The 46111-nt window shown below is 42.4% G+C and carries 40 protein-coding genes and 1 tRNA gene; 16 read left to right on the forward strand and 25 right to left on the reverse strand.

The genetic code is table 11. From position 1 onward, the window contains the following. Positions 1 to 451, forward strand: a 451-nt coding sequence (locus M595_RS19340) for a hypothetical protein (RefSeq protein WP_023068121.1), incomplete at its 5' end; no start/stop codon positions are given. A 196-nt stretch (positions 452 to 647) separates the two neighbouring features. Here the strand turns inward: M595_RS19340 and M595_RS19345 are convergent. From M595_RS19345 to M595_RS19370, 7 genes are all read right to left on the reverse strand, one after another. After that, positions 648 to 1022, reverse strand: coding sequence for a cyclic nucleotide-binding domain-containing protein (locus M595_RS19345; protein WP_338041661.1), 375 nt, complete (start codon positions 1020 to 1022; stop codon positions 648 to 650). Between the two features lie 114 nt (positions 1023 to 1136). Then, positions 1137 to 3695, reverse strand: coding sequence for a glycogen/starch/alpha-glucan phosphorylase (locus tag M595_RS19350; protein ID WP_023068120.1), 2559 nt, complete (start codon positions 3693 to 3695; stop codon positions 1137 to 1139). A 224-nt stretch (positions 3696 to 3919) separates the two neighbouring features. After that, positions 3920 to 5095: a transaldolase gene (locus tag M595_RS19355; RefSeq protein ID WP_023068130.1), complete on the reverse strand. Its 1176-nt coding sequence runs from the start codon at positions 5093 to 5095 to the stop codon at positions 3920 to 3922. Positions 5096 to 5483: 388 nt separating this feature from the next. Then, on the reverse strand, positions 5484 to 5624 hold the full coding sequence (locus M595_RS31590; protein ID WP_023068137.1) for a hypothetical protein: 141 nt from the start codon (positions 5622 to 5624) through the stop codon (positions 5484 to 5486). Positions 5625 to 5721: 97 nt separating this feature from the next. Continuing rightward, the gene (locus tag M595_RS19360; RefSeq protein ID WP_023068110.1) at positions 5722 to 6783 is read right to left on the reverse strand and encodes a glucokinase; all 1062 of its coding nucleotides are present in this window, start codon (positions 6781 to 6783) and stop codon (positions 5722 to 5724) included. A gap of 175 nt (positions 6784 to 6958) precedes the next feature. Next, positions 6959 to 7213: a hypothetical protein gene (locus M595_RS19365; RefSeq protein ID WP_238987110.1), complete on the reverse strand. Its 255-nt coding sequence runs from the start codon at positions 7211 to 7213 to the stop codon at positions 6959 to 6961. Between the two features lie 99 nt (positions 7214 to 7312). After that, complete coding sequence (locus tag M595_RS19370) at positions 7313 to 7939, reverse strand: hypothetical protein (protein WP_023068124.1); 627 nt, start codon at positions 7937 to 7939, stop codon at positions 7313 to 7315. A 78-nt stretch (positions 7940 to 8017) separates the two neighbouring features. On the opposite strand from M595_RS19370, the gene M595_RS19380 reads away from it, so the two are divergent. Beyond that, positions 8018 to 11554 (forward strand): HEAT repeat domain-containing protein, encoded by a 3537-nt coding sequence (locus tag M595_RS19380; RefSeq protein ID WP_023068115.1) that lies wholly within the window; start codon positions 8018 to 8020, stop codon positions 11552 to 11554. 75 nt (positions 11555 to 11629) lie between these two features. Here the strand turns inward: M595_RS19380 and M595_RS19385 are convergent, their stop codons facing one another. From M595_RS19385 to M595_RS19400, 4 genes are all read right to left on the reverse strand, one after another. Further along, positions 11630 to 11926 carry a hypothetical protein gene (locus M595_RS19385; protein ID WP_023068129.1) on the reverse strand — a complete coding sequence of 99 codons (297 nt, stop codon included), beginning with the start codon at positions 11924 to 11926 and terminating at the stop codon, positions 11630 to 11632. Positions 11927 to 11973: 47 nt separating this feature from the next. Beyond that, entirely contained in the window at positions 11974 to 12198 is a 225-nt protein-coding gene (locus M595_RS19390) for a hypothetical protein (RefSeq protein WP_023068104.1), read from the reverse strand. Between the two features lie 242 nt (positions 12199 to 12440). Beyond that, entirely contained in the window at positions 12441 to 13739 is a 1299-nt protein-coding gene (gene eno / locus M595_RS19395) for a phosphopyruvate hydratase (protein WP_023068116.1), read from the reverse strand. Positions 13740 to 14162: 423 nt separating this feature from the next. Further along, complete coding sequence (locus M595_RS19400; RefSeq protein ID WP_023068117.1) at positions 14163 to 16577, reverse strand: phosphoketolase family protein; 2415 nt, start codon at positions 16575 to 16577, stop codon at positions 14163 to 14165. 385 nt (positions 16578 to 16962) lie between these two features. On the opposite strand from M595_RS19400, the gene M595_RS19405 reads away from it, so the two are divergent. The 4 genes from M595_RS19405 to M595_RS19420 all read left to right on the forward strand — a co-directional run bounded on the left by M595_RS19405 (position 16963) and on the right by M595_RS19420 (position 21996). Beyond that, a complete protein-coding gene (locus tag M595_RS19405; protein ID WP_023068134.1) occupies positions 16963 to 17601 on the forward strand; it encodes a histidine phosphatase family protein in 639 nt (212 codons plus the stop codon). Between the two features lie 158 nt (positions 17602 to 17759). Further along, positions 17760 to 18086: a hypothetical protein gene (locus tag M595_RS19410; protein WP_023068119.1), complete on the forward strand. Its 327-nt coding sequence runs from the start codon at positions 17760 to 17762 to the stop codon at positions 18084 to 18086. Continuing rightward, a complete protein-coding gene (locus M595_RS19415; protein ID WP_023068105.1) occupies positions 18083 to 19294 on the forward strand; it encodes an acetate kinase in 1212 nt (403 codons plus the stop codon). Before M595_RS19410 ends, M595_RS19415 begins: the two co-directional genes overlap by 4 nt. A 350-nt stretch (positions 19295 to 19644) precedes the next feature. After that, entirely contained in the window at positions 19645 to 21996 is a 2352-nt protein-coding gene (locus tag M595_RS19420; protein WP_023068103.1) for a CHASE2 domain-containing protein, read from the forward strand. Here M595_RS19420 and M595_RS19425 read toward each other — a convergent pair. Further along, complete coding sequence (locus M595_RS19425) at positions 21993 to 22190, reverse strand: cyclic di-GMP-binding domain-containing protein, MshE-related (protein WP_023068099.1); 198 nt, start codon at positions 22188 to 22190, stop codon at positions 21993 to 21995. The two genes, M595_RS19420 and M595_RS19425, sit on opposite strands and share 4 nt — an antisense overlap. Positions 22191 to 22800: 610 nt before the next feature. Here M595_RS19425 and M595_RS19430 point away from each other — a divergent pair. Beyond that, complete coding sequence (locus tag M595_RS19430) at positions 22801 to 23373, forward strand: DUF928 domain-containing protein (protein ID WP_083492847.1); 573 nt, start codon at positions 22801 to 22803, stop codon at positions 23371 to 23373. A gap of 126 nt (positions 23374 to 23499) precedes the next feature. Here M595_RS19430 and M595_RS19435 read toward each other — a convergent pair whose 3' ends face one another. The 3 genes from M595_RS19435 to M595_RS19440 form a co-directional block, all read right to left on the reverse strand. Next, a complete protein-coding gene (locus M595_RS19435) occupies positions 23500 to 25236 on the reverse strand; it encodes a ShlB/FhaC/HecB family hemolysin secretion/activation protein (protein WP_023068097.1) in 1737 nt (578 codons plus the stop codon). 203 nt (positions 25237 to 25439) lie between these two features. Beyond that, on the reverse strand, positions 25440 to 25592 hold the full coding sequence (locus M595_RS31595) for a hypothetical protein (RefSeq protein WP_023068107.1): 153 nt from the start codon (positions 25590 to 25592) through the stop codon (positions 25440 to 25442). Positions 25593 to 25773: 181 nt separating this feature from the next. Then, positions 25774 to 26370: a DedA family protein gene (locus tag M595_RS19440; protein ID WP_040484377.1), complete on the reverse strand. Its 597-nt coding sequence runs from the start codon at positions 26368 to 26370 to the stop codon at positions 25774 to 25776. Between the two features lie 295 nt (positions 26371 to 26665). Here M595_RS19440 and M595_RS19445 point away from each other — a divergent pair, with 295 nt between their 5' ends. From M595_RS19445 to M595_RS19455, 3 genes are all read left to right on the forward strand, one after another. After that, complete coding sequence (locus M595_RS19445) at positions 26666 to 27250, forward strand: hypothetical protein (RefSeq protein WP_023068108.1); 585 nt, start codon at positions 26666 to 26668, stop codon at positions 27248 to 27250. Positions 27251 to 27473: 223 nt separating this feature from the next. Next, entirely contained in the window at positions 27474 to 28571 is a 1098-nt protein-coding gene (locus M595_RS19450; protein ID WP_023068111.1) for a DJ-1/PfpI/YhbO family deglycase/protease, read from the forward strand. A 110-nt stretch (positions 28572 to 28681) separates the two neighbouring features. Further along, positions 28682 to 28990 carry a hypothetical protein gene (locus M595_RS19455; RefSeq protein WP_023068126.1) on the forward strand — a complete coding sequence of 103 codons (309 nt, stop codon included), beginning with the start codon at positions 28682 to 28684 and terminating at the stop codon, positions 28988 to 28990. Between the two features lie 41 nt (positions 28991 to 29031). Here M595_RS19455 and cobW read toward each other — a convergent pair whose 3' ends face one another. The 7 genes from cobW to murC all read right to left on the reverse strand — a co-directional run bounded on the left by cobW (position 29032) and on the right by murC (position 37525). Then, entirely contained in the window at positions 29032 to 30066 is a 1035-nt protein-coding gene (cobW, locus tag M595_RS19460) for a cobalamin biosynthesis protein CobW (protein WP_023068131.1), read from the reverse strand. Between the two features lie 135 nt (positions 30067 to 30201). Then, positions 30202 to 31932 (reverse strand): DUF3352 domain-containing protein, encoded by a 1731-nt coding sequence (locus tag M595_RS19465; RefSeq protein WP_023068123.1) that lies wholly within the window; start codon positions 31930 to 31932, stop codon positions 30202 to 30204. Positions 31933 to 32187: 255 nt separating this feature from the next. Then, complete coding sequence (corA, locus tag M595_RS19470; protein ID WP_023068109.1) at positions 32188 to 33402, reverse strand: magnesium/cobalt transporter CorA; 1215 nt, start codon at positions 33400 to 33402, stop codon at positions 32188 to 32190. A 113-nt stretch (positions 33403 to 33515) separates the two neighbouring features. After that, on the reverse strand, positions 33516 to 34004 hold the full coding sequence (locus tag M595_RS19475; protein WP_040484379.1) for a low molecular weight protein-tyrosine-phosphatase: 489 nt from the start codon (positions 34002 to 34004) through the stop codon (positions 33516 to 33518). A gap of 24 nt (positions 34005 to 34028) precedes the next feature. Further along, a complete protein-coding gene (locus M595_RS19480) occupies positions 34029 to 34376 on the reverse strand; it encodes a YbaB/EbfC family nucleoid-associated protein (RefSeq protein WP_023068114.1) in 348 nt (115 codons plus the stop codon). Positions 34377 to 34899: 523 nt separating this feature from the next. Further along, positions 34900 to 35889: a UDP-N-acetylmuramate dehydrogenase gene (gene murB / locus M595_RS19485; RefSeq protein WP_040484380.1), complete on the reverse strand. Its 990-nt coding sequence runs from the start codon at positions 35887 to 35889 to the stop codon at positions 34900 to 34902. 46 nt (positions 35890 to 35935) lie between these two features. Next, the gene (gene murC / locus M595_RS19490; protein ID WP_023068102.1) at positions 35936 to 37525 is read right to left on the reverse strand and encodes a UDP-N-acetylmuramate--L-alanine ligase; all 1590 of its coding nucleotides are present in this window, start codon (positions 37523 to 37525) and stop codon (positions 35936 to 35938) included. Positions 37526 to 37991: 466 nt separating this feature from the next. Here murC and M595_RS19495 point away from each other — a divergent pair, with 466 nt between their 5' ends. Then, positions 37992 to 39014, forward strand: coding sequence for a type I glyceraldehyde-3-phosphate dehydrogenase (locus M595_RS19495; protein WP_040484381.1), 1023 nt, complete (start codon positions 37992 to 37994; stop codon positions 39012 to 39014). Positions 39015 to 39177: 163 nt separating this feature from the next. On the opposite strand, the gene thiL is transcribed toward M595_RS19495, so the two are convergent. Then, positions 39178 to 40167: a thiamine-phosphate kinase gene (gene thiL, locus M595_RS19500; protein ID WP_023068113.1), complete on the reverse strand. Its 990-nt coding sequence runs from the start codon at positions 40165 to 40167 to the stop codon at positions 39178 to 39180. Between the two features lie 81 nt (positions 40168 to 40248). On the opposite strand from thiL, the gene M595_RS19505 reads away from it, so the two are divergent. The 4 genes from M595_RS19505 to M595_RS19520 all read left to right on the forward strand — a co-directional run bounded on the left by M595_RS19505 (position 40249) and on the right by M595_RS19520 (position 44027). Beyond that, positions 40249 to 40827, forward strand: a complete 579-nt coding sequence (locus tag M595_RS19505; protein WP_023068098.1) for a phytochelatin synthase family protein — start codon at positions 40249 to 40251, stop codon at positions 40825 to 40827. A 210-nt stretch (positions 40828 to 41037) separates the two neighbouring features. Continuing rightward, positions 41038 to 42411: a cytochrome P450 gene (locus M595_RS19510; RefSeq protein ID WP_040484382.1), complete on the forward strand. Its 1374-nt coding sequence runs from the start codon at positions 41038 to 41040 to the stop codon at positions 42409 to 42411. A 29-nt stretch (positions 42412 to 42440) separates the two neighbouring features. Further along, positions 42441 to 43346 carry a 2-carboxy-1,4-naphthoquinone phytyltransferase gene (gene menA / locus M595_RS19515; RefSeq protein ID WP_023068118.1) on the forward strand — a complete coding sequence of 302 codons (906 nt, stop codon included), beginning with the start codon at positions 42441 to 42443 and terminating at the stop codon, positions 43344 to 43346. Between the two features lie 132 nt (positions 43347 to 43478). Then, the gene (locus M595_RS19520; protein ID WP_023068133.1) at positions 43479 to 44027 is read left to right on the forward strand and encodes a hypothetical protein; all 549 of its coding nucleotides are present in this window, start codon (positions 43479 to 43481) and stop codon (positions 44025 to 44027) included. Positions 44028 to 44111: 84 nt separating this feature from the next. Here the strand turns inward: M595_RS19520 and M595_RS31600 are convergent, their stop codons facing one another. Beyond that, positions 44112 to 44507: an NACHT C-terminal alpha/beta 1 domain-containing protein gene (locus M595_RS31600; RefSeq protein WP_023068100.1), complete on the reverse strand. Its 396-nt coding sequence runs from the start codon at positions 44505 to 44507 to the stop codon at positions 44112 to 44114. A gap of 199 nt (positions 44508 to 44706) precedes the next feature. Next, a tRNA-Leu gene (locus M595_RS19530) sits at positions 44707 to 44788 on the reverse strand. Between the two features lie 944 nt (positions 44789 to 45732). On the opposite strand from M595_RS19530, the gene M595_RS19535 reads away from it, so the two are divergent. Beyond that, a partial coding sequence (locus M595_RS19535) for an FAD-dependent oxidoreductase (protein ID WP_023068122.1) occupies positions 45733 to 46111 on the forward strand: 379 nt, incomplete at its 3' end.

Here is a 46111-nt window from a genome sequence, read left to right on the forward strand (position 1 = left end):
ATCATCCGGTTTTGAAAGTCCTAAAATCGTAGGAGCCGATGCCAATTACTACAATCGCGCCCTGTGGATTATCCATCAACAAGGTGATAATTTTATCATCGAAAATCAAGAAACCAAGCGGTATTTGTTCTCAGATGGAGAACCCATTAAAGGAGATCGAGGAGCCGAGGGAGGCTGGAAAGCATCATCCGGTTTTGAAAGTCCTACAGTCGTAGGAGCCGATGCCAATTACTACAATCGTGCCCTGTGGATTATCTACAAAAGTGGTGATAATTTTATCATCGAAAATCAAGAAACCAAGCGGTATCTGTTCTCAGATGGAGAACCGATTAAAGGAGATCGAGGAGCCGAGGGAGGCTGGAAAGCATCATCCGGTTTTGAAAGTCCTACAGTCGTAGGAGCGGATGCCAATTACTACAATCGCGCCCTTTGGAAAATTACCGTGCAATAGGGCTAGAATCGGCGTTAAATTATTGTCGGATAATCGGCAAATTTCGAGACGCTAAAACCGTTGATTAATTCAAAAAAAATTTTTCTGAATCTGATAGGACTGGAGTTTAGATTCACTGACCTCAAACGGGTTGTTCCTTGAAATCGACTGAGTTTTCAATTCTTATTCGTCTAAACTCCAGTTTTCAATTAAAAAATTAAATCAAATGTCTCAAAGCATTCACCCGATCTGAATAACTTCTCATCACTTCTAAAGCAAACATCGGAGTTTGTTGCACTGCAAACATAAAACGTTCTTTATCTAAAATTGCTAGGACACAATCCGTTTTCGCCGTAGCCGTTGAACGTCGAGTATGATCCGGATTAACAATTGCCCCCTCTCCAAACACATCTCCCGCTTTAAGGGTTTCGGCTTGTTTTCCATCAATAATAAACTGCACTTCCCCTTCAATAATACCGTACATTAAATGACCGGGTTCACCTTGTTTAAAGATCACCTCTCCGGCTGAAACTGTATTAGGTTCACAGTTCTTTTTGAAAATCATCACCGTTTGTAAGGGTTCTAGCATCATTTTAAAGTCCTAAATAATTTGTAATTTTTGTGATTAAATCTTGTCAGAAGAAGGCAGTCAAGCCGCTCATAAAATAACTTTGAATCTGCCTTCAACTGTAAGCTGAAACCCCACTTAAGAGCCAGTTGTCAACAATTGATTGGGATCAACTTTGAAACTCGCTTTAGCTTGAATATAGTCCTCTAGTTTCACGGGAACCGCTTGGACATTCCAAATATCTTGACAATATTCTCGAATAGCGCGATCGCTGGAAAACTTACCCATACGAGCAGTATTGAGAATCGACATCCTTGTCCAATTGTCCCAATCGCGATAAGCTTCACTGACCCGATCTTGACAGTCAATATAAGACTGATAATCGGCCAGCAACATATATTCATCGTGATATAACAGTGAGTCTACCAGAGGTTTGAACAGGTTGGAATCTTCGGGAGAAAAATAACCAGATGAAATTTGATCAATAACTTCTCGCAACGCCGGATTAGAACTGTAAAACTCCCAAGGATTATAGCCTTCAGACTTCATTTGGGAGACTTCATCCGTTTTCAAACCAAATAGGAAAAAGTTATCTTCCCCAACTTCTTGACGAATTTCTACATTCGCCCCATCAAGGGTTCCAATGGTTAAAGATCCGTTAAGAGAAAACTTCATATTTCCCGTACCCGAAGCTTCTTTCCCGGCAGTTGAAATTTGTTCGGATAAATCCGCCGCTGGATAAACAGGTTGAGAGTTTGTCACATTATAGTCGGGGATAAACACCACTTTCAAACGTCCCCGGACATCCGAATCATTATTAACCACTTCCCCAACCGAATTAATCAGTTTAATAATCAACTTTGCCATGAAATAACTCGGTGCCGCTTTTCCCCCAAAAATAAATGTGCGGGGAACAACATCGAGATTGGGATTGTTCTTAATGCGGTTATAAAGCGTGATAATGTGGAGAACATTCAAATGTTGACGTTTGTATTCATGAATCCGCTTCACCTGAATATCAAACATTGAATTGTTGGGATCAACCGTTATCCCACAGCGTTTTTCAATACGATCAGCTAACCGACTTTTAACCTGTTGCTTCATCTTTCGCCAAGCTTCTCGGAAGCTAGGATGATCAGCAAAAGGTTCTAACTTTCGCAGTTCATCCAAATGAGTCATCCAACGATCTCCAATTTTTGAAGTAATTAACTCGGTTAATTCAGGATTCGATAAAATCATCCAGCGACGGGGAGTAATACCATTGGTTTTGGCACTAAATTTCTGCGGCCAAAGTTCATAAAACCCTCGCAATATATTTTTTTGCAGTAACTCTGTATGTAATTGAGCAACCCCATTAATCGCATGAGAACCCACACAGGCTAAATGCGCCATGCGAACGTATTTTTCACCCCGATCATCAATTAAAGAAAAGTCAGATAATTTACCGGGATCATTAGGATAGCGAGTGCGAATCTCATCCAAGAATCGACGATTAATTTCGTAGATAATTTCTAAATGACGAGGAAGTAGAGAACCAAATAAACTCAAAGACCATTTTTCTAGAGCTTCTGGTAATAAAGTATGGTTAGTATAAGCAAAGGTTTTTTGAGTAATTTCCCAAGCGGGTTCCCATTCATAATCATGCACATCGATCAACAATCGCATTAATTCCGCGACACCAACAGAAGGATGAGTATCATTGAGTTGAGCGGCAAATTTTTCTCCAAAGTTGTCTAAACTATTTTCTTGGAGTAGATGAATGCGAATCATATCTTGTAAGGAACAGGAGACAAAAAAGAACTGCTGTTCTAAACGCAGTTGCTTTCCTTGCATCGGTTCATCGTTGGGATAGAGAACTTTAGTAATATTTTCGGAGTAGGTTTTTTGGTTAACAGCACCGTAGTAATCTCCAACATTAAAAGCTTGGAAATTAAAAGATTCTGGGGCTTCTGCTTTCCAGAGACGCAGCGTATTGGCGGTATTGGTTTTGTAACCTAAAATTGGAGTATCGTAGGGAACCCCTTTGATAATGCGATCCGGAATCCAACGCACCCGATAACGATTGTTTTCATCATAATAATATTCTGTATAACCCCCTAATCCAATTTCTACTGTAGCTTCAGTCCGAGGAATTTCCCAAGGATTACCATAACGCAACCATTTATCGGTGATTTCAACTTGCCAACCTTCGCAAATTTCCTGATCAAAAATGCCAAATTCATAGCGAATTCCATAACCAATGGCAGGAATATCAAGAGTGGCTAATGAATCCATATAACAGGCGGCGAGTCGTCCTAAACCGCCATTTCCTAAACCTGGTTCTTCTTCTTGTTCGATTAAATCATCTAAATTTAATCCACATTCTTCTACAGCTTGACGAACTTGATCAACAATGTCTAAATTAATTAAATTTTTGCCTAAATGGGGGCCAACGAGATATTCTGCGGAGAAATAACAGACGATTTTAACATCTTGTTTGAGATAGGTTTGTTGGGAGCTTAACCACCGTCGTAATAAGCGATCGCGAATTGTATAAGCTAACGCCATGTAAAAATCATTTTTGGTGGCAATTTCAGAAAATTTTCCCAGAATATAAAAGAGGTTGTCGGAAAATGCTCGTTTGAGGGTTTCAACATCAACTCCGGTGCGATCATCTTCAATTTGAATTTGGTTTCCGTTGGGTAGATTTTGGTTCATGGTTTGTTTTGGCAGTTTTTAGCGGTTAAGAGAATTAGTCTAAAAGCCTGAATGGATATCTACACACAAACAAAGCGATCGGTTGCTTTCAGGAATGGTATTTTAAAGACTGCTAACTCTTTAGATTCTTCCTGTGTACAAATTACCGATCGCGTTTGATCATCAAAACAGAATTTCCTGACCTCAAGAAATCATCAGGATTGCTACTCTAATTAAGTAAGGTTTTAAGAAGCTAACCTAAAAGCTGCTCCCAAACCTGCTGCCATTTCTGCGGGTGTGATTTGACCGTCTTTGTTTTCATCGAGGGCATCAAAAACGGCATCTGTTCCCGCCCATTCTTCCCGGGTAATAAAGCCATCGCCATCGAGATCGTAGATGCGGAAAAGTTCAGCCGCCGCCTGAGAAACGGGGCTTTCATTTTCAATCCGAGTCAGTCGCTCGGCTAACAGTTGTTCTAAGGCTTCTAACGCTTTAGAAAAGCCTTTAATCCCTTCTTCTAACTTTTCGGCTGCCATCCGATCTTCGCTGTGCATCCGGTCAAAGGTTTCCTTGTCTATCGAGATTTTTTCTATCTCCATGTCCTCGACTTTTTCCGGATCGAGTTTGCGAGGAAGGTCGGCACTTGTTGCACTCAACTCCTCTAAAAGTTTGGGAGAAATGGTCAGCAAATCACATCCGGCTAACTCTGTAATTTCGCCCAGACTCCGGAAACTTGCACCCATGACTTCGGTTTCATAACCAAACTTCTTGTAGTAGTTATAAATCGTCGTCACGGACACTACACCGGGGTCTTCTGCTGCGGGATAGGATTCTCGTCCGGTTTCTTTTTTGTACCAGTCTAAAATCCGACCGACAAAAGGAGAAATCAGCGTTATTCCCCCTTCGGCACAGGCGATCGCTTGATGAAGACCAAACAAGAGGGTTAAATTGCAGTGAATTCCCTCTTTTTCGAGAACTTCTGCGGCTCTAATTCCTTCCCAAGTTGAAGCGATTTTAATTAAAATGCGATCGCGGGAAATTCCGGCGGCTTCGTATTGGGCAATCAGTTCACGGCCTTGAGCAATGGTCGCATCTGTATCGTAGGATAACCGTGCATCGACTTCGGTTGAGACTCGTCCGGGAATAATTTCTAAAATCTTCAGTCCGAAGGCTACCGCCAGTCGCTTAAACGCCAGAGTTGCTACATCTGACGGGGCAGCTTCTGTACCTAGCTCTTGACGTGCCTTTTTGAGTGTATCATCGACAATTTCCTGATATTCACTCATCTGAGCCGCAGCCGTTATCAGAGATGGGTTTGTGGTCGCATCTCGCGGCTTAAAGAGTTCTATCGCTTTGATGTCTCCTGTATCTGCAACAACAACGGTCACTTCACGTAACTGCTCTAGCAACGTTTTCGCCATATTTCGCTCCTGTGAAGTCTATTTTTCAAAGCACAATCTGATGATACTATCAACCCTTGACAGATGTGGTTAAGAAAACGTTAGATTCTGAGATTTGAGACGTTTAACCTTGTTTGTTAGCATAAATAGATCATCATTACAGTATCAATTGCTCCTCTCTCTGAAATTATTGTCGCTTTAAATCCGAGAATTATAGAGGTTCTGTTTCAAATTTATTTCTCTCGATAGATGCTTACTCCGTACAATTGTGTAATTGAAGTCTAAACCTCTAGTCAATTAACAGTCTATCTCCGATCCAGTTGCCCCCTCAACTCTTTGGAAATATTTTACATTTGTTCAAGTTATAATCCTTTAACCCAATTTCTAAGGATGTGGCATTAAAGAAGTTTTATAGCGCAATAACAGCACCATTAATCACCGCCGTATCAAAGCCAAATAAAAAACCCCCTAAAGCAGCAACCCCTGCAATTAAAATTACAAAGGTTGTGTTAGGATTTGACGGAACAAGATTTTCGGGTTGGGGAGTCATAGATTTAGGTCAGATACATCTGGCTGTTTTTCATTTAAAAAATTGAAGTTAAAGGCAGCCATTAGCCGCCTTATTCAAAAGCTGTAGAGGTCAAAAATCAGGTTAATTGAGCCGCACATAAAGCCGCACCAATTAACCCCACTTTAGGGTTGAGAACAATATAAACGGGGACTTTTTCCATGAGGGGACTAATCCGACCTTTGGAAGTAAAAGCTTTCATAAAAATGCCTTTTTCCATCAGTGCTAAATTTTTTGCGGCAATTCCTCCAGCAATATAAAGCCCGCCATAGGGCAATAGTTTTAACGCTAAATTTCCGGCTTCAGTTCCATAGGCATCAACAAACATTTGCATCGTTTGTTCGCAGAGATAATCTTCTCCCATTGCAGCGGCTTTAGACACCTCAGCCCCCAGATCAATCGTTTTTTCCGTGTGACCGATTTCTTGTTTCCATTTCTTAAAAACTTCAGTCATCTGTGGTGTTTCTAAAGAAGAATTGTGATCGCGCAGAAACTGATAAATCGCAGCAATTCCCATCCCGGAAATAATCCGTTCGGCTGAAACTCGGGTGATATTTTGGAGTTCTCGCACATAGCTTAACAGTTGAAATTCAAGTTCAGAACGGGGAGCAAAATCAACGTGTCCGCCTTCGGTTGAAAACACAGAATAACCGTTAACGGTGGGAATCACAAAGCCTTCTCCAAGTCCAGTACCCGCCCCAATCACCCCAATCGGTGCAGTGGCATCGGGTTCGCCTGCTTGTAGGGTGTGTAAGTCGTCTTCAGTTAAACCCACAACCCCATAACCAATGGCAGCAAAATCATTAATTAGTTTAACTCTAGAGAGATTTAATTCTTGTTCGAGGGTATTGGCATCGAGAAACCAGCTTAGATTGGTAAGATTGCAGGTATTATTAACAACTGGCCCGGCAATTCCAAAACAGCCTTTTTCGGGACTGTATTTTTGGCCCAAGCTTTTTTCAGCACTGTCCAAAAACTCGATAACGATGGGAATGAGGTCACTATAGGCTTGAGAGGAGTAACTGTCTTCGTATAGGGTTGTGAGTAAAGGCAAGGGTTTTAGAGACTCGCTGGGTTCGGCTTTAACAAGGCGGAGAATGGTTTTGGTGCCGCCAATGTCTCCAGCTAGCAAAATGGTCATGGTTAAAATACTCCTATTTTCTATAACACGGTTAGTTTATCAAACTGTCTCCGAATTCTAGGCAGATGTGGGGTTTTGGTCTAGTATCTCCGGGTTGAGTTTTAGAAACCCGATTTCTGAGGCGGACGTCCACACTGCGATCGCAAACCGAGTTTCTAGGGTGAATGTCTGAATTTTACAGGGTATCCACGCGATCCCAATTGGTGTTGATCGGTTCGGTGGAATTTGTACCTGATCCGAGAGAATTTGCCATCAATACAACAATCAACATAAATACCAAAAAACTAATCAACCGATCAATCGGATCGAGAAGTATTTCTTTTCGAGTTTTTTGACCGCAAAAGTTACAATATATCCAATCTCCCCGTTCTTCCCGGGCGCAGGGTAGAGATTGTAAATTTTTCATTTCTTTGTAAGGGCATACCATCATAATAACCTCTTTTGGGGTATAGAATTCACTAATTTTTTGAGTATCTTTATCGGACAAAAATTCGCCCGTAAACGTTTGGAAGAGTGGCAGCGAAGTTAATTAATCAGTTGGAATCATCAACATCACGTTATTGGTGATAATTTCCACTGCGATCGCACTTTCGCCCAAAGCTTTTCCCATCAAATAAGACTGCTGCAAAGTGGCGGTTAAATGTTGCTGTAAAACATCCAACGTTGCGTAAGATTTCACTAAAATAATCGGTTCGGGACACCAGCAATTATTTCGGTCATCAAACCAATTTCCATCAGATAAAGAAGCGTTAAAACCGCCAAAGGGTTCAATCAGTTGATGAATGTGGGGTTTGGCGTCTGAAAACTTAGAAGCCGGAACATGAAAAACAACCGAACAGCCCAAAGTATTAACGGGTATTTTTGACTTGGCGATCGCATTTTGTACCATCGGATGCAACGTTCCATTACTGGGAGAGTTGAAGGTTAGGTTGGCGAGGATATCTTTAATCTGTTCCATGATTGGGTTTTTAATTCGACAACCCAAGCATCGCAGAGGTTTCAGGGATTTGTCAGGAGGATGTTTGGGTAAGATTGTAAAGTTACCCTTTCTTACCCTCTCCGATGAAAAGGCACAGCCCCCTAAATCCCCTGCCCCCAAACCCCCAACATTGGGGGCTTTGAGTAATGGAGGACTTTGAACTCCAGTTTCCCCCAAAATTGGGGGGCTAGGGGGGCGCAGAATTGGCTAAGAAAGGGATATCATGGGGATAAGGGTGAGTAAGAGTGACTGAAAATGACCCCATCCCGCAAACCTCGAAGTATTGCAGCAACTCCTGAAGGTATCCAGAAACTTAAGGATGCTCGGAAAGAAAAAGGCTTGACAAATCAAACAATTTCGGATGAGACATATAAAAAATATGGTAATGCGGGTATTAGTGAAGCTTCAGTTAACAACTTTATTACCAAAAAAAAACCAGTCCAACCCGAGAGCGTCATAAAAATAATTGAAGTATTAGGACTAAAACCTGAAGATATTGTCGCTCTAGAAGAATGGCAGATTGTAACGGGTGAAGTCAAGCGTCATAAAAATTCAAAAAATAAACCAATTAACTGGCACGAAATTTGTCAAAAACAAGCAACACAGCGCCAAAAAATTACAACCAATTCCCTAACGTTTAAAGATGGCATTAACCACAGCAGAGAACAGCTTTATGTTCCTTTGGGTTTGGTGGAACGCAAGAAACGGGAACGGCGAACCGATGAACTTTTCCCAGAAAAAGGTTCGCAAATGTACGCCCCAGAAACCTATGAAGTGACCCAAACTTACGCCCAAAAACGGTTTTTTGAGGAGGTGATTCAACAGGGGAAAAGCAACTGTCAAGGGAAACGGTTGGCGGTAATTGGAGAACCGGGGGCGGGAAAAACTACGCTGTTGCAAGAACTTGAACAGTGGGTGTTAGATCGGACTGATTTGATTCCGGTTTGGGTGTCTTTGGCGAGTTTGGGCGAGAAAACTTTAGAGGACTATTTGCTGAACAATTGGCTAAAAGAGGTTTTGGAGTTAATACAAGTTACCCCGGAAGATATGGAAGCACTCAAACAGTTATTTGAGGAGAAAAAAGTCTGGTTGCTGTTGGATGGGGCGGATGAAATGTCGGGGCGATCGCAAAACGTTCTTAAGGATATCGCCTCTCAAATTAACGGCTGGCTGGCTTCTGCGAAGGTAATTCTCACCTGTCGGCTGAATGTTTGGGATGGGGAGAAAAACGCCTTAGACGCCTTTGATACCTATCGAACTCTCGAATTTAGTTATCCCGAACAAGTTCATTTATTTATTGAGAATTGGTTTGATCCCCCCCAGCCCCCCTTTTTAAGGGGGGAGAATGGAGAGAATGGGGAGAATGGGGAGAGTTTGGCTGTTGAATTGAAGCGACAACTGGAAGAACCGAATCAAAGCCGAATTCGAGATTTAATTAAAAATCCCCTGCGGTTAGCGTTATTGTGTCGAACTTGGCAACGACGTCGGGGAAATTTACCGGAAACTCAAGCCGAATTGTATGGGCGATTTGTGGAAGATTTATACATCTGGAAACGGGATGAATTTCCGACAACTTCCCAACAGCGAAAACGACTCAATCAAGGGTTGGGAGAGTTGGCGTTAAGGGCGATAGAGGGGGAAAAATCTCGCTTTCGTCTGACTCATGGTTTTGTTTGTCAGGTGTTGGGAGAACCGGATACAGAATTACACCATTTGGCGTTGGAGTTGGGATGGTTGAACCGGGTGGGCGTCGCCGCAGAAAACCCCGATGAACCGGTTTATGCGTTTTATCATCCGACGTTTGAGGAGTATTTTGCGGCGTTGACGGTGGAGAATTGGGATTATTTTTTACCCAAAGATCATGTTAATTTTCCAGTTGAGGGAAAGAAATATCGCATTTTTGAGTCGCAGTGGAAGCAGGTAATTTTGTTGTGGTTGGGGCGTGAGGATGTTGGGGATGATCGAAAAGAGGAGTTTATTCAGAAGTTAGTTGAGTTTGAGGATGGCTGTGGAGAGTGGAATTTTGAGAAAGTAGATAGAGGATTTTATGAATATCAAGCCTATTTTCTAGCTGCTGCTGCGATTAATGAATTTAAAGCTTGTTCCCTGGCGTCTGAGATTGTTCGGCAGGTGGTAAAGTGGGGATTTGGTTATTTCAATATTGAAAAGCAGGAATGGCAAACCTTTTTAAACCCAATCGAAGAAGGGGCGAGGGAGACAATACCGGAAACCATTCGACAAATGGCTATTTCCGAACTAATTAACATTCTGGAACATTGTCCAGATGAAAATACCCGGAGGGAGATGGCAGAGTGTTTATGGAAAATCGACCCCGGCAACCCAGAGGCGATCGCAGCGTTGGTCAAAGTGATCGCCAATACTGAGGATGAATGGACCCGGAATGAGGCGGTAGAGAGTTTAGAGAAAATCGGACAAGGCAACCTCAAGGCGATCGCGGGGTTGGTCAATGTTATCGCCACTACTGAGTCTGACTTTACCCGGAGGCAGGCGATAGAGAGTTTAGGGGAAATCGATCCAGGAAATCCTGAAGCGATCGCGGGGTTGGTCAATGTTATCGACACTACAGAGGATGAATGGACCCGGAGGCGGGCGATAGAGAGTTTAGGGAAAATCGGACAAGGCAACCCCGAGGCGATCGCGGGGTTGGTCAATGTTATCGACACTACAGAGGATGAATGGACCCGGAGGCGGGCGATAGAGAGTTTAGGGAAAATCGGACAAGGCAACCCCGAGGCGATCGCAGCGTTGGTCAATGTTATCGCCACTACAGAGGATGAATGGACCCGGAGGCGGGCGATAGAGAGTTTAGGGGAAATCGATCCAGGAAATCCTGAAGCGATCGCGGGGTTGGTCAATGTTATCGCCACTACAGAGGATGAATGGACCCGGAGGCGGGCGATAGAGAGTTTAGGGAAAATCGGACAAGGCAACCCCGAGGCGATCGCAGCGTTGGTCAATGTTATCGCCACTACAGAGGATGAATGGACCCGGGGGCAGGCGACAGGGAGTTTATGGGAAATTGGACAAGGCAACCCAGTGGCGATCGCGGGGTTAGTCAAGGTTATCGCCACCACTAAGAATGAATCTATCCGGAGGTGGTTGGCGGTAGTGAGTTTAGGGAAAATCCTCGCCACAAGCCAACAATATGCAGGTGTCGTCTCCGCCTTAAAAGACTGCCTCAGCGATGAAATTTACCAAAACAACTTTGACCGATTCTATGAAACCTACAAAGTCATCTGGAACTGTGCCGAAAACCTACCCTATCCCCAATTTTATCAAGCATGGCATCATCCTGTTCAAATGACTCATCCAGAAGTAGAAGATAATACCCCAGTGGGCGAAAATGCAACGGTTAAAAGCTTAGAAAATCTAGTTACAGACCTTTGTATTCAACTGCAAAATCGGCCGATTTATTGCCTCGATGCCGAGATATTAGAAACCGAAACCGACACGGGCGAAATCGCTCAAACCCTCTGCGAATTAATTTGGAAACAAGCCCTTCCCAACCAACAGTATCCCGAAGTTTCCAACGCCGCCCAACTCCGCCGCCACCTCAACCAACTTCAACTCAAACTCAATCAACCCCAAGCCCTTCTCCTGACCAACTGCGAACACCCCACCCCAGAATTAACCGCATTTTGCCACAAACTGACCAACACCATCGCGATCGCCTTCCTCACCGACGAACCCCTAAAAACCCCGTTAAAAGGCTTTCCGCCCAACCAACCCAACCTGTTATCGGCGATCATAACTTGGTTAGAGGAGATTTAAGCAACTGGGTTTAGTGTGATAACCTTTGCGTCTGACCCAAGATTCAATGAATAAACTCAGTTTCTGACTCTTAACTTAATCATCTCCACTCTCCCTTGACTTAGGACAGACTTCAAACGCTAATTGTGACCCATAGAAACAAACATCAAACTCAGAAAAAAAGTTAGTTCGTCCTAAAAGAATTGGAATATTATTGAGCCTCGTCCAAGCAAAAGCTAACTGCACTGGATTAAACTCTCCTACTGTGGCTAAAACCAATAATCCTTTTGCTTCAGCGCTTGCTAAATTACCCGCTAAATTTACAGAAAATTGCTGATCTTCCCAAAAGGGAACGATTTTGATAACTGAGGGTGAAAGGCAGATACGGAACATTGGCTAAAATACCAGACTCATCTCGTTTAGTCTGAAAAGGATATCGCCTAGCGTTCAACATTTTGAGGATGCTTCTGTTCGGTTTCTAGTAACTGCATGAGTTGTTCGGCTGCACCATGAGATGTATGCACTGCACCAATAATTTCTGCGGCTTCATTACCGATGCTAATTCCTTCTTCTTTCGCCAATTCAGCCGTTAAAAACTGTATGATTTGGAACTTTTCAGAACGAGATAACTGTCGCAGTTGCGCCAATAATTCGGGATTTGACATAAAACGACCTTGAAATCATTTTTTTATGTTACCACAACCTCTTGCTGACGAACTGCGAACATCCCACCCCGGAACTCATCACTTTCAAAAAGCTAAGAAACTGGGTTTCTGAAATAGGTTTGGTTGGTTGGCAGAGATTTTCAGAGAAACTAGGTTTCTCAACCTCAGAGGAATTCTCCTTAAAAATAGAGGATGAGCATTGCCCATCCTACAACTTTAAGCCTTAGAAAAATCCTGAAAAATTAGGCAGTTACCGGACGAGAAAAAGCTGTTTTTCCAGCATATTTAGCTTTGCTTCCGAGTTCTTCTTCGATGCGAAGCAGTTGGTTATATTTTGCTAAACGTTCACCGCGACAAGGAGCGCCTGTTTTGATTTGTCCTGAAGCCGTAGCAACTGATAAATCAGCGATAAAATCATCCGGTGTTTCCCCAGAACGATGACTGACCATAAAGGTATAACCCGCAGCGCGAGAGTCACTAATTGCGGCTAAAGTTTCGGTAACAGAACCAATTTGATTCACTTTCACCAGGGTACTATTTCCCACACCATCGGCGATCGCTTTTTTAATAATCGCGGGGTTCGTAACAAAGGCATCATCACCGACAAGCTGTACCCGACTGCCGAGTTTTGTCGTCATTTGTTGCCAACCTTCCCAGTCTTGTTCACCCAAACCATCTTCAATGGAAACAATCGGAAATTGATTCATCCAACTTTCCCAGATTTCGATCATTTCGGTGGAACTTTTCTTGCTATTATCCGATTTGTAGAATAAATAACTACCATCATCTTGATACAATTCACTGGTTGCCGGATCGAGAGCGATCGCTACATCATCGCCAGGTTTGAGTCCTGCTTTTTCAATCCCTGCTAAAATGACTTCAATCGCTTCGATATTCGCTTTTAAATTTGGGGCAAAACCGCCTTCATCTCCAACGTTGCTGTTATAGCCTTTTTGCTTGAGAATTGACTTGAGTGCGTGATAAACTTCCGCCCCCATGCGTAAAGATTCGCGGAAAGTCGGCGCACCAACCGGGACGATCATATATTCTTGAAAGTCTACGCTGTTATCAGCATGAGCGCCCCCGTTAATAATATTGAAGCAAGGAGCGGGTAATAGGTGAGCATCTGCGCCGCCCAAATATTGATAAAGGGGTTGTCCTTTCGCGATCGCTGCCGCCCGTGCAACGGCCATTGAGACCCCTAAAATCGCATTGGCGCCCAGTGTGGATTTATTCTCGGTACCATCGAGTTCGAGCATTTTATTATCAATAGCAGCTTGATCGGCTCCATCCATGCCTTTGAGGGCGTCGGCGATAGTGGTATTAACATTCTCAACCGCCTTGAGAACCCCTTTACCGCCATAACGTTGTTTGTCACCATCACGCAATTCAATCGCTTCTCGAATGCCTGTCGAAGCCCCAGACGGTACACCTGCTCGGCCTTTGCTGCCATCAGCCAGGGTAACATCAACTTCTACAGTCGGGTTTCCGCGAGAGTCTAAAATTTCTCGACCGTGAACGGTTTGAATGGTGGTATCCATAATTGTATTGTTTCCTCTATGTCAACTGAGAACGTGCAATTTTTCAGGTCAGAAGCTTTATTTTAGGGCAGCCAACTCTCAATACTCCGGTTCATCAAGGCAATTTTAAGGTTTCCAACCCCAATAATGAGGCTGGAAACAACAGAAGTCAGGAGTTGGGAGGTGGGGAGGTGGGGAGGTGGGGAAGTGGAGAGGTGGGGAGGTGGTGAGGTGGGGAGGTGGGGAAGTGGGGAGGTGGGGAGTGATGAATTATGAATTATGAATTATGAATTTTCCCTGTTCCCTATTCCCTATTGCCTATTGCCTATTGCCTAAGATTGCAAACTTTGCTAAGATTGCGAACTTCCAGAGCGACTATTCCGCGCCCGCCGCAAGGCAAGCGCTTTTGCCATATGAGCTCTTGCCTATTCCCTGTTTCCTAAATTAATAAGGCCACTTCCAGTTATCGACATCTTCCTTGTCTTTACCGTTTTCAAAAGCGTAGTTGAGGTTTTCGATAATGGCGTTTTTCATTCGTTCTTTCACGTGAGCCGCAGCAGAACCCAGTTTGGGAACGCGATCAATCACGTCAATTACCAGGTTAAAGCGGTCAATTTGGTTTTTAATCGCCAGTTCCATGGGAGTGTTGATGTTCCCTTTTTCTTTGTAACCGCGAACATGAATTCGTTCTTGGTTGGTGCGACGATAAGCCAATTTGTGAATTAACCAGGGATAGCCGTGGAAGTTAAAGATCACGGGTTTGTCGGGAGTAAACAGAGTGTCAAAATCCCGGTCAGATAAGCCGTGAGGGTGTTCTGACTCCGACTGAAGTTTGAACAGATCCACAACGTTAACAAAGCGGATACGCAGTTCAGGAAACTCCTCGCGCATAATGGCAGTTGCGGCTAAGGCTTCGCGGGTGGTGATATCTCCACAACTGGCCATGACAACATCGGGAATATCGGGTTCTACGCCTCGATCATCGTTACTGGCCCAATCCCAAATCCCAATTCCTTTCGTGCAGTGTTTGACAGCATCCTCCATGTTGAGGTATTGCAGGTGCTTTTGTTTGTCAGCCACAATCACGTTGACATAATCTTTACTGCGGAGACAGTGATTTGCAACTGAGAGTAAACAGTTGACATCGGGTGGGAAGTAAATCCGAGTCACACTGGCACTCTTATTGGTAACGAGATCAACAAAACCCGGATCTTGGTGAGAGAAGCCGTTATGGTCTTGACGCCAAACCGTCGAAGATAACAAAATATTCCACGAAGAAATCGGCGCTCGCCAAGGCACTTCTTTGGAAATATCCAACCATTTGGCGTGTTGGTTGAACATGGAGTCGATCACATGAGCAAAGGCTTCGTAGGTATGGAAGAAGCCATGACGTCCGGTGAGGATATAGCCTTCTAGCCAACCGATGAGGGTATGTTCACTCAACATCTCCATGACGCGACCATCGGGAGAGAGTTGGCTCCCATCGAGATCTTCTTCTTTGAAGTCTGCCAACCAGGTTTTTTTACTGACTTCGTAGATGGCTTGTAGACGGTTGGAAGCCGTTTCATCGGGGCCAAAGACTCGGAAATTGGTCATGTTGTTCCGCATGACATCCCGGAGGAATTCACCTAAAATTCCGGTGTTTCCCGCTTCTGACCGTCCGGGATCACGCACTTCTACGCCATATTTCCGGAAATCTGGCATTTTTAGGTCTTTCCGCAACATCCCGCCATTGGCGTGAAGGTTCGCACTAATTCGGCGCTGTCCAGTGGGTGCGAGTTCTTTGAGTTCAGATTTCAATTTGCCGTTTTCATCGAACAGTTGATCGGGTTTGTAGCTGAGTAACCAATCTTCTAGAACCCGCAGATGTTCTTTATTTTTGCCGACATCGGACATGGGAACTTGGTGCGCCCGCCAGAAGCCTTCGACTTTATGACCATCAATTTCTTTGGGGGCTGTCCAACCTTTGGGAGTGCGGAGAATAATCATCGGCCAACGAGGGCGTTTGGCTTCTCCGGTACGACGAGCTTCTTCTTGGATGGAACGAATTTGATTAACGCAATGTTCCATGGTGGCGGCCATTTTTTGATGGGTGATACTGGCATCATCTCCATCAACGTGTTCAACCACGTAGGGCGTGTAACCATAACCGACAAACAGGCTTTCGAGTTCTTCAGCGGAAATCCGAGCCAAAATAGTCGGGTTAGCGATTTTGTATCCGTTCAGGTTGAGGATAGGGAGAACGGCACCATCACGAACAGGGTTGAGGAATTTGTTGGAGTGCCAAGCGGTTGCCAGTGGCCCGGTTTCGGCTTCTCCATCTCCGACAACAGCAGTGACAATTAAGTCAGGGTTATCAAAAGCAGCGCCGTAAGCATGGGAAAGGCTATAGCCTAGCTCTCCGCCTTCGTGAATGGAACCGGGTGTTTCTGGGGTGCAGTGGCTTCCAATGTGGCCGGGGAAGGAAAACTGCTTGAAGAATTTTTGCAGCCCTTCTTCGTCTTCACTCTTGTCGGGATAGACCTCAGAATAGGTTCCTTCTAGGTAGGCGGGGGCTAATATTCCGGGCGCACCATGACCGGGGCCTGCCATTAAAATCACATCGAGATCGTATTTTTTGATCAGGCGGTTGAGATGGATATAGATGAAGCTCAGAGCGGTACTGGCTCCCCAGTGACCCAATAAACGCGGTTTGGTATGTTCGGGTCTGAGAGGTTCCTTCAGCAGAGGATTCTCCATCAGATAGATCATGCCCAATGCTATGTAATGACAAGCATTCCAGTAAGCCTGGGTCTTTCGCAACTCATCATCGTTGAGTGGATTGGTGATTTCTGTAGGGATGTTTGGTGCTGTTACCATAATGTCCTTATTCCTTGAGTTGTTTATCTGTTTAGATGGGTTTTACTTATCGAGGAAACTTAGGCGTCGTAGGATCTCATTCTTTCAAATTGCTATTTGTAGATCATCAGTTAAAAGTTAGATATCCCACAGCACCAGCACTAAGGTTGTTGATTGATTCAACTGGTATTTAGACTTTGATCGCCTTATCAAGATCAATTAAAGTTCAAGTTGTAACAAATCGCAAGGTTTTTCAATTTTCTTTATGTTGTAGCAAGAGATTATTAATGTTTAACCTCAATTTAATATTATTTTAAAAATTAATTCTCTAAATCTTGCTATCTTTAAGCGTATTGTTAAACTGATCGCGGTTGTCTAGATCAATTTCAGCATCCATAATATTTTTATGACTTTAAAGCTCTATTTTTGGCGACATGGGGAAACCGTTCATAGTAAAACAGGCGGTTACTGTGGCGAACTCAACCCCGAACTCACGCCGGAAGGTGAAATCATGGCACAACAGTTTGCTGAGGCTTATCGTAATTTACCCTGGACTGCTGCCTATGTTAGTCCCATGAAACGCACAATCGCAACGGCAAAACCCTTGTGTGATGCTATCGGTTTAAAGATGGAACTACGAGACGGACTCAAAGAATTATACTATGGTAAATGGGAAGGTGAACGTCCAGAAACCGTTAACGAAAAATATCACGATGACTATGTTCGTTGGTTAACCGATCCGGGTTGGAATGCACCGACTGGCGGCGAAAAGGGAATTGATGTGTCTCGACGATCTTCTGTCGTCATTCAAGAAATAGAAGCCCAGCACTCCACTGGGAATGTTTTGGTTGTTGCTCACAAAGCCACCATTCGCATTATGTTGTGTCGCGCATTGGGAATTGATGTTGGCCGTTTTCGCGATCGCCTCGCCCTGCCTGTTGGGGGAGTTAGCATCATTGAAATGGCAGCACACGGGCCATTAATGCACTGTTTAGCGGATCGTTCTCATTTAGATCCCGATCTGCGTTCAGTGGTCGGAGGGTAATGTCAGTGAACAGGGGACAGGTTTGCTAGTGAGATAATATCTGATAACTATTTTCACTGGTGAATGGTGACTGCTTACTGCAAACTGATTTAGCTTCCCCTACTCGATTAGGTCTGTTATAGTATTAGGCGCGAACCTTTTATTGAGCGTCCAAATCAATGGTAGACAGTAAACCCCAACTTAATGTTGATAGCTATTCTCCTTCTCTATTAGTTGCTAAGTTACATACTTATTTCAGAGATTTCTTAGATTATTATGAAATCGAGAAAGGTAGAGTTTTGAGTTCAATGGAAACGGTCGAAGATGAACGTAAACTTGAACAACTCAGAGAAAAATTACAACAATTGGGTGAACAAGCCGCTTATATGGGAACTTTAAGTGATTCTCTATCCGCAGCCAATCGATTGTTACACGCAAAAGGAGTTGTTGTTGATCTGGAGTTGGACGATGAAATTTATAAGATCCATCATTCAACAGAACCATGAAAATCCTCGTACTTAATGCAGGTTCTAGTTCTCAAAAAAGTAGTTTATATAATATTGAGGGAAATATACTTCCTCAGCAACATCCTGAACCGATCTGGGAAGCCAGTATTGATTGGACAGCATCGAATGATTTCGGCACCTTGAAAGTCAAGGCTAATAATACTAAACAGGAAATCAAGTTAGACCCCAATCAACGGGTTGAAGGAATTTCTAAAGTGTTGGAAACTTTGACTCAAGGGGAAACTCAAGTTATCGATCAATTGTCGGAAATTGATGTTGTAGGTCATCGGGTTGTACATGGCGGTTCAGACTATTGTGAAGCCACCCGCATTACTTCTGAAGTTAAAGCCGAAATTGAGCGTTTAATTACCCTCGCCCCCAATCATAATCCGGCACATTTAGAAGGAATAGAAGCGATTGAACGGGTGTTAGCAGATGTTCCGCAAGTGGCAGTGTTTGACACGGCTTTTCATAGTAAAATGCCCCGATCTTCTGCCGTTTATCCCATTCCCTATGAATGGTTTGAACAGGGAATTCGTCGTTATGGATTTCATGGAACCAGTCACAAATATTGCGCCCAACGGGCTGCACAATTGTTAGATAAACCTTTAGAGTCTCTACAGCTTATTACTTGTCATTTAGGCAATGGTTGTTCTTTAGCTGCAATTCGAGATGGAATCAGTGTAGATACCACAATGGGATTTACTCCGTTAGAAGGATTAATGATGGGAACTCGTAGCGGTTCAATTGATCCAGCCATTTTAATTTATTTGATGCGAAATCAGGGGTTTAATGCCGAGCAATTAGATCAATTATTGAATAAAGAATCGGGTATAAAAGGCATTACTGGAAAATCAAGCGATATGCGTTATGTACTAGAACAGATAGAAAAAGGGGATGATCGGGCAAAGCTTGCTTTTGAGATGTTTATTCATCACCTAAAAACTTCTATTGGTTCAATGTTAGGAAATATTACCCGCTTAGATGCACTGGTGTTTTCAGCAGGAATTGGAGAACATTCCGCCCCCGTGCGAGAAGCAGCCTGTGCAGGATTTGAATTTTTAGGCTTGAAAATTGATGTCGAAAAAGATGCAAAATCTCCCATTGATACCGACATTGCAACAGAAGATTCTCAAGTCAAAGTATTCGTAATTCACACCGAAGAAGATTGGGCAATTGCATCAGAATGTTGGCAGATGATGCACTAAAAAATATAAAACGATTAATTATTAACACGAAATCTTCATCCATAACTGACAGCCAGAAAAACTCACCACGAAGATCAACTTTCTGGGTATCTTTGTATTTTATTGTCTCAGGTAAAGTAACCTGCTTTGAGGAGATGTGCATAGTTTTGTGACATCAAACGTAATCATAGGGGTATAAGTTCTATTCACCTGCTAACCTAGAAATAACCTGATTTTGCGAGTCTAAAATGATCTTGGCGAATTATGTCGTGAGTCGTCAAGTCACTTAAATTAACGATAACCCTCAGTTACCTTACAAGTTAAATCCAGAAATAGAATCAATAATTTAGAATTAAAACACTAGAAAAAACGTGAATCAATCTGTTGTTATTAACTTTAGTGAAGAAAGCTGTGAAAGTGGTTTTTCAACGGTTGTTGCTCAGTTGTGGGAACAGAATCGCAGCCTCAAAACTCAATGGACAGGAAGTTTACCCCCCGGTTTAGAACTTTTAGAACTTTATCAAAAATGGCGTTTATTATATCCGATGATGTATGACGCTTGTGGATGGCGACAATCAGAAATTGAGTTTGAAGATGAGGAAATTACTCAAGTTTCGGAAGCAGAATTTAAGGAAATTTGTCAGCAGTTAAGAACAAGTTTAAATCAATGGTTGAACTCAGGTTCATTTGGTCGAATTGAACGCCAGATGCGAACCTATCTCTCTCCTGAAGAACAAATTCGGATCATTCTTCAAACAGAAGATACACAACTCCGTCGTTTTCCGTGGCATTTATGGAACTTTTTTCTTGACTATCCCGATGCAGAATTAGCATTAAGTATTCAACAATTTCAACCGCCCGTTCCTAAACCTCGTTCTCGAAAAAAGAAAGTTCGACTCTTAGCAATTTTAGGAAATAGTCAGGGGATTGATGTTCAAACAGATCGCCAAGTTTTACAACAACTTCCACAAACTGAAACGGTGTTTTTAGTCGAACCTCAGCGCCCAGAATTAGATCGTTGGCTGTGGGATGAACAGGGATGGGATGTTCTCTTTTTTGCCGGACATAGCTTTTCTCAAGCTGGAGATACAACGGGTAAACTAGAAATAAATCCTCACGAATCAATTTCAATTGAACAGCTAAAAAATGCACTGAAAGCAGCAATTAGACAAGGATTACAACTCGCTATTTTCAACTCTTGTGACGGTTTAGGATTAGCCCGTCAACTGGCGGATTTACAAATTCCCCAATTAATTGTGATGCGAGAATCAGTTCCCGATGGGGTTGCCCAAGCCTTTTTAACTCACTTTTTACCAACATTTGCTAGTGGGAAATCTTTTTATATTGCGGTGCGAGAAGCCCGAGAAAAGTTAGAAGGTTTAGAGACTCAATTTCCCTGTGCTTGTTGGTTGCCTGTAATCTGTCAAAATCCCTCAACCATAGCCCCGAATTGGCGACAATTGCAAGATGGAATTAAACCGGAAAAAATCCAACCCAAAGTTAATCTATCTCCGACTATTTTATTGACAGGCGCAAGTTTTATGGCGAGTTTATTGGTAATAACCATCCGTTTTTTAGGGATTTTACAACCCTTTGAACTAAAAGCCTTCGATCAATTCATGCGATCGCGTCCTGATGAGGGAATGGATTCGCGGCTATTATTAATTACAATTACCGGAGCAGATGTACAAAGTCAACCCCCAAAAGAACGTCAAGCAACCTCACTTTCTAATCGGGCTTTAGAACAGTTAATTGAGAAGTTAATGCAATATGAACCCCGTGTAATTGGGTTAGATATTTATCGAGAAATGCAGACTGAATCTGAGTATAAAACATTGATTAACTATTGGCAAAATTTAGAACGGCTGATCGGAGTCTGTAAAATTGGGGAAGATGCCAATAATCCAGGAATTTCACCTCCTCAAGAAATCCCTAAAGACAATTTACGAGAACGAGTAGGATTTAGTAATACAGCAATTGATCCCGATAATATTGTCCGACGTCAATTGATTGGTCAAGCTTCTCCTCAATATTCTTTATGTCAAGTGGATACTTCTTTAAATTTTCGTTTAGCTTTGCGTTATTTAGCCGATGAAGGAATAACTGATGAAATCACCCAATCAGGAAATGTCAAAATTGGAGAGGCGATTTTTCAGCCTGTAGAACGAAATTCTGGTGGATATCGCTCAATTGATGCTAGAGGATATCAATTTTTGATTAATTATCGCGCAGGAAAGCAGATAGCACCCCAATTAACTTTAGCAGAGGTTTTAGTAGAAAATCGGCTCACTCCTGAATTAGTGAAAGACCGAATTGTTTTGATCGGAACGACGGATAAAACCTTTAAAGATTTCCATCGCACACCCTATAGTCAAGGGGATTTTCCCGATATTCCCGGTGTGGTTATTCAGGCCCACATGGTCAGTCAAATTGTTAGTGCAGTTAAGGATAAACGCCCTTTAATTTGGTGGTGGCCTGAATGGATAGAATTGCTTTGGATTTTAGCTTGGTCCGGTTTGGCGGCGCTTGAAGTTTGGAAGTTAAACTCACCGAAGAAATTGATATTTACAATTACGGGAAGTTTTATTTTTCTGTATAGTAGCTGCTTCGTTATTTTGTGGATTTCTGGCGGTTGGATACCTTTAGTTCCCTCTGCGATCGCTTTTATTTCCACTGTTACCCTGATTATTATAATTCGCCGACTATTCAAACCTCAAAATTAATCGATCACCCAAAAACCCTGTTGTCGCCAATGTTGTTCACGCAAAGCTTGATCGAGGTCGTGGGACTGAAGCCAACCTTTATTGATCAGCAATTCACCCAATTTTTCGGAATACAAACACTGAAGGTTCAGGGCTTGTTCGAGTTGAGTCGAAGAAATCAGCTTCTTCTTTAATAAAATTTCACCCAGTTTCATAATCTTTAGTCCAAGTTATCCTATATGCTTCATAGACTGAAATTTCTAGGCTTATGCACTTTTTTTACAAAAATTCAAATTTGAGGGTTGAGTAAAAAAACAGCTTCTCAGTCTTCAATGTATAACTGAGGTTCAATTTATAGTTGATAGAGTTCATTGATTTGTCAAGTCACTCATTTTGACGACAACACTCGTATTTTTCTAACAAATAGAAAGACAGATTGACCCCAAAATCCGCTTTCAAATCCCACAATCAGGTTTTTTATTTAAAATAAATATTGTTGAATTCTCAAGATATCGCTACACAGTCTAAGTTTAGGATCATCTGGCTTAGGTTCTTTCCTGTGACTGCATAAACTCAACAACTCCAACCTATTAAAAATTATAGGAGTAAAGCGAGTTGACTGAATTGGCAAATTAACACTTAAAATTAAAGTTGATTTGTTGACAAAACTTTAACCCTCTATTACATTATGTTACCATTCTCCTGATCGGGTACATATTCCTAGAAAGAACTCTTAAACCCCCTAAAGAACACTCAGACCTAAAGTTCTCGACCACACTCAAGATTTCGTTATCCAAACAGAAGACTTTGATTTGGAGTCCAACCATGAATTCTCAAAAATTCCAGCATCGACACCTGATATCCGCCTTTCTTTGTATAGGAATGTTACTGAGTTCTAACACTTTAGCTTTAGCAGAATCTTCTCCTCGTGATCAGATCAAACCAATGACTAAAGCTGACAAGTCTAAAACCAGTTATACCGATAGAGGTCAGCCTAGCGTTCAAACTGGACAAGCCAGTAGAGGGAGTTGTACATCGGGAATTAATTCACAAGATTTATTGGCTTATATTCCTCAAGAAACCCCAGAAGGACATCCCACTTTTCAGTTTGATATTCCGTTTGAATCGACAAAAATTCACTCGGTTGAATTTGTTTTAATGGAAGATAATGCCGAGAGAGAAATGATTTATGAAACTCAGCTTGTGGCGAATCAATTATCTCCGGAGGTTCAGATCAATTTACCATCAAATCTAAGCGAATTAGAAGTTAATCAAAGCTATAACTGGAAATTGATTGTTTATTGTAGTAACCCAACTAATGCAGTCAATATGCAGGATGCGATTTATGTCGAGGGTTCAATCAAACGAGTTCAGTTAAGCGCAGGAACAGAAAAATAAAAGTAGTAGGATCGTACTCAAAATTCCCCAGAATTTAATCTAAGTTTTTATTTAATATAGAGGTGTTTACACGCCTTTTTTTATGCGTTTATTCGGTTTCAACTCATTCTTACTCTAAGTTTAGCTTTAAAATCGATAATTGATACTAAAATAAATTCCATCATCTTGAATATTATCACCTCGATCTCGAAAATCCACTAACGGAAAACCATAATCCAGTCTTAAACTCAGTCCATCTAACCCAAAAAAGGGGTCCCATAAAAACCCAAAACCTGTACTCACTAAAAAAGTTTGACGAGGTAATTTATTGGGGTTATCAACTTGATTCCAAACTGAACCCATCTCAAAAAAGGGTGAAATTTGTATGATCGGATCACCCGCAGAATTTCGTTTTACTGTAATCCGATCTTCTATCGAAAAACGAAATCCATTATCCCCAGTCCGCAAATTTTGTCGATACCCTCGAACCGATTTTCCACCCCCAATCACAAACTGTTCAGCCGGAAGTAAACTATCCGCCGAAAGTTGCAGATCACCTCGAACAATAATCAAGTTATTTTGATCAACCAGTTGAACTCGTTGTACCTGTCCTAACCAACTAAAAAACCGACTATCTGGAATCGGAGAATCATTCACGGTTGCATCAAAAACATCAATCCCAAAATTAAATTGCGATCGCAAAGACCAAGATCCTTCTGAGTCTCGTTTGAGATAATCTTGACCCAATTTTATTACCCGAGTTCGGCTATTTCCATCTTCATCAGGGCCAATTACAAAGGGTCGCGGTACATCTTCAAACACAAAAGTCTGACCATTTTGAAGTGCAAAACTTAATGATAATGCTAATTCTTCTCGGGGATTTCTAATTATCGGTTGACGATAGGCGAATTCATAACGGGCTTGAGTTCCACGAATATCCAATTCCTCAAAAGGATCTTGCGTGACTCGATTTCGGTTTGGAGAAACTCGCAATAAAATTGTGCCATCTTTAGCATTAATCGGAACTCGATAAGCAAAATCATAAACATCTGTTCCCCCTGTTGTTGAACGAGAATAGGAAGCCGAAACTTCATCCCCAAGTCCAGTAATATTCTGAAATCCTAAACTAATTCCTGTTCGTTCACCACCAACACTCGGAGGCGAATAATTATCAATATTGATACCTCCATAAAACCGTCTAGACTCCTCAACTCGGACGATTAAAATACTTTCTCCGACTTCTCCCCCGGGACGTAAACTGGCTTCAACGTTATTAAATAAAGGATTGATTCTCAGTAACCGTAATTGATCCTCTAATTTCTGAACATTTAAGGGAACATTGGCACCCAACTCAATTCGACTGCGAATATAACTCGAATTTAACCGTTTTGTTCCTTCGATTTCAATATTAGATAACCGACCTTCTGTCACTCGAATTTCGATCACACCATTTTCTATGGTTTGAGAAACAGGTCTGGCAATAGAAGTAATATATCCTCGATTAATATAGAGTTGAGTAATTTCATCGGCGACTTGTCGTAATTCTTCGAGGGTGAGTTCTCGACCTTCAAAAGATTTAACAATCGGATCAAAATCTTCGGCATCAAAAACTGTACTTCCTGTTACCTCAATTTGACGAACGAAAATTTTAATCGGTTCGGGTTCCGGTTCGGGTTCTATCGATTCTGAAGGATAATATTGGGCAAATGATGCAAATTTATAGAGTTGAGGTTTTAAGTCTGTTTCTCTAGAGTCATAACTCAAAATATTCGCTGTTCTCAGGGGTTGAAAATTACTCTGATATAAGCTAGAATAAATAGAGGGTTCAGATAAGGATAGGTATCCTAAAGTTGTGATTTCAAAAACCGATTGAAAGAGAGGCATATTTGAATAACATCCCAGTTAATCATACATCAATCCTAACGTGAGCTTGACTTTTTCTGAATCAGAAAATGAAGCCCTAATCATCATCTCTTTTTCAATCGGATTGAATCTTCATAAAAAACATAAAAAATCGTACCAAAATCAAATTAACTTGGTACTGAATGTCTATTATAGATAGGATATCATCAGATCGGCTGAACAGATTAAGAATGCTCAACTTGTTCAGTGCTACGTTCCAACATAGACTCCTGTAAGTGATGTTCATGTTGAGGTTCTTTTGCTGTCAACTCCTGTGCTTGTTGGTTAGTTTCCCCTGCAACATGGTGATCAACTTCCTTGTGGGCAAACCACTTCACAGATATTTTTGGAGTCCTGCGTACAGACTTGTTGACTCAGACATCACGGAAGTAGCGAATCGCTTGCTTGACATCCTCTCCGCCTTGAGGCGAGAGATTCCTGAATCTCACGATGCCCGGTTTTTGCTTCATCCACATCTGCGTATTTTATGAGTATTCTTTCACTTCTCTGGTGGCAGATCTATCGTTTTTTGCGTGTATAAAACCAGATGCAAAAGGTAATTAATAAAATTACAATAACCAGAGTAGAAATTGGACTCAGAAATTGCTTAACTAAGGTGTAGTTATCTCCAAGCCAATAACCAATAATAGTTAAAAAGCTAATCCAAAGCGTTGTTCCCACAGTTGAGTAAACTAAAAAAGAAAATAATTGCATATTTTCTAATCCAGCAGGGATGGAAATATAAGTGCGAATTCCGGGAATGACTCGACCTAAAAGGACAACCCAATTTCCATAGCGATTAAACCATTCTTGAGAACGTTCAAGATCTTCTACAGAAAGAGTTAACCACTGACCTCGCCACTCAATCCATTTTCTCAATTTCTTTTCTCCCCAATTCTTACCTAAATAGTACCAGGGTAATGCGCCTAAAATTGAACCCACTACACCTGATAAAATTACACCAATAAAGCTAAGTTTACCTTCGGCTATGGTAAAGCCAGCCAGGGGCATGATCACTTCTGAGGGAATCGGAGGAATAATATTTTCTAATAACATGAGGAGGACGATTCCCATATACCCCCAATCCGCAATACCTTGAGTAATCCAGTCTAACATTAATTTTTGCTTGATACAGTGAGAGAATAAATTAGCCTAATATTATATTTTAAATGAAAAGATTAAACTATACATCTAACATTCGAGATAAAATTTTATTCCTTTTGATAGAGATTGTCGCTCCGCTCAAAAGCTCAAACATCAAAGAGAAGCTATTCCTTGTGATAGACAAAAATATCAGCGTATAATTTTAGACTCTTTCAATCGAAATAAAAATAGAGTAAATCAACCCAAAGATTGAATCAATACTTAATTACTAACCGCTACTCTGATTATAGATAAGAGAGGAAATATTATGTATACAGGTGAAACAACGAGAGCAGTTGGATTATTTTCTAATCGCCGAGATGCTGAAGCAGCTTTACATCGCCTCAGAGATATTGGCTTTGATATGAATAAGGTTTCTGTTGTAACTCGCCATGAGAATGACGGTAATATTGCAGAGGCGAATGTGGAACAGACAACAGATGATCAAGTTAAAGGTGGTGCCAGTGCAGGTGCTGTCGCCGGAACCACCGCAGGCGGATTAATTGGTTTAGTGGGAAGTTTGGGAGTATTAGCAATTCCGGGAGTTGGACCCGTTGCAGAATTAGGTTTAATATTAGCAAATACCCTGATTGGTGGCGGTATCGGTGCTGTTGGTGGTGGCTTAGTGGGTGCTTTAATTGGTTGGGGTTTACCCGAAGATAAAGCCCAATATTACAATTCTCGCGTCCATGAACACGGTGATTATTTAGTCTTAATGGAAGGGACTGATCAAGAAATTCGTAATGCAGAAGCTTTATTAAACGATTACAAAGTTCGAGATTTACATCTGTTTGGAATACCGGGAACAGTTGGCGATCGCCAAGTCAATCCTACTTATAACCGCTCGTTCTAGATGCGCGATAAAATCACCAACTTGACCCCAAAAACTAACCCAAAGACTCGGTTTCTGAACGAAGCCGGGTTTTTAATCTTCCCCTCTCCTCTCAACAATTCCCTCTCGGGGTAGAGGAATCATGTCAGCTTAATTTCCTATACTAAACAAGGTATCACCATTACTACTTTTGTTTATTCACCATCATAACGATTGTTGTATTAGTTAGTTAGGAAAACTTAAAATGACTTCACTATCAAATGGATCAAGTTCAAAACGAGTTGCAATTTTACTCGAAAGTGGTTTTGAGGACTCGGAATTTCAAGTTCCTTATACCGCATTACAAAAAGCAGGTGCAAACATCGTAATAGTCGGTTCTCGTATGAACGACGAATACGAAGGAAAGCAGGGTAAAGTCTCCGCTAAACCCGACGCAACAGCCGCAGAAGTTCGTTCAGAAGACTTTGATGCGATTTTCATCCCTGGCGGTGCCGCACCCGATAAAGTTCGTCGCAACCCTCATGCAGTCACATTGGTGATTGATGGTATGGCGCAGGGTTTACCTATTGCTGCGATTTGTCATGGCCCCCAAGTCTTAATTGATGCGGATGTCTTACGAGGTAAACAAGCAACAGGTTTTAAAGCCATTCGCAAGGACATCCAAAATGCAGGCGCAACCTACGTCAATGAACCTGTTGTCGTCGATAGCAACTTAATTACCGCTCGACAACCCAGTGACTTACCGATGTTTACAGTCACCCTACTCAGCTATCTCAATTTGGCTATAGAAGGTACAACATTACCCGACCCGACTACTCAGGCTTTTGAATGGTGGACATTGGGTGAAGCCTGGAAAGGATCGAGCAAAAATGATATTGTCAATGTACTCAATACCGCGATCGTCGGGGAACGTTATACCCTCGCCGCTTTTCAAGAGTACAGCAAGCAAGTTTCTGACCCCGACTTTGTGATTTTATTACGGGAAGCCATCGGTACAAAACAACGCCACATTGAACTATTAGAAGCCCGTCTGCGCGACTTTGGGGAACAAGTGACTTGGCAAGCAATGGGAAGTGAAGCCTTTGCCACATTGCAAGGTTGGTTGCAGTCTAGTAGCAGTGATCAAGATCTGATGCGGCGTGCTTTAGGCGACATCCAAACAGGTATTATTGATTCTTCTCATTTGTGCGTTCAAGTTACAGATCCGGCAACGGCATTTGTATTAGAAGAAATCGAAGAAAATCTTCGGAAGCATGAAGAATTAATCGCAACTTTATATCGAACTCGCTTAGGTAAAAATGTTCAAGCTCCCATGCCGACAACGATGGCAGTCATGAGCTAAAGGACTGATGCAATAGAGGAAAGTAGACAAGGAATCTAGAAACTGATCAGGGTTTAATTTCTATTCTTGCTGCTTTCTTCTATTTGCCCATTAATACAGGAGAAATCGAAATGAATTTAGTTGATTTGATTGCCGTAGGATTAGAAACGATTGTTATCGGTATCTTAACTTTGCACTGTATTCAACGTCATTCTCTATTCCCTTCAGCTTTGATTTTACTCGGATTTTTATTTTTAATCTATAGTAGCAGTCTCACCGCATTAGCTGTTCCTTACTTAAGCATTACCGCTTCCCGTGACTACTCTGAGAATGTGATTAAACCCCAGTTTGTAGAATACATAACTCCCAAATATACGGGTATTCAGATGAGCAAAAAATTAAAATTATATCGGGTCGAACAATCAACTCAACCCAACTGATCTCAATCTTTTCGTTATTGTTAAAACTCTCAACCCAATAATTAATTCAAAATCGCCTGTTCGACTTGAGTAGAGTTCAGTTCTCGCCCAATAAAAACTAAGCGAGTTTGACGAGGTTCATCACTGAGCCACAACCGATCATAAAACGAATCAAACCGATTTCCTACCCCTTGCAAGACCATTCGCATCGGTTTATTCGGAACATCAACAAAGCCTTTAATTCGATAAATTTCTTGGTGTTGTACTAATTCTTTTAATTTTTCAATTAAAGCGGTCGGTTCAAAGGCTTGATCAACGATCAGCTGTACCGAATTAATATCATCATCATGTTCGTGTTCTTCTTCGTGGTCATGATGACTCGGACGACTTTCTAAATGATCTTCTACTGCTGCATTAAACCCGAGCAAAAGATTCGTTTCCACATCCCCTTGTTGACAAGCAACAACCTTCACACCAGGGGGAAGTTCTCGGCTTAACCATTCTCGCACTTTTATTAATGAAGCTTGATCAATTAAGTCCGTTTTTGTTAATAAAACCAGATCCGCACAAGCCAATTGATCTTCAAATAATTCTTCAATTGGGGTTTCATGTTCTAAATTCGGATCAGCTTGACGTTGAGCTTCTAAAGCCTCCAAATCTCCCACTAAAGTTCCTGCTGCTAAAGCTTGAGCATCGACAACGGTGAGAACACCATCAACTGTGGCACTATTGCGAATTTCCGGCCAACGAAAGGCTTGAACCAAAGGTTTAGGTAAAGCTAATCCAGAGGTTTCTACCAGTATACAATCAATGCGATCGCGACGTTTAAGAAGTTCTTGCATCGTGGGATAAAATTCTTCTTGAACGGTGCAGCATAAACAACCATTGGTGAGTTCTACAATATTATTTTCAGGGGATTCATCTTCTTCACAAACTTGACAAGAACGCAACAGTTCTCCATCAATTCCCACTTCTCCAAATTCATTGACTAAAACAGCAATTCGGCGTCCTTGATTATTTTGGAGGAGATGACGGAGTAGAGTTGTTTTTCCAGCGCCGAGAAATCCAGTAACAACGGTAACGGGTATTTTGTGCATCGTGAGTCTTTTGAGTTAAAGTTTAGGGAGATCATTTCATCGCTAAGAATGAATTAATTTGAGAGGTTAACCCCGTTCTAGCAATTTAGTTAGTGATTCGGTAAAAATACGAAAACTGATTCCAAAGCAAATCATTTAGGGTGAACTTTCCTGACTTTCAGGAGGAGGAGTTTCTTCTGGGGATGGGGTGACACTCGGTAGAGTATTCTCTTTAATGTTGACAAAAATATCATAACGAGTGCTGCGATCGCTAACTACTGCGGCGTTTACCCCAATCGCTTGTATCGCATTTACCCAAACCGCTTGTGCAGGTGGAAGCTGAGGTAAAGACAAATTACGGCGATCAAAAACTTGTTCGATATCAATAAAGAAACTGCCATTATTCGGACTTAATTCGGTGGGTACTGTTTCTCTAAATAAAGAATCTGAAGGAATCCCATTCTCGGGTTCTGGTAAAATTTGATTGGCAATCGGTGCGCCCAAAGTTGCAAATAACACATCTTCGTCTAACCAACCTCGAATCACACTAAAACCCCCATACGGAGAAGTCCACTTGACAACAGGTTGACCTTGGAGTTGGGCCGGTTGGATCTGAAAATCTTTAGACTTCATCGCCGCATCCAACTTTTCTAAAGCCGTTTCTGCGGCTTGGCGATCTCTCGTTTCCACCATCAAAGCCAATCCCGCCGAAAACTTTTGGGGGGTTTGTTTATTCGGAACTGCCGGAATCAACGCCAGAGAAAATTCTCCATCCATCCAACTCAAAAAGTCCTTTTCCAAATCCATCTGTGTCGCCTGTTTTAAACTAGAACTGAGAGCTTCTGGATTAAAAGGAGCAATCGGATTAGAAGCAGCATCTTTGCTGTAGTCTTGCCACAGTTGTTGTAAATTTCCTCCTGCCATAACCATCATTGCATTTGTAGGAATTCGTTCTAGCATTTCCTGAGATTGATTTTCAACGGTGAGCGTTTTTTGACTACTAGGTTTATACCAAGAAAGACCTTTGAAATTAATGCCACCCGATTCTAAAACAACACTACTGACAAACCCTTGATGCTGCTGTAATTTTTCTAGATTTTCGGGAGGAATGGGTTGGGCGGAGGTAAAAGAAGCCACACTAGCCGCTACCGGAATATTGAGATAAACTTCCGCAAAAGCTCTTGAGGTTTGAACTTTTTCAAGCGCGTTGGCATAACCTGGGGTTTTCGCAATTGAAGCCTCGCCTCGGAAAGTATCAATTGTGCGATCGGTGGCGTTAGCATCAGTCGTAACCAACAAAAACTTTTCACCCAAAACCGCGATCGAGTAATTTTGAGTCGGTAAGCCTTGAGTTTCAATAATTTCAATTCCCCGATAGGATCGTTCGCTGATATCTCCTTCTGTCAACAATTTGGGTTGGGCCAGAACTTCCTGTGCTTTTTGAGGATTGGCAATCGGAAAAACCATCACCATTGCGGGTTCTGTTGGAGAAGAAGGGGGCGAGTCCGGTTTCGGTAGCGTTCCAGACGTAATGGTTTGATGAGGCAACCAGGCCACCATGACTTCATCTCCAACCCAAGGTTGAATGTCTGCTTGGTAGTCAAAACCGCTATCGGTAAATAAGCGATCGCGCCAGTCTTGGATAGTTTTGTTGAGGGCGGCTTTGGACTCGGCGGTGCCATATTCGCGCAGTTTTTCCCATTGTTTGGGTTCGGTAGAGAACGAAACCGCCATCATTGCATCAGTCGGCACGATGTTTGCCCCAATCGGAACATTTTCGAGGGCTTTTCTCGAAAGTACAAAGTAATAGGTCGCGACTCCCCCTGCAATCAGAAGAGCAGCCGCTCCCAGTGTCAACCAGAGGGATGATTTGTTTTTGTACATCATGGAGAGCAACGATTTAAAACAGATAGTGAGCGTCGATAACAGATTAACTTAACGATAAAACCCATGGATTTAGACTGCCTACAGATAGCTTAATCCGTTTTTCTGATCAGAATCTGTTTCTTTGACGTTTGATAATGGTCTTTAATCTCCCAAACTATCACATATCAAAGTGAGGTTTGGCAAGATGTTAGGTGCATCAGTCGGGAATAGCTTATTTGGCAGGGAGTCGCGAAAAAACGGGTTAAGGGTTACGGGTTACGGTAAATTGCCTTCTGGCTCCGGTCTTTTGCCTTCTTTAACGTCTGGGTTCTGTTTTAAGCCCGAAAAGTCTTCAAACCAACCCCTTCGCTGAAAGAACAGAAATAGACTGACTCCGACGATCAGCATCACAGCCAAACAAACGGGATAACCCCAATACCACTCTAACTCGGGCATATTCCAGGGAGACGCTGAGGGATCGAAGTTCATCCCATAGACTCCCGCAATGAACGTCAGGGGAATAAAAATAGTCGAAATGACCGTGAGAATTTTCATAATCTCATTCATTTTATTGCCCATTGTGGACATATAAATGTTGATCAGATCGGAAGAAAGCTCACGATTGGTTTCGAGCATATCTCGAATATTAATAGTGTGATCATAGCAGTCTCGTAGATACACTCGAACTCGTTTGCTAATCAAGCGTGTACGATCACGAACTAAGATATTAATGGCGTCTCGTTGCGACCAAATTGCCCGCCGCAAAACCAACATTTCTTGCTTGACTTCATAGATTTTCCACAGGGTATGATTACTGGGTCTAAATAGTATTTCATCTTCGAGTTCTTCGAGGTGATCGCTGTAATATTCAATGACTGGAAAAAAGCCATCAATAATGGCATCTAAAATCGCATAGGCCAAATAATCGGCTCCATGCTTACGAATGCTCCCGTGATTATTGCGAATCCGATCGCGTACAGGTTGTAAACAGTCGTATCGGGTTTCTTCTTGAACCGTAATCAGGTAATTCTCCCCTAAAATCAAACTCACCTGCTCTCGATGCAGCGTCTTTGAGTCAGGTTTGAGTAAGACCATCCAGGCGACAATTACAATTTGGTCAGGATTTTCATAATAGACGACTTTCGGACGTTGGGGAATATTAACCACGTCTTCTAAAGCCAAAGGATGAAATTGAAAAATCTGCGACATCTGTCGCCACGTTTCTGTATTTCCTAGTCCTTGAATATCCAACCAACTCACCGTTTCCGATTTCAAGTAGGGAATACAGTCTTGAGGTTGATTGAGTTTGACTCGATTTGTTTTGGCGAGATTATAGTCAGTTAAGACAATTTCCGGTGCTGGGTCATCAGGTTCAAGGTCTAGTGTTCCAGGTAAAGTTCCGGGTTCGTCGTAGAAATAGTCGAAGTTTGAGTCTTCTTCCTCTGCTGACGAATGTCCCGTTGGTGGAGAAGGAGTGAGACTATGTGACATAGAGTTGAGTTCTCACGGGTTCATCGGAGATTTTCGGAAGTTTGGCTTTTGACAGCGTACAGAACAGCTTTCACTTAGTGAAAACAGTATTCCCCAAAATTCGTTAGCCTGGGCTAAACCGCTTTAAACTGGGGTTGTTTCTGCACGTATTCAAGCAGGCCTTCACAGGCATCGAGTAGAATATCAATCACCTGATTGAACCCCTCCGGGCCACCATAATAGGGATCGGGAACTTCTTTGACATTGTGATGGCGACAGAACTCACACATCAGCTTCACTTTGTCTTGATATTGACGATCCGAATCAAGGCGAACAATAGATTCATAGTTGTCGTAATCCATCGCCAAAATCAAATCAAACTTCTCAAAGTCCTCTCGTCTAAACTGACGGGCTTGACCTTTGAGCAAGATCCCTCGTAATGAAGCGGCTTTTGTCATACGAGCATCGGGGGGACTTCCGATGTGATAACTAGAAGTCCCGGCTGAATCACAGAGAATGTCATGACTGAGATCAGCGAGTTCAATCTGGTGATTCATAATATTTTCTGCCGAGGGAGAGCGGCAAATGTTCCCTAGACAGACAAATAGTAACTGATAAGGCATTGATTTTGAGCGACCCTTGAGAAATTACATTCCGGGCAAGTTAAGTCCCCCTGTTAATTCTTCCATCCGTTGTCGCATGGTCGCAGTGGAATTTTCATAGGCGGCTTGTGTTGCTTCTAAAACCATCGCCGACACCACTTCTGCCCCTTCACCCATAACATCAGGCGAAATTTCGACCCGACGGGGTTCTTGGTTGCCACTTAGGTAAACTTTCACTAAGCCACCTGCTGCTGCGCCTTCAATTTCTAACTGATCCAACTCTTCTTGAAGCTTTTTCGCTCCTTCTTGAACCTGTTGAGCTTTTTTGAAAGCCTCGGCGAGTTCTTTCATTTTGCCCATGCCGAAGCCAAATCCTTGTCCTTGCTTTGTCATAATTTAATTCTTTAGCGCCCAGGACGCTTCCAAGTTGTACTTAAATGTTCTCAGAAAATCTTAAGTCTAACACTTTAGCATTTTCTCTAATTCTAAAGAAAACTGCAAGAGTGAAGAGCGAGATCTAGCTTTAGATCAGGTTAGGGATATTTTTTCCTCCGAATGACATTATAGAGCCAAGTTTCATCGAAAACATCAAAACCCCATCCGTTTTGAGTTCAAATTTAGCGGTTTAGAGTTTTTTGTACTTTCACGCACACGATCAACCCGAAATTCCGTTTGCAAGTGCTATTTTTCGTCTATTCTCAAGTTGACTTTCAAAGTCATTTCTAGTGATTGAGGATCGATAGTCTTGCAAAAGTGAATTGGGGAGTACCCCCTATGATCGAGCTTCAGAGGCTGTCTGCAATGCTTGTCAATTTTATCGTATTTTTCCCGCAACGACTGGCGAATTCCCTGGGGAAGACATCAGTTGAGCGTGTAATCGGGTCGATAGAGTGAAGCTAGAATTGTCAACTGGCTTTTAAGAGTGTTGAAACTCCCCGATAATCCTCACTTCGGGTTCGAGTAGGAAAGACCAACGCTGTTCAACTTGTTCTTGGACATAGCGAATGAGTTGGAAAATCTCAGTCGCGGTTGCGCCGCCACAATTGACAATAAAATTGGCATGACGTTCAGCCACTTGAGCGCCGCCAATTTGGTATCCTTTTAAACCCGCTTGTTCAATTAGCCAACCTGCGGGTTTTGGGCCAGGATTGCGAAAGACACTGCCACAACTGGGCAGATGGTAAGGCTGAGAACTTCGGCGGTGTCGCAGTTGATCAGTGGTATCAGCTAAAACCAGAGCGGGGTCTGCTCCGGGTTGTAACGCGAAAGTTGCTTGTAGGACAACGCGATCACTATTTTGTAAATTAGAAGTCCGATAGCGATAAGCCAAGTCTTTAGGAGTCAAAACCTCTAGTTTTCCAAAGCGAGAAAGCACTTCAGCTTGAACCAAAATCTCGGCCGTACTGCTCCCATGAGCGCCCGCATTCATCACCACAGCGCCGCCAACAGTGCCGGGAATACCGACCGCCCATTCTAAGCCTTGCCATCCCAAGCGAGCCGCTTTCCAAGCCAAGCGAGGCAAGGATTCTCCGGCGGCGACATGAAGTTGTCCAGTGGCTAAATCAAAGTGGGTGTGGCGCAAGCCACGGGTACCGATGACTAATCCTGATAAACCCTGATCACTGATTAAAAGATTTGATCCTCCTCCCAGTAAAGTTGCTGAAAGTCCTTGTTCGGCTGCCCATGCTAAACTCGCTTGCATTTCATCAAGATTTTTGGGGGCAACATACCATTCAGCCGGGCCACCCACACGGTAGGACGTATGAGAAGCTAAGGAAACTTTTGATTGAATCAAACAGTCTTTTCCTAGCAAGGAAATGGAGCGAGGAGCGGATGGGCCACTTGCTCCGGAACTCGACTGTTGATCAAGCTGACCTGGAGAGTCGTAGGAAAGCGTCATAACCATAACAAATACAACAAAATGCTTATTCTTAATCGAAACAACAGCACCATTACGAGCTTATTGACCCCATCGAGCGAGCCGATTGGGGCTGCTGCTCAATCTGAGGTAATGGGTGATTTTGATAGAATGCGATCACCTCGGGGATAATTTTATTGAGGTTGCCTGCCCCTAAAAAGAGAGCTAAATCACCGGGAGCGAGAATTTCACTCAATAGGGTTTTGACAGACTCCAACGATTGTCGGTAGTAAACTTGAGGGTGATAGGTTCCAATGGAATCGGCTAATTGTTGTCCATTGATTTGACCGGTGTTCGCTTCACCTGCACTATAAATGTCCGTCAGTACCACCAGATCAGCCTCCGCAAAGCACTGGGAGAATTCTGACAAGAAAGTTTGAGTCCGGCTATAACGATGAGGTTGAAAGATCGCCACAACCCTTTGAACAGGGATATTTGTTGAGGGGCCAGAGCCTTTACGAAGGCGAGCGGCGCCTAAAGTGGCTCGGATCTCACTGGGATGATGAGCATAGTCATCAATAAATAGGATGTCATTGCTGCTACCGCGATGTTCAAAGCGTCGTTTTGCCCCTTCAAAGGTAGAGATGGCGATCGCGATTGCCGAAAACTCCAATCCCACAAGTCGGCCAACGGCGACAGCAGCGAGAGCATTTTGGAGGTTGTGTTGACCCAGTAACTTAACGTGTAACTGACCCAACAGTTGACCCCGTTCCCACACTAGAGCCAGAGATCCCTCGGAGCCATACTCGACTGCATCTACAGTGTAATCGGCTCCCGAGTTGGGGTCTAAGCTATAGCTAATTTGAGGTTGAATCCGCTCTCGAACCGTGGCACAGTCAATACAGCCAATCAAGGTTTGACAATGCTCGGTAAAGGTTTCAAAGGTAGAAATGACTTGATCGAGGGTTTGATAATGATCGGGGTGATCAAGTTCGATGTTGGTGATAATTCCAATCGCGGGGGCAAACTTGACCAAAGAGCCATCAGATTCATCCGCTTCAGCCACGAGATAGGGACTCTGACCGACACGGGCGTTGCCTTCCCAAGCATTGACTTCTCCACCAACTAAAATCGTTGGATCGAGGCCCGCTTCCAGCATCATATAGGCAATTAGGCTACTGGTGGTTGTTTTCCCGTGAGTTCCCGCCACCGCAATACTTTGGTATTCGCCGATCAGGGCGGCTAGAATGTCAGAACGATGAAAGATCGGACAACCTAAAGTTTGAGCCGCTTTGTACTCTGGGTTTTCGGGATGAATCGCTGTTGAACAGACGACTTGGGGTAATGGCATCGATGATGGCATCCCTACACCATTCGCCCCAACTGCTTCAGATGATACCTCGACGGCTGGCTTTGAGCCGTTAGTCTGCCCCAAGTTTAAGTTTTTCGGGGTGCTGTTTGAATCGATTTGAGTTGGAAAAGCCTCAAAATTGCTGGCTTCTTGACTCCAAAAAATATGGACGCCCAAGGCTTGCAAACGCCGGGTAATATGGGTCGTTTGTAAGTCCGAGCCATAAATTGGCAGGTTGCGCTTTGCTAGAATATAGGCGAGAGCAGACATTCCGATTCCACCAATCCCGATGAAATGAAAGGGTCTGCCACTGAAATCAACAGAACTAGGCATTTTAGCTCCTTAACCACACCACACCACGCCAATAACAGGCGATATCATATCAAGAATTGTTTTTTCCCGATACAGTTCGGTAAATATTTCTCAAGAAGCATTCTACGCCATCCTTCACGTATAGGGGGCGAAATGCTGTAGTAGTTGTATACTATATCCTTTGTCTCTAAGCAAATACCGGATTTCTCTGGATCAAATTTAGAGGGGACGGCAATGGGACAATTGAGTGAAGAATCTGTTTCAGGGGTCTGAGGTCTTGAATTGAGCGGGGTTTTTTCCGGTCAAACTCTCTCCTATAGGGGGTTAGAGTGTTCTGTCGGTTTCGAGTGATCAGATTTTAATCCGAAGTTTGGAAAGCTAAACGTAAGAATGGATCAGCCTTTACGGTATGATTGGGGTCATTAGAAACCTAAATCATAAAAGGCTCGTGCCTGAGTTGGGCAATGCCATTGTTAGGAGGAACAAGGTGATTAAAGTCGCAATCAATGGTTTTGGACGGATCGGACGCAACTTTGTGCGTTGCTTATTGACTCGCGAGAATAGCAATCTGGATCTGGTCGCCATCAATGATACCTCAGACCCGAAGACAAATGCTCACTTGTTGAAGTATGATTCGATGCTGGGGACTCTCAAAGATGTTGATATTAAAGCCGATGAAAACTCGCTGACTATCAACGGTAAAACAGTTAAGTGTGTCTCTGATCGCAATCCCCTCAATCTACCCTGGGCTGATTGGGGTGTTGATTTGATTATCGAATCGACTGGTGTGTTTGTCACCGAAGAAGGTGCTTCTAAGCACTTACAAGCGGGGGCTAAGAAGGTGTTGATTACAGCCCCAGGTAAAGGCGGAAAGATTGGGACTTTCGTGATGGGGGTTAACGACAATGCCTACAAGCACGATGACTACAATGTTGTCAGTAACGCCAGTTGTACCACGAACTGTCTCGCTCCTTTTACCAAGGTGCTACACGAACACTTTGGTATTATCAAAGGGACGATGACAACGACCCACAGCTACACTGGAGATCAACGCATTTTAGATGCGAGTCACCGGGATTTACGGCGGGCGCGGGCAGCGGCGATCAACATCGTACCGACTTCTACGGGGGCTGCTAAAGCGGTGGCGTTGGTTATTCCTGAAATGAAGGGTAAACTCAACGGTATTGCAATGCGTGTACCGACTCCAAATGTTTCTGTTGTAGACTTGGTGGTTCAAGTCGAGAAGAAAACATTTACCGAAGAAGTCAATCGATCTTTACAAGAAGCTGCCGAAGGCCCTATGAAAGGTATTCTCGAATATAGCGATCTCCCTCTGGTTTCCAGTGATTATCGCGGACGAGATGCTTCCTCTATCGTCGATGCTAGTTTGACGATGGTTATGGGTGGTGACATGGTAAAGGTCATTGCTTGGTATGACAACGAGTGGGGCTATAGCCAACGGGTTGTAGACCTGGCTGAGTTAGTTGCAAAACATTGGCCGGCAGCCTAGAAAGAACGTGGGATGAGGAATTAGGAATTAGGGATGAGGAACTTGAAGACTCGATTTGAGTGAGCAAGGATAAATTTTACTTGTTCCTATTCCATTTTCCCGGTTCTTGGCTTGACGATTGAGTTTTTTAATTGAAAATTAATGTTCTCAACCCATAGAACATTCAAAAATGTTTAAATCCTTTGTTAAGAACAAGGGGGGTTTCCGTCTGAGGTTGCGTCTGATCAACTAAAAGAATTTGGGGGTTAGTGGTTGTTATTCCGACAACTGCTGCCCCCGTTCCCAATTTCTGCACGAACTGTTCAGCCAAGGGCATCGGAAGACACAACACCAACTGAAAGTCTTCGCCCCCATACAGCGCCCAGTTTAGGGCTTGAGAGGGAGAAACAAGCTGTTGTAAAGCTTCTGACAGCGGAATTTGATGGCGTTCTATTCTCGCCCCCACTTGACTCGCTTGACAGATTTGTACAACCGCATCGGCTAAACCATCACTACTATCCATTCCCGCAACTATGATTTCATCCGGGAGAATTTCTTGTAAAATAGCGATCGCATCGAGTCTGGGTAAGGGTCGTTGATGAGCTTCAATCAGGGATGAACGTTGCATCTGGCTTAAAGATTGTCCAAACTCTGGCTTCAGCAATACTTCTAACCCCGCCCGCGAATCTCCATGTACTCCGGTGACAACAATCGCATTTCCTGCTTGGGCTGTATTCCGCCGAATGGCAAACTGAGGATTAACCTGTCCAAAAGCGGTAATAGAAACACAACGCACCCGTGACTGACAGATATCTCCTCCGACTATCGGGGTATTAAAGGGTTCTAAACATTGAGAAATTCCCTGATAAAATTCCTCAACCCATTCCACAGAAGTCTCAGGAGTCAACCCCAAAGCCACCGTAATTCCCACCGGAAACGCCCCCATCGCCGCAATATCCGATAAATTCGCCGCAGTCGCCCGCCAACCCACATCACTTGCGGTTGTGGTGCGATCGCTAAAATGCACCTCATCAACTAACATATCTGTAGTAATGACCAAAGATTGATCTGATTTTGGGGTAAGTATCGCCGCATCATCCCCGACTACTTCTTGGGGACAAAAACGCTTGACAATTGCTAATAGACCTTGTTCGCCAATATCTTGAACCTTCATCGCTAAAGAAAGAACTTTTCTTGATAGGATATTGCTGGATTCCTCAAAATTCCGGGAATCGATTCAATTAGGATAACCCTTATGGTCACTAAAGATCTCGACAATATTAGCCTTTTGGCTTTTCAACAACCGATCAACTGTTGTAATATAACGGCGGTCGCATACGCATTAACCGCACTCGGACATTCCACCTCGGTTGATGATATTTTTTATGTCACTCGATTACCCATTGCGACTGTTCTAGATGATGGGATGACGTTGGCGGAAACTTACGATGCCTTTCTCACCTACGTTGACAATGCTCATTTACCCCTGTCTGTGAAACTAGAGCATTTCGACAAACGAAACATGACTTACGACAACTTTATTCAAGAAGTTGAAAAAGCCGTCTCGGATGACAAGGACATTCATATCTTAAATTTTAGTGTCAGCATTGCTCACGATAATTTCAATCTAGGGGGTGGTCATTTCTCCTTGGTAGCCGATTATGATCCTAATACACAGGAAATCACAATTGCCGATACCAACCCCAAAAAGTATACTCGCTTTTGGAAATGCCCCGCCGAACGAATGTATAAAGCTTGTGTTGATAAAGATTCTTCTTCTACCCGCTCTCGGGGGATGATTGTGGTTCGCAAAATTGACGAATCACACCAATAATCATACCCATAAAAATTGACAGAAAAAGTGAATCGATGTTCAGCAGAGTTAGCTTCTCACAAGAGTTGTCAATCTCTGCTGTTATTATATCTGTAATTTTTTGTAAAGTTGCAGGGGTCAACTGAAATGCTATCCTAATCAAATAGGGGTTAGAGACTGTTCTCTAGAACGTTTCTACCGCTTTGTACTGGATTCTCTACAAACAAATCTATGAGATTGCCTGATGGCCCCAGGCTACCTGCGTTACTCCAAACTTTAAAAATTATCGCCCAACCTACCCAATTTTTAGAACGGTGTGCGAACAAATTTGGAGACTGTTTTACGTTACGGGTACTGGGTTTTAACTCACCTCCAATTGTCTTTTTTAGCAATCCTAAAGCCATTGAAGCGATTTTTAACACCGATGCGGATAAATTTGAACTTGGAAAAATTACACACGTCTTTCAACCGTTAACGGGATCTCAATCCTTAATTATGCAAGATGGAAAACGTCATCAACGTCTGCGTCAATTATTGATGCCTCCTCTGCATGGTAAACAACTTCTCGCCTACGGTCAAACCATTTGTAATTTAACCCTAAAAGCAACTCAAAATTGGTTTCCAGGTAATTTTATTTCAATTCGAGATTATACCTCAGAAATTGCCCTAGAAGTCATTTTGCAAGTCGTTTTAGGACTGAAAGAAAATCGCCGTTATTTTCAACTCAAAAATCTAATTGAACCCTATTTAGAAAGCGTCAATCAACCCCTCAACTCAATTCAGTTTTTCTTACCGCCTTTACAACAAAATCTAGGCAACTGGAGTCCTTGGGGAAAATTCATCCAACAACGACAACAAATAGATGATTTAATTTACGCTGAAATAGCCGAACGTCGGACAAAACTACTCGGGGAAGATGTTCTTTCACTACTCATTTCGGCTAGAGATGAAGCTGGAAAAGGCTTAACTAATCAAGAACTCAGAGATCAACTCATTACGTTATTACTCTTAGGGCATGATACCACAGCATCGGCTTTAGCTTGGACATTTTATTGGATTCATCGTTATCCAAAAATTCTCGATCAATTAGTAGAAGAATTAAACAGTTTGGGAGAAAATCCCGATCCGATGGATATTGTCCAACTGCCTTATCTCAATGCTGTTTGTCAAGAAACATTACGCATTTATCCGATTGCCTTAATCTCTCAGCCGAGAGTTGTTAAAGAAAGTATCAAAATTGAGAATTATCAGTTTCAACCCGGTACAATATTAGTACCTTGCATTCATTTAGCACATCATCGGGATCAAGTTTATCCCAACTCCAAACAGTTTAACCCGAATCGCTTCCTAAAGCAGAAATTTTCACCTTATGAATATTTACCCTTTGGAGGCGGAAGTCGTAGCTGTATTGGAATGGCACTTTCCCTGTTTGAAATGAAGCTGATTTTAGCAACAATTTTGTTAAACTATCAGTTAGCTTTCAATCAAGCTCATGTTGTTAAGCCGGTGAGACGGGGAATTACTATCGTTCCTTCGGGTAATTTTAGACTCACAGTTTTAACGGGAATACAAACCCGGATTTCAACAAAAGCAGTCAACCGCTAAACTAAAATTAAGCAACTAAAACCTTGATTATGACAACAAAACTAATTACAGACACTCATCAAAATAAACTGTGGTTAGCCGCGATTAAACCCCCAATGTATAGCGTGGCAATTATGCCTATCTGGTTGGGGACAGCAATTGCTTGGTTTGAACAACAATCGATCAATTGGGGAATTTTTACCACGTTTGTTAGTGCGGCAATTTTAATCTTAGCCTGGGAAAATATTCATAATGATGTATTTGACTCGGAAACTGGAATTGATAAAAATAAAGCCCATTCTTTAGTGAATTTAACCCAAAAAAAGAACTTAGTTTTTGCTATTGGTTTACTGTGTTTAACGGTTGGAATTCTGGAAATATTATTGATTTGTTGGTGGCAAAAAGATTTTACAGTCATTGGTTTAATTTTGGGTTGTTGTTTCCTGGGATATGCTTATCAGGGGCCTCCTTTTCGTTTGGGTTATCAAGGTTTGGGCGAATTTCTCTGCTTTTTTGCCTTTGGGCCGTTGGCGGTTTCTGCGGCTTATTATAGTCAAACTCAGAGTTGGTCAAGTGTGAGTTTTGCGGCTTCTGTTATTCTCGGAATTTCGACGACTTTAATATTATTTTGTTCCCATTTTCATCAAGTAGAAGATGATTTAGCTGCGGGAAAATATTCCCCAATTGTGCGTTTAGGAACAAAAAGATCCGCCCAACTTTTGCCTATTTTTGGTGGTATAATATTTGCAATTACAGCCATCGGCGTTGTGTTAGGAACGTTTCCAATTTGGACGTTATTGAGTTTTGTGGGTTTACCTGCTGCGATTAAACTCTGTCGTCACGTTGGTTTAAATCACGATCAACCGGAGTTAATTAGTAATTGTAAATATATTGCGGTTTCCCTGCATTTTTGGAGTGGGTTGCTATTAGGATTAGGGTTTGTGATTCATTTCTAGGTTCATCGGTGTGATTTTCCCAATTCTTCTAATTTTTCAGAAACAATTTATTTAAAATAGAGTCAGACTCATAAACTGCCGAATTAACCTTATCAATAGGCAGTTTTATTTTAAATCTGGGAGAAAAGCACCATGAAAACTATCCTCAAATGTAGCTTGGCGTTGTTATTCTTTGCGAGTATATCTGCTTGTACTCCCCAATCTTCTGTGAGTAATAACTCTGGGGAAACCATCACCTCTCAAACCAGTCAAACTGAAACGAATTCTTCTAATGTCACACCTGTAACAGAAGTTGCGACTGTTCCCCAAGTTGAAGGGTTTACGATGGATGAGTTATTCGATAATGGTGGTGGAGGTTGTGGAATGAGTCTCTGGAAAGCTGGAAGTAACCCTCCTGAAACCACACTCTTTTTTAATGGAACTGAAGCGAATTCAACTCTGATGAAAATTAACGGTGAATGGGTTAAATTAAATCGAACCGAAGCAACGGGAGAAGATTTTTACGGACAAAAAAACTCACAAATGTTTATTAGTGAAGATGGAGAAATTGAGGTAAAAGTTGATGTGGAACTGGGGGAAAAAGGAGAAATAGAATCGGTTGCAATTCCCCAAGGAACCCTACAAATTGAACAAGCAGGGGAAACCGTAGAAATTCCCGTTGTTGGGGATGCGGGATGTTAGATTCTCCCAAGAATAAATTCTTTATAATCTGTCATTCTGAAAAAGCGTGAAGAATCTCTAAAAAACTTTAATTTTAATTTGGTTTTATCGTTCACTTAACCAGTTTTGTAGTATACTAATTAGATTAGGTTGATCAGGAAAACTTGCTAAAGGAGCTTCAATGTTTTGAGTCGTAATAAAAGCAATGTGTAAATCATTAGCTAGTTTTCGACAGAAAGAGATCAGATCTGTATTAGGTTCGCATTGGTAAAGAATTAAAGCGATGTGTTGAGTATTTAAGTGTTTTTTCAGTTTGGGAATTAATCGCTTGAGTTGAGCATGATTGTTCACTTCTGGTATATTTTCATCGTTAGGAAAAACGGTTTGATAGATTTGGTTACAAAGTTCTTGTGCGATCGCAGTATTATCTGTTTCATCTTCTAAAGGTTGAGAATTGATAACAATGGGAGAGGTTTTCTGAGTCGGTTGTAATTCTTTCAAAAGTTCACCCAGATCACCAATTTGTTCTTGAAAAACTTGAACAGTAGAGGTATTATTAGCAGGAAGGTTCTCAACCTTGCTAGACTGTCCCTCAGTTTCCTGTTAGAATGAAGTTCTTGAGCGACAAACGAGCGACAAGGTAACTAGCTGTAAGCTAGCGAAGGTTTGAAACGCCTGCTATTTATGCCGTTAGGCAGAATGCGGACGAAAGGACTTGAACCTTCACATCTTACGATACTAGAACCTAAATCTAGCGCGTCTACCAATTCCGCCACGTCCGCTGGTTGCTAGTATTTCATTATAGCACACCTGAGTGCAGAAGCTGCAATAAATTTGGGGGAAGATAGAAAGGGCTGAAGCCACAAGGTTTCAGGCGGAGAAATGGGATCACTTCTTATTCCGAACAAATAGATTAATGGACAATCTACTGATGAGAGGATTAAGTTGAGTTTTTGATCCGAATTGAAAACCTAGAGTTCATCTCTAAAATCTAGGGATTCAGATTTCCGCCAAACCCAGCTTATTTAGCTATCGACACAATATCTTAGTCTATAGATTAAAGCATCCAGATTCAGGGGTAAGCTTAACGGATTTTCGCTGCTATAGCGCTACGCTCCGGCAATCTTACAAAAGGCAAAAGCGCAAAGTGCGGTGAGTGCAGCGCGGTCTTGGGGTCACGCCTGCGTGGAGCGCGAAGTCCGTTGCGGGGGTTCCCCCCGTTGTAGGAACTTCGTAAGAGAGTGACTGCCGAACCCGGAGGGTCTTGGGGTCACGCCTGCGTGGAGCAACTTTGCAATCTTAGGCAAAAGTTCGATTATCAAAGGTTTTCAGCCTTTACAAATGTCCTAACCTTAGTGAGTAGCACTATATCTCTCTCAGAAAACTTAACCAAACATAAATCTCAAATCCCGGTGTCTCCGTCAATTGTTGCCAATGCGATGTATTTATACCAATCTGAGCTAGATTCCCAAAGCAATCAAGATAGATTTTACAAAAGTTTTACATAAATCTCTGGATAACTTTACATAAACACCTGTTATTAACTCCTGTCAACAATATAAATTAAATTGTATTGTTTCATCCGGTTAATTCAAGTTTTAAAATCAATCTCTGAAAAAAACTCAGATCAGTTATCATTGTCGCTTGGATAGCGTCCATCTCGCTAATTCTTCATAACTTTTTTCCCGGTTATGACCCGTATCCTCTCCTCATAGGAAACATATATATGCTGCAAGTTGTCAAATCTGGGTACAGAACTTCAAGCCGAATTTGTATTCTCGGTGGTGGCTTTGCTGGATTATATACAGCTTTGTACTTAGATCGTCTATCTTGGTCTAAAGGGAAAAAGCCGGAAATTGTTCTAATTGATCAAAAAGATCGCTTTCTATTTACTCCATTTCTCTATGAATTAATCACCGGAGAACTCCAAACCTGGGAAGTAGCTCCCTCCTTTCAAAAGTTATTGATGGATACAGATATTCAATTTCATCAAGGAACTGTAAAAGGGATTGATTTACAAGAACATCAAATTCTATTGCAAGATGGCGATCCTTTATTGTACGATTATTTAGTTCTAGCAGTTGGCAGACGAAGCTATTCTGATA

This window comes from Lyngbya aestuarii BL J, assembly GCF_000478195.2.
Lineage (GTDB): Bacteria > Cyanobacteriota > Cyanobacteriia > Cyanobacteriales > Microcoleaceae > Capilliphycus > Capilliphycus aestuarii.

Bases quoted from the DNA above. Each gene is read 5' to 3' on its own strand.
- M595_RS19345 (WP_338041661.1), bottom strand. From the start codon at position 1,022: ATGATGCTAGAACCCTTACAAACGGTGATGATTTTCAAAAAGAACTGT.
- M595_RS19350 (WP_023068120.1), bottom strand. From the start codon at position 3,695: ATGAACCAAAATCTACCCAACGGAAACCAAATTCAAATTGAAGATGAT.
- M595_RS19355 (WP_023068130.1), bottom strand. From the start codon at position 5,095: ATGGCGAAAACGTTGCTAGAGCAGTTACGTGAAGTGACCGTTGTTGTT.
- M595_RS31590 (WP_023068137.1), bottom strand. From the start codon at position 5,624: ATGACTCCCCAACCCGAAAATCTTGTTCCGTCAAATCCTAACACAACC.
- M595_RS19360 (WP_023068110.1), bottom strand. From the start codon at position 6,783: ATGACCATTTTGCTAGCTGGAGACATTGGCGGCACCAAAACCATTCTC.
- M595_RS19365 (WP_238987110.1), bottom strand. From the start codon at position 7,213: ATGATGGTATGCCCTTACAAAGAAATGAAAAATTTACAATCTCTACCC.
- M595_RS19380 (WP_023068115.1), top strand. From the start codon at position 8,018: ATGACCCCATCCCGCAAACCTCGAAGTATTGCAGCAACTCCTGAAGGT.
- M595_RS19385 (WP_023068129.1), bottom strand. From the start codon at position 11,926: ATGTTCCGTATCTGCCTTTCACCCTCAGTTATCAAAATCGTTCCCTTT.
- M595_RS19390 (WP_023068104.1), bottom strand. From the start codon at position 12,198: ATGTCAAATCCCGAATTATTGGCGCAACTGCGACAGTTATCTCGTTCT.
- eno (WP_023068116.1), bottom strand. From the start codon at position 13,739: ATGGATACCACCATTCAAACCGTTCACGGTCGAGAAATTTTAGACTCT.
- M595_RS19400 (WP_023068117.1), bottom strand. From the start codon at position 16,577: ATGGTAACAGCACCAAACATCCCTACAGAAATCACCAATCCACTCAAC.
- M595_RS19405 (WP_023068134.1), top strand. From the start codon at position 16,963: ATGACTTTAAAGCTCTATTTTTGGCGACATGGGGAAACCGTTCATAGT.
- M595_RS19410 (WP_023068119.1), top strand. From the start codon at position 17,760: ATGGTAGACAGTAAACCCCAACTTAATGTTGATAGCTATTCTCCTTCT.
- M595_RS19415 (WP_023068105.1), top strand. From the start codon at position 18,083: ATGAAAATCCTCGTACTTAATGCAGGTTCTAGTTCTCAAAAAAGTAGT.
- M595_RS19425 (WP_023068099.1), bottom strand. From the start codon at position 22,190: ATGAAACTGGGTGAAATTTTATTAAAGAAGAAGCTGATTTCTTCGACT.
- M595_RS19430 (WP_083492847.1), top strand. From the start codon at position 22,801: ATGAATTCTCAAAAATTCCAGCATCGACACCTGATATCCGCCTTTCTT.
- M595_RS19435 (WP_023068097.1), bottom strand. From the start codon at position 25,236: ATGCCTCTCTTTCAATCGGTTTTTGAAATCACAACTTTAGGATACCTA.
- M595_RS19440 (WP_040484377.1), bottom strand. From the start codon at position 26,370: ATGTTAGACTGGATTACTCAAGGTATTGCGGATTGGGGGTATATGGGA.
- M595_RS19445 (WP_023068108.1), top strand. From the start codon at position 26,666: ATGTATACAGGTGAAACAACGAGAGCAGTTGGATTATTTTCTAATCGC.
- M595_RS19450 (WP_023068111.1), top strand. From the start codon at position 27,474: ATGACTTCACTATCAAATGGATCAAGTTCAAAACGAGTTGCAATTTTA.
- M595_RS19455 (WP_023068126.1), top strand. From the start codon at position 28,682: ATGAATTTAGTTGATTTGATTGCCGTAGGATTAGAAACGATTGTTATC.
- cobW (WP_023068131.1), bottom strand. From the start codon at position 30,066: ATGCACAAAATACCCGTTACCGTTGTTACTGGATTTCTCGGCGCTGGA.
- M595_RS19465 (WP_023068123.1), bottom strand. From the start codon at position 31,932: ATGATGTACAAAAACAAATCATCCCTCTGGTTGACACTGGGAGCGGCT.
- corA (WP_023068109.1), bottom strand. From the start codon at position 33,402: ATGTCACATAGTCTCACTCCTTCTCCACCAACGGGACATTCGTCAGCA.
- M595_RS19475 (WP_040484379.1), bottom strand. From the start codon at position 34,004: ATGCCTTATCAGTTACTATTTGTCTGTCTAGGGAACATTTGCCGCTCT.
- M595_RS19480 (WP_023068114.1), bottom strand. From the start codon at position 34,376: ATGACAAAGCAAGGACAAGGATTTGGCTTCGGCATGGGCAAAATGAAA.
- murB (WP_040484380.1), bottom strand. From the start codon at position 35,889: ATGGTTATGACGCTTTCCTACGACTCTCCAGGTCAGCTTGATCAACAG.
- murC (WP_023068102.1), bottom strand. From the start codon at position 37,525: ATGCCTAGTTCTGTTGATTTCAGTGGCAGACCCTTTCATTTCATCGGG.
- thiL (WP_023068113.1), bottom strand. From the start codon at position 40,167: ATGAAGGTTCAAGATATTGGCGAACAAGGTCTATTAGCAATTGTCAAG.
- M595_RS19505 (WP_023068098.1), top strand. From the start codon at position 40,249: ATGGTCACTAAAGATCTCGACAATATTAGCCTTTTGGCTTTTCAACAA.
- M595_RS19510 (WP_040484382.1), top strand. From the start codon at position 41,038: ATGAGATTGCCTGATGGCCCCAGGCTACCTGCGTTACTCCAAACTTTA.
- menA (WP_023068118.1), top strand. From the start codon at position 42,441: ATGACAACAAAACTAATTACAGACACTCATCAAAATAAACTGTGGTTA.
- M595_RS19520 (WP_023068133.1), top strand. From the start codon at position 43,479: ATGAAAACTATCCTCAAATGTAGCTTGGCGTTGTTATTCTTTGCGAGT.